This is a genomic window from Nocardia sp. NPDC051321 (genome assembly GCF_044455225.1).
GTDB lineage: Bacteria > Actinomycetota > Actinomycetes > Mycobacteriales > Mycobacteriaceae > Nocardia.
On record NZ_JBITEM010000025.1, the window covers coordinates 1 to 54939 of the forward strand.

60 protein-coding genes (1 of these 60 only partly in view) are annotated in these 54939 nt (G+C 67.4%); 18 read left to right on the forward strand and 42 right to left on the reverse strand.

Annotated elements, in window-relative coordinates:
* Positions 1-149 precede the first annotated feature (149 nt).
* Genes ACIA8C_RS40580 through ACIA8C_RS40590 form a run of 3 tightly spaced genes read right to left on the reverse strand, consistent with a single transcriptional unit; the run spans position 150 to position 968 of the window.
* Entirely contained in the window at positions 150-326 is a 177-nt protein-coding gene (locus ACIA8C_RS40580) for a CsbD family protein (protein ID WP_397144389.1), read from the reverse strand.
* A 9-nt stretch (positions 327-335) separates the two neighbouring features.
* Positions 336-491 (reverse strand): hypothetical protein, encoded by a 156-nt coding sequence (locus tag ACIA8C_RS40585; protein ID WP_396997687.1) that lies wholly within the window; start codon positions 489-491, stop codon positions 336-338.
* 24 nt (positions 492-515) lie between these two features.
* A complete protein-coding gene (locus tag ACIA8C_RS40590; protein ID WP_397144391.1) occupies positions 516-968 on the reverse strand; it encodes a hypothetical protein in 453 nt (150 codons plus the stop codon).
* A gap of 121 nt (positions 969-1089) precedes the next feature.
* On the opposite strand from ACIA8C_RS40590, the gene ACIA8C_RS40595 reads away from it, so the two are divergent.
* Positions 1090-1290: a heavy-metal-associated domain-containing protein gene (locus tag ACIA8C_RS40595; RefSeq protein ID WP_397144393.1), complete on the forward strand. Its 201-nt coding sequence runs from the start codon at positions 1090-1092 to the stop codon at positions 1288-1290.
* Positions 1291-1327: 37 nt separating this feature from the next.
* On the opposite strand, the gene ACIA8C_RS40600 is transcribed toward ACIA8C_RS40595, so the two are convergent.
* Positions 1328-2899 (reverse strand): Na+/H+ antiporter, encoded by a 1572-nt coding sequence (locus ACIA8C_RS40600; RefSeq protein ID WP_397144395.1) that lies wholly within the window; start codon positions 2897-2899, stop codon positions 1328-1330.
* Positions 2900-3050: 151 nt separating this feature from the next.
* Here ACIA8C_RS40600 and ACIA8C_RS40605 point away from each other — a divergent pair, with 151 nt between their 5' ends.
* A complete protein-coding gene (locus tag ACIA8C_RS40605; RefSeq protein ID WP_397144397.1) occupies positions 3051-4223 on the forward strand; it encodes a cytochrome P450 in 1173 nt (390 codons plus the stop codon).
* A gap of 44 nt (positions 4224-4267) precedes the next feature.
* Here the strand turns inward: ACIA8C_RS40605 and ACIA8C_RS40610 are convergent, their stop codons facing one another.
* Positions 4268-5263, reverse strand: a complete 996-nt coding sequence (locus ACIA8C_RS40610; RefSeq protein WP_397144399.1) for a DUF418 domain-containing protein — start codon at positions 5261-5263, stop codon at positions 4268-4270.
* A 120-nt stretch (positions 5264-5383) separates the two neighbouring features.
* Here ACIA8C_RS40610 and ACIA8C_RS40615 point away from each other — a divergent pair, with 120 nt between their 5' ends.
* From ACIA8C_RS40615 to ACIA8C_RS40625, 3 genes are read left to right on the forward strand one after another with little or no spacing between them, the layout of a single operon-like run.
* A complete protein-coding gene (locus ACIA8C_RS40615; protein WP_397144401.1) occupies positions 5384-5830 on the forward strand; it encodes a MarR family winged helix-turn-helix transcriptional regulator in 447 nt (148 codons plus the stop codon).
* On the forward strand, positions 5827-6207 hold the full coding sequence (locus tag ACIA8C_RS40620) for a DUF5313 family protein (protein ID WP_397144403.1): 381 nt from the start codon (positions 5827-5829) through the stop codon (positions 6205-6207). Before ACIA8C_RS40615 ends, ACIA8C_RS40620 begins: the two co-directional genes overlap by 4 nt.
* Before the next feature lie 49 nt (positions 6208-6256).
* Positions 6257-6433, forward strand: coding sequence for a hypothetical protein (locus ACIA8C_RS40625; protein WP_397144405.1), 177 nt, complete (start codon positions 6257-6259; stop codon positions 6431-6433).
* Positions 6434-6442: 9 nt separating this feature from the next.
* Here ACIA8C_RS40625 and ACIA8C_RS40630 read toward each other — a convergent pair whose 3' ends face one another.
* Genes ACIA8C_RS40630 through ACIA8C_RS40640 form a run of 3 tightly spaced genes read right to left on the reverse strand, consistent with a single transcriptional unit; the run spans position 6443 to position 9167 of the window.
* The gene (locus ACIA8C_RS40630; RefSeq protein ID WP_397144407.1) at positions 6443-7327 is read right to left on the reverse strand and encodes an aminoglycoside phosphotransferase family protein; all 885 of its coding nucleotides are present in this window, start codon (positions 7325-7327) and stop codon (positions 6443-6445) included.
* A 32-nt stretch (positions 7328-7359) separates the two neighbouring features.
* Positions 7360-7998 carry a response regulator gene (locus ACIA8C_RS40635; protein WP_397144409.1) on the reverse strand — a complete coding sequence of 213 codons (639 nt, stop codon included), beginning with the start codon at positions 7996-7998 and terminating at the stop codon, positions 7360-7362.
* Positions 7995-9167, reverse strand: a complete 1173-nt coding sequence (locus tag ACIA8C_RS40640) for a sensor histidine kinase (protein ID WP_397144411.1) — start codon at positions 9165-9167, stop codon at positions 7995-7997. Before ACIA8C_RS40640 ends, ACIA8C_RS40635 begins: the two co-directional genes overlap by 4 nt.
* Positions 9168-9309: 142 nt before the next feature.
* Here ACIA8C_RS40640 and ACIA8C_RS40645 point away from each other — a divergent pair, with 142 nt between their 5' ends.
* Positions 9310-10314, forward strand: coding sequence for an SDR family NAD(P)-dependent oxidoreductase (locus tag ACIA8C_RS40645; protein WP_397144413.1), 1005 nt, complete (start codon positions 9310-9312; stop codon positions 10312-10314).
* Positions 10315-10386: 72 nt separating this feature from the next.
* On the opposite strand, the gene ACIA8C_RS40650 is transcribed toward ACIA8C_RS40645, so the two are convergent.
* The 13 genes from ACIA8C_RS40650 to ACIA8C_RS40710 all read right to left on the reverse strand — a co-directional run bounded on the left by ACIA8C_RS40650 (position 10387) and on the right by ACIA8C_RS40710 (position 22821).
* Positions 10387-11271, reverse strand: a complete 885-nt coding sequence (locus ACIA8C_RS40650; protein ID WP_397144415.1) for an aminoglycoside phosphotransferase family protein — start codon at positions 11269-11271, stop codon at positions 10387-10389.
* 42 nt (positions 11272-11313) lie between these two features.
* Complete coding sequence (locus ACIA8C_RS40655) at positions 11314-12111, reverse strand: hypothetical protein (protein WP_397144417.1); 798 nt, start codon at positions 12109-12111, stop codon at positions 11314-11316.
* A gap of 171 nt (positions 12112-12282) precedes the next feature.
* A complete protein-coding gene (locus ACIA8C_RS40660) occupies positions 12283-12882 on the reverse strand; it encodes a hypothetical protein (RefSeq protein ID WP_397144419.1) in 600 nt (199 codons plus the stop codon).
* A gap of 14 nt (positions 12883-12896) precedes the next feature.
* Positions 12897-13853 carry an MlaD family protein gene (locus tag ACIA8C_RS40665; protein ID WP_397144421.1) on the reverse strand — a complete coding sequence of 319 codons (957 nt, stop codon included), beginning with the start codon at positions 13851-13853 and terminating at the stop codon, positions 12897-12899.
* The gene (locus tag ACIA8C_RS40670) at positions 13850-14902 is read right to left on the reverse strand and encodes an MlaD family protein (RefSeq protein WP_397144423.1); all 1053 of its coding nucleotides are present in this window, start codon (positions 14900-14902) and stop codon (positions 13850-13852) included. The genes ACIA8C_RS40665 and ACIA8C_RS40670 overlap by 4 nt, the downstream gene beginning before the upstream one ends.
* Positions 14903-14973: 71 nt before the next feature.
* Positions 14974-16059 (reverse strand): MlaD family protein, encoded by a 1086-nt coding sequence (locus ACIA8C_RS40675; protein WP_397144425.1) that lies wholly within the window; start codon positions 16057-16059, stop codon positions 14974-14976.
* Positions 16059-17093, reverse strand: a complete 1035-nt coding sequence (locus tag ACIA8C_RS40680) for an MlaD family protein (RefSeq protein WP_397144427.1) — start codon at positions 17091-17093, stop codon at positions 16059-16061. Before ACIA8C_RS40680 ends, ACIA8C_RS40675 begins: the two co-directional genes overlap by 1 nt.
* A complete protein-coding gene (locus ACIA8C_RS40685; RefSeq protein ID WP_397144429.1) occupies positions 17081-18082 on the reverse strand; it encodes an MlaD family protein in 1002 nt (333 codons plus the stop codon). The genes ACIA8C_RS40680 and ACIA8C_RS40685 overlap by 13 nt, the downstream gene beginning before the upstream one ends.
* Positions 18079-19104: an MlaD family protein gene (locus ACIA8C_RS40690; protein WP_397144431.1), complete on the reverse strand. Its 1026-nt coding sequence runs from the start codon at positions 19102-19104 to the stop codon at positions 18079-18081. Before ACIA8C_RS40690 ends, ACIA8C_RS40685 begins: the two co-directional genes overlap by 4 nt.
* A 5-nt stretch (positions 19105-19109) precedes the next feature.
* Positions 19110-19964 (reverse strand): MlaE family ABC transporter permease, encoded by an 855-nt coding sequence (locus ACIA8C_RS40695; protein ID WP_397144433.1) that lies wholly within the window; start codon positions 19962-19964, stop codon positions 19110-19112.
* Between the two features lies 1 nt (position 19965).
* The gene (locus ACIA8C_RS40700) at positions 19966-20811 is read right to left on the reverse strand and encodes an ABC transporter permease (RefSeq protein ID WP_397144435.1); all 846 of its coding nucleotides are present in this window, start codon (positions 20809-20811) and stop codon (positions 19966-19968) included.
* Between the two features lie 437 nt (positions 20812-21248).
* The gene (locus ACIA8C_RS40705) at positions 21249-22340 is read right to left on the reverse strand and encodes a calcium:proton antiporter (protein WP_397144437.1); all 1092 of its coding nucleotides are present in this window, start codon (positions 22338-22340) and stop codon (positions 21249-21251) included.
* A gap of 76 nt (positions 22341-22416) precedes the next feature.
* On the reverse strand, positions 22417-22821 hold the full coding sequence (locus tag ACIA8C_RS40710) for a PPOX class F420-dependent oxidoreductase (RefSeq protein ID WP_397144439.1): 405 nt from the start codon (positions 22819-22821) through the stop codon (positions 22417-22419).
* A gap of 167 nt (positions 22822-22988) precedes the next feature.
* Between ACIA8C_RS40710 and ACIA8C_RS40715 the strand changes: the two genes are divergently transcribed.
* On the forward strand, positions 22989-23999 hold the full coding sequence (locus ACIA8C_RS40715; RefSeq protein WP_397144441.1) for a DUF4189 domain-containing protein: 1011 nt from the start codon (positions 22989-22991) through the stop codon (positions 23997-23999).
* Positions 24000-24004: 5 nt separating this feature from the next.
* Here the strand turns inward: ACIA8C_RS40715 and ACIA8C_RS40720 are convergent, their stop codons facing one another.
* Complete coding sequence (locus ACIA8C_RS40720) at positions 24005-24400, reverse strand: nitroreductase/quinone reductase family protein (protein ID WP_397144443.1); 396 nt, start codon at positions 24398-24400, stop codon at positions 24005-24007.
* 215 nt (positions 24401-24615) lie between these two features.
* On the opposite strand from ACIA8C_RS40720, the gene ACIA8C_RS40725 reads away from it, so the two are divergent.
* Positions 24616-25776, forward strand: coding sequence for an FG-GAP repeat domain-containing protein (locus ACIA8C_RS40725; protein ID WP_397144445.1), 1161 nt, complete (start codon positions 24616-24618; stop codon positions 25774-25776).
* A 4-nt stretch (positions 25777-25780) separates the two neighbouring features.
* Here the strand turns inward: ACIA8C_RS40725 and ACIA8C_RS40730 are convergent, their stop codons facing one another.
* Complete coding sequence (locus ACIA8C_RS40730) at positions 25781-26584, reverse strand: transglutaminase family protein (RefSeq protein WP_397144447.1); 804 nt, start codon at positions 26582-26584, stop codon at positions 25781-25783.
* 141 nt (positions 26585-26725) lie between these two features.
* On the opposite strand from ACIA8C_RS40730, the gene ACIA8C_RS40735 reads away from it, so the two are divergent.
* On the forward strand, positions 26726-27391 hold the full coding sequence (locus tag ACIA8C_RS40735) for a phosphate signaling complex PhoU family protein (protein WP_397144449.1): 666 nt from the start codon (positions 26726-26728) through the stop codon (positions 27389-27391).
* Between the two features lie 3 nt (positions 27392-27394).
* Here ACIA8C_RS40735 and ACIA8C_RS40740 read toward each other — a convergent pair whose 3' ends face one another.
* Positions 27395-28306: a LysR family transcriptional regulator gene (locus tag ACIA8C_RS40740; protein ID WP_397144451.1), complete on the reverse strand. Its 912-nt coding sequence runs from the start codon at positions 28304-28306 to the stop codon at positions 27395-27397.
* A 70-nt stretch (positions 28307-28376) separates the two neighbouring features.
* Between ACIA8C_RS40740 and ACIA8C_RS40745 the strand changes: the two genes are divergently transcribed.
* Entirely contained in the window at positions 28377-29528 is a 1152-nt protein-coding gene (locus ACIA8C_RS40745; protein ID WP_397144453.1) for a TDT family transporter, read from the forward strand.
* Positions 29529-29644: 116 nt separating this feature from the next.
* Here the strand turns inward: ACIA8C_RS40745 and ACIA8C_RS40750 are convergent, their stop codons facing one another.
* Both ACIA8C_RS40750 and ACIA8C_RS40755 read right to left on the reverse strand, forming a co-directional pair.
* Positions 29645-30514: an RNA polymerase sigma factor gene (locus tag ACIA8C_RS40750; protein WP_397144455.1), complete on the reverse strand. Its 870-nt coding sequence runs from the start codon at positions 30512-30514 to the stop codon at positions 29645-29647.
* Between the two features lie 212 nt (positions 30515-30726).
* Positions 30727-31602: a haloalkane dehalogenase gene (locus ACIA8C_RS40755; RefSeq protein ID WP_397144457.1), complete on the reverse strand. Its 876-nt coding sequence runs from the start codon at positions 31600-31602 to the stop codon at positions 30727-30729.
* Between the two features lie 715 nt (positions 31603-32317).
* Here ACIA8C_RS40755 and ACIA8C_RS40760 point away from each other — a divergent pair.
* The gene (locus ACIA8C_RS40760) at positions 32318-33049 is read left to right on the forward strand and encodes an HNH endonuclease family protein (RefSeq protein ID WP_397144459.1); all 732 of its coding nucleotides are present in this window, start codon (positions 32318-32320) and stop codon (positions 33047-33049) included.
* Position 33050: 1 nt separating this feature from the next.
* On the opposite strand, the gene ACIA8C_RS40765 is transcribed toward ACIA8C_RS40760, so the two are convergent.
* The gene (locus ACIA8C_RS40765; protein WP_397144461.1) at positions 33051-34070 is read right to left on the reverse strand and encodes an NAD(P)-dependent alcohol dehydrogenase; all 1020 of its coding nucleotides are present in this window, start codon (positions 34068-34070) and stop codon (positions 33051-33053) included.
* Positions 34067-34513 carry a hypothetical protein gene (locus tag ACIA8C_RS40770; RefSeq protein ID WP_397144463.1) on the reverse strand — a complete coding sequence of 149 codons (447 nt, stop codon included), beginning with the start codon at positions 34511-34513 and terminating at the stop codon, positions 34067-34069. Before ACIA8C_RS40770 ends, ACIA8C_RS40765 begins: the two co-directional genes overlap by 4 nt.
* Before the next feature lie 129 nt (positions 34514-34642).
* On the opposite strand from ACIA8C_RS40770, the gene ACIA8C_RS40775 reads away from it, so the two are divergent.
* Entirely contained in the window at positions 34643-35431 is a 789-nt protein-coding gene (locus ACIA8C_RS40775) for a helix-turn-helix domain-containing protein (RefSeq protein WP_397144465.1), read from the forward strand.
* A gap of 128 nt (positions 35432-35559) precedes the next feature.
* Positions 35560-36861 (forward strand): lipase family protein, encoded by a 1302-nt coding sequence (locus tag ACIA8C_RS40780; RefSeq protein WP_397144467.1) that lies wholly within the window; start codon positions 35560-35562, stop codon positions 36859-36861.
* A 71-nt stretch (positions 36862-36932) separates the two neighbouring features.
* Here the strand turns inward: ACIA8C_RS40780 and ACIA8C_RS40785 are convergent, their stop codons facing one another.
* The 8 genes from ACIA8C_RS40785 to ACIA8C_RS40820 form a co-directional block, all read right to left on the reverse strand.
* Positions 36933-37856 (reverse strand): LysR family transcriptional regulator, encoded by a 924-nt coding sequence (locus tag ACIA8C_RS40785; RefSeq protein ID WP_397144469.1) that lies wholly within the window; start codon positions 37854-37856, stop codon positions 36933-36935.
* A gap of 39 nt (positions 37857-37895) precedes the next feature.
* Positions 37896-39464: a hypothetical protein gene (locus tag ACIA8C_RS40790; protein WP_397144471.1), complete on the reverse strand. Its 1569-nt coding sequence runs from the start codon at positions 39462-39464 to the stop codon at positions 37896-37898.
* A complete protein-coding gene (locus ACIA8C_RS40795; protein ID WP_397144473.1) occupies positions 39449-40216 on the reverse strand; it encodes an ABC transporter ATP-binding protein in 768 nt (255 codons plus the stop codon). The genes ACIA8C_RS40790 and ACIA8C_RS40795 overlap by 16 nt, the downstream gene beginning before the upstream one ends.
* Before the next feature lie 72 nt (positions 40217-40288).
* Complete coding sequence (locus ACIA8C_RS40800; protein ID WP_397144475.1) at positions 40289-41494, reverse strand: FAD-dependent oxidoreductase; 1206 nt, start codon at positions 41492-41494, stop codon at positions 40289-40291.
* A 184-nt stretch (positions 41495-41678) separates the two neighbouring features.
* Positions 41679-42338: a helix-turn-helix transcriptional regulator gene (locus tag ACIA8C_RS40805; protein ID WP_397144477.1), complete on the reverse strand. Its 660-nt coding sequence runs from the start codon at positions 42336-42338 to the stop codon at positions 41679-41681.
* 80 nt (positions 42339-42418) lie between these two features.
* Positions 42419-44452 carry a DHA2 family efflux MFS transporter permease subunit gene (locus ACIA8C_RS40810; protein WP_397144479.1) on the reverse strand — a complete coding sequence of 678 codons (2034 nt, stop codon included), beginning with the start codon at positions 44450-44452 and terminating at the stop codon, positions 42419-42421.
* 77 nt (positions 44453-44529) lie between these two features.
* Positions 44530-45483, reverse strand: a complete 954-nt coding sequence (locus ACIA8C_RS40815; protein WP_397144481.1) for a sigma-70 family RNA polymerase sigma factor — start codon at positions 45481-45483, stop codon at positions 44530-44532.
* Positions 45484-45612: 129 nt separating this feature from the next.
* The gene (locus tag ACIA8C_RS40820; RefSeq protein ID WP_397144483.1) at positions 45613-45891 is read right to left on the reverse strand and encodes a hypothetical protein; all 279 of its coding nucleotides are present in this window, start codon (positions 45889-45891) and stop codon (positions 45613-45615) included.
* Positions 45892-45993: 102 nt separating this feature from the next.
* Here ACIA8C_RS40820 and ACIA8C_RS40825 point away from each other — a divergent pair, with 102 nt between their 5' ends.
* Entirely contained in the window at positions 45994-46629 is a 636-nt protein-coding gene (locus ACIA8C_RS40825; protein ID WP_397144485.1) for a TetR/AcrR family transcriptional regulator, read from the forward strand.
* Here ACIA8C_RS40825 and ACIA8C_RS40830 read toward each other — a convergent pair.
* Positions 46614-47258, reverse strand: coding sequence for a TetR/AcrR family transcriptional regulator (locus ACIA8C_RS40830; RefSeq protein WP_397144487.1), 645 nt, complete (start codon positions 47256-47258; stop codon positions 46614-46616). The genes ACIA8C_RS40825 and ACIA8C_RS40830 overlap by 16 nt on opposite strands.
* 187 nt (positions 47259-47445) lie before the next feature.
* Between ACIA8C_RS40830 and ACIA8C_RS40835 the strand changes: the two genes are divergently transcribed.
* The 4 genes from ACIA8C_RS40835 (at position 47446) to ACIA8C_RS40850 (ending at position 50888) form a co-directional block, all read left to right on the forward strand.
* Positions 47446-48852, forward strand: a complete 1407-nt coding sequence (locus ACIA8C_RS40835; protein ID WP_397144489.1) for a lipase family protein — start codon at positions 47446-47448, stop codon at positions 48850-48852.
* A gap of 203 nt (positions 48853-49055) precedes the next feature.
* On the forward strand, positions 49056-49931 hold the full coding sequence (locus ACIA8C_RS40840; RefSeq protein WP_397144491.1) for an oxidoreductase: 876 nt from the start codon (positions 49056-49058) through the stop codon (positions 49929-49931).
* Between the two features lie 181 nt (positions 49932-50112).
* On the forward strand, positions 50113-50505 hold the full coding sequence (locus ACIA8C_RS40845; RefSeq protein WP_397144562.1) for a transcriptional regulator: 393 nt from the start codon (positions 50113-50115) through the stop codon (positions 50503-50505).
* Positions 50502-50888 carry a DUF3817 domain-containing protein gene (locus ACIA8C_RS40850; RefSeq protein ID WP_397144493.1) on the forward strand — a complete coding sequence of 129 codons (387 nt, stop codon included), beginning with the start codon at positions 50502-50504 and terminating at the stop codon, positions 50886-50888. Before ACIA8C_RS40845 ends, ACIA8C_RS40850 begins: the two co-directional genes overlap by 4 nt.
* 12 nt (positions 50889-50900) lie before the next feature.
* Here the strand turns inward: ACIA8C_RS40850 and rdgB are convergent, their stop codons facing one another.
* From rdgB to ACIA8C_RS40875, 5 genes are all read right to left on the reverse strand, one after another.
* Positions 50901-51512 carry an RdgB/HAM1 family non-canonical purine NTP pyrophosphatase gene (gene rdgB / locus ACIA8C_RS40855; protein ID WP_397144495.1) on the reverse strand — a complete coding sequence of 204 codons (612 nt, stop codon included), beginning with the start codon at positions 51510-51512 and terminating at the stop codon, positions 50901-50903.
* 2 nt (positions 51513-51514) lie between these two features.
* Complete coding sequence (gene rph, locus ACIA8C_RS40860) at positions 51515-52285, reverse strand: ribonuclease PH (protein ID WP_396997759.1); 771 nt, start codon at positions 52283-52285, stop codon at positions 51515-51517.
* Positions 52286-52333: 48 nt separating this feature from the next.
* Positions 52334-53098, reverse strand: coding sequence for a cyclic nucleotide-degrading phosphodiesterase (locus ACIA8C_RS40865; RefSeq protein WP_397144497.1), 765 nt, complete (start codon positions 53096-53098; stop codon positions 52334-52336).
* Between the two features lie 69 nt (positions 53099-53167).
* On the reverse strand, positions 53168-53890 hold the full coding sequence (locus tag ACIA8C_RS40870; RefSeq protein ID WP_397144499.1) for a rhomboid family protein: 723 nt from the start codon (positions 53888-53890) through the stop codon (positions 53168-53170).
* 100 nt (positions 53891-53990) lie between these two features.
* On the reverse strand, positions 53991-54939 hold the 3' portion of the coding sequence (locus tag ACIA8C_RS40875) for a PLP-dependent cysteine synthase family protein (RefSeq protein WP_397144501.1). 14 nt of this gene lie beyond the right edge of the window; the window shows 949 of its 963 coding nt (coding positions 15-963); its start codon lies off the right edge, out of view; it ends in the stop codon at positions 53991-53993.

Below are 54939 nucleotides of genomic sequence, written 5' to 3' on the forward strand. Positions count from 1 at the left end.
CCCACTTTTCCCCCCACCCGTCTCTTTTGTGGGGGGGGGGGGGGGGGGGGGGGTGGGGGGGGGGGGGGGGGGGGGGGGGGGTGGGCGCGCGGGGGGGGGGGGGGGGGGGGGGGTTGGGCCCCCCCCCCCCCCCCACACCGGCCATCAGGTCAGCGCTTGAACGCGTCCCGTAGTTTGTCCGCGGCGCGTTTCACGTTGCCGCTGGCTTGTTCTCGACGTCCCTCGGATTCCAGGCGGCGGTTACCCACCGCTCGGCCGAGATACTTCTTCGCATTGCCCCTGGCGGCTTGCACCTGGTGCGCGATTCTGTCTTCGAACTTACTCATGGCCGGTCCCTAGTAATACCAGCGCCGACCACCGACCGGGCGGCCCACCGATCCGGCGACCATGAGCACGAGGCCGATGACGAGGATGATGATGCCTGCGGTGGTGAGCAATCCGATTCCGAGCAGCCACCCCGCGATGAGGAGGACAAGTCCGAGAATAATCATGGTCGTATTTCCTTTTCTCGATGATTATTTCGACGCCGGCGCCTGCACGCGGGGCGTGCTTGCGGCGCGCGGTGTGTCACCGGCGGGAGTCGTGGCCGGACGGCGCACGAACCGACTCCAGACGGGTTCGCGGTGCGGCTGCGGTACGGGCTCCTTGCCGACCGGCGGTGTGCCGTCCGATAAGTCGCGCCGGACCGCCGCCATTTCGCGGCGGGATTGCCTGAGCTCGCGACGTGCCGCCATGTTGCGGCGGGATACACGCCAGACACCGGTCAGCAGGAGAGCTAGGCCCACCGTGCCGATGGCGCCGAGAACGATGCCGTAGCCGAACAGCAAACCGCTGGAGCCATGGAAGTGGTAGTCGAAAACGGCGAAATCACTTGGTAGGAAGTTGGCTTCGCCGTTGTTCGCCACCACCGCGGCGACTCCGACGATCACTGCTGCGATCAAGACGACGAGCCCGATGATGATGATCATGACAATCCTGTTGTGTCGAGTTGTATGACACCCCGGCTATTCCCGGGGACTCGGCGACCAAACGTAGGGAATCGAACTCGACTGTTCGTCGGCGTTTACGCCGGTCGATACGGTCTATTCGATGGTCATGAGTTCGTACACCTTCACCTTGCCCAACGTCACCCACGAGTCCGCCTCCGCCATCGAGTCCACGCTGCGCGGCGTCAACGGAGTCGATTACGTCGACATCGACGTGCCGTCGGAGTCGGCCACCGTGAACTCCGACCTCACCTACAACGAGGTGCTCGAGGCGATCCGTAATACCGGCGTGGCCGCCAGCTGATCTTGGTGCCCGACTGGCCAATTCGTTGAAGCCAGGTTCAGCGCCTGCCGAGATCGAGGCGCCTGGTCACCCGGTCGACGAGATCCGGCGGCATGCCCGGCTCCCGCCGGGCGTTGAGCGCCTCGCGGCGACCGGCCTCGACGACGTCCTCGCGGATGCCGCGTAATCGTTTGGCCAGCTTCACATTCCGGGCCGCCTCCGATTTGGCGTCCGCGTCCGCGGCCTGCGGGTCGGCTCGCATCATGCGTTGCCGGAAGCCGTCGCGGAGCCGCTCGTAGACATCGTCGGGGAGATCTTGTTCGGCGGCAATCTCTTTCAGCCTGGCCATTTCCGCCTTGATCACCCGCTCCCACAGCTGACGTTCCAGTTCCCGCTCCTTCTGGGTGTCCGCGTGCACGCCGGTGCGGCGGACGACGAACGGCAGCGTCGGCCCTTGCAGCAACAGGGTGAACAGGACGACGACGAAGGCCGTGAACAGGATCTCGGTGCGACCGGGGAAGTCCTTGCCGTCGTCGGTGACGAACGGAATGGCCAGTGCCAGTGCGACAGTCGCTACGCCGCGCATCCCGGCCCACCAGGTGACGACCGTCTCCCGCCAGGTATAGGGCTCGTCGGCATTGGGCCACCAAATCCGGCCGATCGCCCAGGTAGTCAGGAGCCAGACCAGGCGAAGGCCGACCACGGTGGCGACCACCGCGCTCGCACCGCCGAGCATTTTCGGCCAATCATGGCCCGTCGCATCGAGTACCGCGCCGAGCTCCAGGCCGATGAGGCCGAAAGCGAAGCCGCTCAACAACATTTCGATGATGTCCCAGAACGACGCGCCGACCAGCCGGTAGTCCGAGTCGGCGAACTCGGTGACCGCGTCGGTCAGATACAACGCGCAGACCAGCACGGCAAGCACGCCGGACCCGTGCCACGCCTCGGCGAGTCCGTACGCGGCGAACGGCAGCAGCAGGCTCAGCGCCACCTGCCAGGTCGCCTCCGCGAGATAGTTGGTCAACCGGCTGCCCGCCCAGCCGAGCACCAGCCCGACGGCGATCGCGACCACCGCCGAGATCACGAATTCCGCGGCGGCGCGCGGCGCGGAGAACCGCCCGGTGACCACCGCCTGCACCGCGACGCCATAGATGACGATGGCGGTGACGTCGTTGAACAACCCCTCGCCACCCAGCACCACCACCAGTCGGCGCGGCAACCCGAGGCTGCCTGCCAGCGCGGTCGCCGCCACCGGATCCGGTGGCGCGACCACCGCCCCCAACGCGACAGCGGCCGCGATCGGCAACGCCGGATACCAGGCATGGAACACGGCGGCCACCGCGGCGGCGGTCGCGATCACCAAGCCGAACGCACGCAAGGCGATCAGCCCCCAGTTCTCCGCGAACTGCCGCCACGAGGTCCGCCGCGACGCCGCGTACAACAGCGGCGGCAACACCAACGGCAGGATCAAATCGGGCGGAACGTTGATCCGCGGCGCGAACGGAACCAACGCCACCACACACCCGAACACCGTCATCAATACCGCCGACGCCACGCCGATCCGCTTACCCAGCGGTTCGGCGAAGATCGCGGCAAACAAGATGACGAACATCAGTACCAACTGGTCCATGACCGTCCAGTCTGCGATGCCGGTCCCGAGTTGCCCGCCCGGCACGCCGTACCGGGGCCGCCACGATTGCCCGTCGATAGCGGACAGCGCTACCGATGACCTGCATCGGGCCTTCGAGAAGTCTTGGCGCGCAATGCGAGATGATGATCGGATGACGGACGTATTCGGCGCCGGATTCGCGGCAGATCCGTGGCCGACGCTCGAGCGGTTGCGTGCCGACGGCGGGGTGCACCGGATTCGGACTCCGGACGGGCCGCCCGCGTGGCTGGTGACCAGGTATCGCGATGTGCGCGCCGGACTGTTGGACGATCGGCTGCCGGTCGACATTCGACGGGCAGGCACCGAGGACTATCGCGGGTTCGTGCTCCCGCCGCCGCTGGACACGCTCGTCCGCGCCGAACCCGCCGACCACGCGCGCATGCGCCGGATCGTGACGGGCGAGCTCTCGCCGCGACGGCTGACCGAGTGGACGCAACTGGCTCCCGGATTGATCGATTCCTTTCTCCAAGAGCTGGATTCAGGCACCGAGGTCGACCTCGTCGAGCAACTGGCCGTCCCGCTGCCCGCCGCGGTACTCGGCGAACTACTCGGCTTAGGCGAGGCCGAACGCGAAAGTCTGCTCGGCTGGGCCACTTCGACGCTGCTTGTCTCGGCCACTCCCGCACGCGCCAGAGATACCCTGACCACGATGCTCGAGATCATCACCGCGACAACGGAGCAGGCGCGGGCTACCCGCGCCGACACGCTGCTCGGCAGGCTGGTCGCCGCGCACGACGACACCGGCTCCCCGTCCGCGGACGAGCTCGCCGGACTCCTGTTCTACCTGCTCTTCGTCTGGTACGAGGTGCTGGTCGACCTGGTCGCCGGGTCGGTGCTGACACTGCTCGGACGCCCCGACCAGCTGCACATTCTGCACACCTCGACCGAAAAGCATTCGGCGGTGGACGAATTGCTGCGCTACCTCTCGCCCCAGGTCCTCGCAGGCCCACGCTTCGCGACCACCGACCTCACCATCGGCGGGCAAACCATCCGCACCGGGCAAACAGTCCTACTGTGTCTCGCCTCAGCCAATCGTGACCCCGAAATCTTCGACCGCCCCGATGAATTGGACCTCACTCGCGCATCCCACGCGCAACTCGGCCTTGGCTACGGCCTACACGCCTGCCTAGGCAACGCCCTGGTACGCACCCTCACCGCCACCGCCCTCGACCGCATATTCACCCGCTGGCCGGCCACCACACTGACCGTGCACGAACGAGATATCGCCTGGCGCTCAGGCTTTCGGCACCGCGGACCGTTCACGTTGCCGGTGCAGCTGAGCTGACACGCCGCCTACCCGCGATCTCTGGCCGGTGCGTCCCGAACCCGTCACCGGTATCGAACGGGCTCCGGCAGGCGGCGGACGGGGACCAGGTCCCACCAGGTGACGCAGCGCCAAATCCATTCCATCGGGCCGTAGTAGAACAGCTTCAGCCAGGCCCAGCTGGTAATTGCCTGCAGCACAATGATGGCCGCGGCTAGGGCTAGGAGCTGGCCGTACTTGGCGGAGCCTGCGAGGTGTAGGTGGGGTTCGGCGAGCAGGATCAGGGCGGTGGCGGCGAGGTAGTTGGTCAGGGCCATTCGACCCATCGGCTCGAGGACTTCGGACAGGACCGCCCCGGTTTCGGTGCGCAGGATCAATAGGAGGCCGGTCAGGTAAGTGAGAGCGCCGAGTAGGCCCGCTATCGGGGGCGCGGTGCTGATCAGGAGGTCGAGGTACGGGGTGTGGTATTCCCACATCGCGGTGAGTACCGCGGCGGGGACAGCTAGCGCGAAGAGGGCGGCGAGCTGCCAGCCGCGTTCGTCGAGAGTGTCGGCGATGTCATAGCGGGCTGCGGCTAGGCCTAGCAGAAACAGGCCTGGCACGAGGCCGAAGCCGCCGCCGAGGGTCACCGCGACGCCGATGGTCGCGGCGAGACCGGCGACCAGGATGGCCAAGCGCGGCAGGCTGGTGGCGGGTAGCAGGATCACCAAACCGACCAGGGCATAGGGCAATAGGGCTTCGCCAGGCTGGAATTGGTGATGGATGAGGCCGAGGACGCCGAGCGCGACGAGGCGGCGGATCAGCACGAGGCGGGGGCGATCGGTGCGCTGCGCGGCGCTGTCCAGGAACAGTGCGAAGCTCAGGCCGAACAGGAACGAGAAGATCGGGAAGAAGCGGCCCTCGAACAGCACCGAGAGCAGGTGCCGCAGCGGGATCAGCTCGCCGGGGGCCCGCACCACGGCCATGTCGGTGAGCTGCCAGATGTTGACCACCAGAATTCCGCACAGGGCGAATCCGCGCACTGCGTCGAGCTCGTGAATGCGGCCTGCGTCGTTCTGCATGCGTCTCAAACTAACGATCACCGGCGCCGGAACCACGCTTCTCCGACGTGATGTCGCGCATATACTTCATGCGCTAACTGTTTGTGCGTTAACATTGATGGCAGTTCGACAGGAGGACAGATGGACGATCCGCTGCAGCTCGACCGGCAGGTGTGCTTCGCGCTGGCGGTGGCCAATCGCGCGGTGCTCGGCGTCTATCGGCCGCTGCTGGAACCGCTCGGTCTCACCCATCCGCAGTATCTGGTGATGCTCGCGCTGTGGGGCGAGGCGCCGATGTCGGTGAAGGCGATCGCCGAGGCCATCCAGCTCGACTCGCCGACGTTGTCGCCGCTGCTCAAGCGACTGGAGAGCGCCGGGCTGATCACGCGCGAACGGGACAGCCGCGACGAACGGAACCTGGTCGTGAACCTGACAAAGGCCGGTGCCGCGATGCGCAAGCAGGCCGAGCGGATTCCGCCCGCGGTGGTCGAGCGGCTCGGCGTCACCCTCGCCGATCTCGAGGAACTCCGCGAAGTGCTCACCCGGGTGAACGAGGCCGCACGGCGGTCGTCAGGAGATTGCGCATGACCCGAAAAACGCGGCGGCCCAACCCGATCCAGTGGATCGGCTACGCGTTCGGCCGCCGGCTGCCCGATTCGATGACCGACTGGGTGCGCAACGACCTCGCCGGAAAGCACGCGACCACCCGCCACATCGTGCGCGGGATGATCCCGTTCACCCCGCTGTTCGTCGTCTTCCTGCTCTTCCCCGGCGAGCTGTGGTTACGGGGTTCGATGGTGCTGCTCGCCGTGCTCCTCGCGCTGTTCTACACAGCGGCGTTCATGCCGATGAATCGCGCCCACCGGCTGGCCAAGCACGGACTGCCCACCGATTTGGAAAGCCCCGAACGCACGCGGCGCCGCGCGCTGGAACGCGCGAGGTACGCGGCGCAGCATCCGCACTGACCACGCGCACGAGTCGCACTGCCGCGCAAGTGAATCAGTGCGCGAGTTGATGGCTTATGCGCGTCGTGGCCAAGGTGAGGCACTCACCGGAATCGCCACCGCCGACCCCGCCGCAGGCCAGTGGATCGTCCGGGTGGGGCTGTCACCGTTGTTTTGGCCCGCACCCGATCCCGCCACGGAGCGTGCGCCGGTCGAACGGTTCGTCGTGCCCAATTTCGCCGCATAGCAGGCAGACTCAGCGCAGCGCCCACGGCGCGATTTCCCGCACCGCGAAGTAGCCGTCGTCCTCGAGGTCGTCGTCGTCCAGGAAGTCCAGCCAATTGCGCAGCGCGCGAACGAGTGTCCACGCCCTGGCGCGATCGGCGTCGAGGCCTGCGCCGTCGACGATCGCGGCGAACCGTTCGTCCAAGGACGACTCCGTCAAGCGGTTCCAGATCAGCGACAGGGTGGTGAATTCGGGGTCGCCGACGAGGGGTTGCGGATCGATCACCAGCCAGGGCTCGCGTGTCCCGCCGAGCACGTTCTCGTAGTGCAGATCCTCGTTGGCCAGCAGCCGGGCCGCACTGGGGCCCAATTGATTACACGCGTCGACCGCCGCGTCGAGCAGCTTGCGCGGGAACGGTGCGCCGAGCCGCGCCCAGTCCTGCGGGAGTTCCGCCGCGTACCGCTCGGCCTCGTGCCGAAGGTCACGGCTCAGGCCGGCGGGGGCGGGAATCGCGAGGCGGCGCAGCAGGCCGGTGACGATCTGCACGGCTTTGTCGATCGGCTCGTTCACCAGGGACCTCGTCGAGTCGAGGCGTTCCATCAGCAGGACGCCGCGTTCGGGGTCGCTGTCAAGCAGACGGACCGCGCCCACTCCGTTCCAGGCGGCGAGCGCGAGCGGTTCGTCGCGGGTTTCCGGTGTCATGATGCTCAGTTTCAGCACGACCGCGCTGCCATCGACCGTGGTGGCCGGCAGCACCAGCCCGGCGTAACCGTGCATCGACGGGCCGTCCAGGCTCAGTTGCCACCGTTGCAGATATTCCTCGACCAGCCCGGGCAGCCGGTCCAGAAAGGCCCGCGCCTCCTCCCCTTCATTCCTGGCAAGGCGCTCAGCGAAAAACTCGGGAACAATGCTCACCTGTCGAGCCTCTCAGCACTGTCCAGCCAATTTCAGCGGACGCGCACGCCGAGGACCGCGAGTTGCACCCGGTTGGTGGTCCCCGTTTTGGCCATCAGGTTGGTGATGTGGGTTTTGACGGTGGTGATGCCGAGGTGCAGGCGCGCGGCGATGTCGGCGTTGGCGAGGCCCTCGGCGACCAGCGCGAGCACCTCCGCCTCGCGGGTGGTCAGGCCTCGGGGTGCGGCGTACTCGGGCGTGGGGGTGCGGGCCGCTAGGGCGGAGTCGACGACGCGGCGCAGCACATCGGGTGAGAACGGGTGATCACCGGCGGCGGCGCGGTGGATGCCATGAAGTAGGTCGGTGGGCGAGGCGTCCTTGACGAGAAAACCACAGGCCCCTGCCGCCAGCGCCGGGTAGAGGTGATCGTCGTCGTCGAAGGTGGTCAGCGCGAGCACGCGGGCGGCCGGTCTGGCGGCGAGAATCGTTGCGGTGGCACGGATTCCGTCCATGCCGGGCATGCGCAGATCCATCAGGACGACGTCGGGGCTCAGTTGCCCGGCGAGCCGGACGGCGTCGGTGCCGGTGGCGGCCTCCCCCACCACCTCCAGGCTGTTGTCGGTCTGGCAGAGCATGCGCAGGCCCGCGCGGACCAGGTGCTGATCGTCGACGATGAGGACGCGGATCGTCATGACGACACCGGTCTGCCGAGCGGAAGGCGTGCCGCGAGTTGCCATTCCGCGCCGACGCGGTCGGCGGTGAACTCGCCGCCGAGCAGCTCGACGCGCTCGTGCAGTCCGATCAGGCCGAGTCCGTGGCCGCCGGACCGATTCGCGGTGGCATCGTTGGCAGATCTCGACTTCGACGAGGATCCATTGTCGCGCAACGTGAATCGAACGTCACCGGCATCCAGGGCAATGGTCAATCGCGCGGCCGCGCCCGGTCCGGCGTGTTTCGCGATGTTCGAGATGCCCTCCTGGGTGAGTCGCAGCAACGTAAGGGCAAGTACCGCATCGACATCGACGACGTCGTCGGCCACCTCGGCGGCCACGATGATCCCGGACTGCCGTGCGCGGTCCACCACGGCGGCGAGGGCAGCGGGCAGATCAGCGGGGGCGAGGAACGAGTCGCCGGCCATCGAGGGATCGCGCAGGATGGCGACCAGCCTGCGCAGGTCGGTGAGGGTTTCTTTGCCGCTGGCGTGGATGTCGTCGAGAACCTCGAGCGCACCCGGTGGCGCGTCGGGCATAGCGTGCCGGGCAACACCGACGCGCAGCACGGTCGAGGACACATGGTGGGCGACGAGGTCGTGCAATTCCCGTGCGATAGCGGTGCGTTCGAGGGCCCGGGCGGCCGCGATCTCGGCGTCGCGGCGTTGGGCGATCTCGCGCGCCTCGCGCAGCGCGTGGTCGGCGCCCTCGCGCGCCGTGTGCAGCAGAACGCCGATCAGCACCGGCGCACCCGCCATCACCACCGCCCGATACCCGTTCGCGGCGAGATCACTGCTGGGATGCAGCAGGTAGGCACCGGCCAGCACGCACGCGGCCAGCCACGGCTGCCAGCCGGATCGGCGGGCCGACAATTCGATCAGCGCTATCGCGGCGGCGACCTTGGCCACCACCGGGCCCGCGTCGCCGATCTCGAAACCGAGCAGCAGCAGGCTGCTCACCAGCAGTGACGTGGCCAACGGCCAGCGAACCCCGCCCGCGGTCGCCAGCACCGCGAGCAGCCCGATTGCCCAGTCGAGCACGCTCGGCGAATCGGCGAGGAAGAGCAGACACCCCACCGCGGCGACCGCGAGCACCAGCAGCCGCACCGGCAAGAACCGCACGTCGAGCCACGATTCCACACCTAGTGTCACGCCAGCCGAAGTCACCATCCCATCATGCCGTGCACCTACCCTGCCCGGCTCCTCCCTCCGGAGGAGCACCCTCCTCCGCGCGGCCGAGATTCGGGCCGGCGGGCGGAGTCGCCGGAACTCGGTTGGCGCGAGGGTTTCTGGCATGACGAACGACAACGACTCGGCGCGAGCGTCCGACGGTGGCGAGCCCCACGATTCCCTGACCGGGGCAGCGCGCCCGGCCGGGCACGAGAAGCCGAGCCGCAGGCGCTTGCTCGGCACGATGGCCGCATCCGGACTCGCGGTCGGCGCGGCCGCGGGTCTGGCCGGAGGTGTCGCGCTGGGCGCGAATTCCAACCCGCCGCGGTTCACCCCCACCGCGGTGCGGCGGTTCGAGGGCAAGACGGTGTTGATCACCGGCGCGACCTCGGGCATCGGCGCGGCGGCGGCGCACCTGTTCGCCGCGGAAGGCGGGCGGGTGGCGTTCTGCGGGCGGCGCGAGGAGCGCGGACGCGCGGTGGAGCGCGAGATCCGCGCCGCGGGCGGTGAGGCGACATACATCCGCGCGGACGTCCTGGTGGAGGAGGATGTGCGCGACTTCGTCGACGCGACCGTGAAAACCTATGGCGGACTGGATGTCGCGTTCAACAATGCCGGTATCACCGTGCAGAAGAAGCTGCACGAGTACAGCACCGCCGAATTCGATCGGGTGCTGAACACCAACCTGCGCGGCACCTTCCTCGCGATGAAATACGAAGTACCGCACATGCTTCGGCGTGGCGGCGGCACCATCGTGGTCACCTCGTCGAGTAACGCGCTCGCCACCGATGCGGGCAGAGGCGCGTACACCGCAAGCAAACGGGGCCTGGTCGGCCTGGTTCAGGCCGCGGCGCTCGACTACGCGGCGAGCGGCATCCGGGTGAACGCGCTCGTCCCCGGCACCACCGACACCGAGTTGGTGCGCCGGGCAGGCGGTTTCGAGAACATCCCCGATGACGTGTATCAGGTAATGATGAAACAGTGGGCGAGCAGCAATGTTCCGGGGCTCGGCCGATTGGCGACGGCGGCGGAGATCGCCGCGTTCGCGCTCACCCTCGCCTCCACCGAACACCCGTATCTCACCGGCGCGCAATTGGTTATCGACGGTGGAAAGACCGCGCACGCGTGAGCGAGCGAACCGAGGACACAACGTGCCGAGCCCACGACGGAACCGAGCGCCAGCGAGGTGGAGCCGGGAGATTCAGCGCAGCGCCCACGGCCCGATCTCCTGGACGGACGGGTAGCCGGGGTCGTCGCAGTCTTCGTCCTCGGCGAACCACAACCAGTTTCGCGCACACTGCACGAGTGTCCAGGCGCGGGCCAGGTCGGCATCCAGACCCGCGAGGTCGACCACGGCGGCGAAACGGTCGTCGAGCGCGGATTCGGTTCGGCGACTCCACAACAGCGAGAGGGTGGCGAATTCGGGATCGCCCACCAGTGGCTGCGGATCGATGACCAGCCACGGCTCCCGCACTGCCGCAAGCACATTCTCGAAGTGCAGGTCCTCGTTCACCAGCAGCTGGTCCGCGACGGGTCCGAGTTGGGTGCACACCTCCACGGCCGCGTCCAGCATCTTGCGCGGGTACGGTGCGCCGAGGCGGGCCCACTCCCTGGGCAGTTCCTCGGCCCAGCCCGCGGCCTCGGTCCGCAGATTCCGTGAAATACCTTGCGGCACCGGGATAGCCAGCCTGCGCAGCAGTTCACAGGTGACCCGTACCGCGTCGTCGATCGGCTCGGTGTGCAACGAGCGTCCGGCATCCAGGCGTTCCAGCAGCATCGCGCCGTGGTCGGCGTCGCTCTCGTAGAGCATGACCGCACCGTCGCCCTGCCACGCGGCCAGCGCGACGGGCTCGTCCTTGGTTTCGGGTGTCAGGTAGGCCAGCTTGAGCACGGCCGGACTGCCGTCGGCACGCAGGACGGGCAGCACGAGCGCGCCGTAGCCGTGCATCGACGGCCCGTCGAAGGTGAGGCGCCACTGTTCGGCGTAGTGCGCGGCGAGGTCGGGCAGGCGGTCGAGCCAGGCTCGGGCCGGTGCGCCCTCCTGGTTGGCGAGTCGAGTAGCGAAGAATTCGGGCACGACAGTCACGGCATCGAGCATCTCAGCCGTGTCGATCGATTTTCGGTGGACTCAATTGGGACCGGGCGGCGGCGGGCCCGGGTTCAGGGGTGGCGGTACCGGAATGAACGGTGGGAGCCCGGGAATGATCGGCGACGGGGCCGGATTCGCAGGCGGTGGACCTGGGTTCGCGGGTGGCGGACCTTGATCGGCGGGCGGCGGGCTCTGGTCGGCCGGGGGCGGCGGGTTCGGCGACCGCGGGCCCGGATTCGCGGGCGGATCGGCGGGCAGCGCCGCGGGCCCACCGCCTTGCTCTTGCGGGACGCAGACCCAACGACCATCCGGGGGCAGGGACCACTGAGCGACGATCCCGTCATGCGAACAGTCGTCACCGGCCGCGTGGATGTCCAGCCCAGACCCTTGCGGAAGGCAGACCGAGCGCCCGTCCGGGCCCCGGCCCCACCGCGCGATGATCCCGTCGTGCGAGCAGTCGTCACCGATTCGGTGCACGTCCTGCCCGGCCGGGACGCACGCCCATTGCCCGGCGCGCAGATCCCACCGCGCGAGGATGCCGCCCGCCGAGCAGTCGTCACCGAGCTTGCGGGCGGGCTGTGGCACCGGCGCGACCGGCGTCGCGGGCCCCGAACTCAGCCGGTGCGGCGTTGTGGTGGCGGTGCCGCCGGACGTTGGGCTCGCGGTGCCGGTCGTCGAGGCCGACTTCTCGTCCTTGGCGTCGTCACTCGACCCGAGCAGCAGCCCGATCGCGACCACCAGCACCAGCGCCGCCGCGATCACCGCCGCAACGACCAGGCCGCGGTTGTCGGCGCCGCTCCCCCCTTCGGGTTCGTGACTGCCGCCGGGTGCCACCATCGAAACCGCCTTCACTGTACGGACAGGAAATACCGGCACGAAAGTTGATCTTCACGGCACGCTACCCGAAGGTTGCTGAGTCGATGCTCAATTTATGTACTTTTTGTTTATGCAGGTAGAAGCCATCTACAAGAAATAGCTACCGTTAAATACGTTTGCTGGCGGCGCCGGTCACTGCTTGGGCAGCGCGCCCGCCACCCCGCCGACATCGGCGACCTTCCAGCCGTTGTTCGGATCCACGTTCACCGTGTAGGTGACCGTGGTCTGCGCGCCTTCGGGCGTCTGGGCGCTGGTCGAGGTGACGTTGAGGAAGACGTTCACCTTGTAGACCCCGTTGTCGGCGTTCATCACCTTGGCGGTGATCGGGGTCGAGGTCGAGGTCCACTTCAGCGGGACCAGGATGTCCTGCAGCTTCGGCGCGGTGGCGTCGAACTTGCCCGCCAGCTGCGGCGTGGTGTTGGTCTTGAGCTTGGCGACCCAGGCGTTGACGTCCTGGAAGTTGATGTTGGAGGCGCCGACCGCGTAATCGGTGGCGACCTGCTCGGCGTGCTGGCCGGCGGCGGCCGCGGCGTCACGATCGTTCAGGTCACCGTGCGCCGACGCCCACAGCGCGGCGAACACCGCGGTCGCGGCGGCCAGCGCCACCAGCGCGGCACCGTAGGCGACCGTCGACAGGCGGATCGACACGGTCCGCGCGTTCTTGGCCGCGGGCGCGGCGGTCTCCGGCGCCTCGGTGGTCGGCTTCGGTTCGGTCACAACGTCGTTCGACATCGCGGCCTCCTTTCCTATTTGACAGCGACCCGCACCTTGACGGCGCCATCGGCGTCGACGTCGGCGAGGGCCTGGGAGATCAGGGCAGAGATATCGATGCGCGGCGCGGCCGAGACGGTCGCATCCATCAGTGGGCGCAGGATCGGCGCCAGCGAACTCAACTCCGGCTGTAGTTCGCGCAGCGCGGCGATGGTCTTCTCGGTGAACGGGGCGAGCCCGTTGCCGGTGGTGTACTGATCGATCGGCTCGCCGTCGACCATGCTGCCCACGTGGGTGACCAGATTGCTCACCGCCTCAGCGAACTTGGTCCACTCGGGTGCGGCGGCGCTGAACGACGGGCCGACCCAGTCCATATTGGTCGCCGTGCTCTGCAGGCTGTTGAGCAGCGAGACGATCTGCGGGTTGCGGCTCATGATGGCCGCGGCGAGCAGATCGCCCGAGCGCGCCAGGTTCGGGATCGCGCCGTCGGTGCCGACCAGGGACTGCTCGGCCGTGCTCACCAGCGAGCCGACAATTTTCGGATCGAGCTGGTTCAGCGTCGCGGTGGCCAGCCTGGCGACCTCCGGAATCGACAGCGGCGTACGCACATTCGCGGTCTTGAGCTGCTGACCGTCCCGAAGGTACGGTCCGCCATCGGAATTCGGCCGGAACTCGACGTACGGCTCGCCGAGCGCCGACAGATGCTCGATGGTGACCACGCTGTCGGTGGGCACCCGGCGGTCGGCGACGAGCTTCATGCCGACCTCGACGCCGCCGACACTGTTGGTCACCGAGTTGACCCGGCCCACCTCGATACCGGTGAGCAGCACCGGCGAGCCCACGGCCAGCCCGCCGGAGTTGGCGAGCAGCATGCTGGCGTGGGTGTAGTCGGCCAGCGGGTCGACCCGCACCACGCCGAAGGTCAAATAGCCGGCGCCGAGCACGATGATGGCGGCGATACCGCCCAGCGAGGCGAGGTGACCGAGCTTCATCGGACGACTCCGATCATGCGTAGCGTCTGGATGATTCGGTCGGTCTGGTCCTGAACGGGCACCGCGGTCGCGCCGTCGGTCTTGACCCCGACGATGTTCACCTTGGGGCCGCGCTCGGCGAACGGAATGATCTTGTCGCGGATCAGCGAAACCAAGGTCTGCAGATTCGACGGCTGGCTCAGATCCAGCGGCCTGGCCGAGGCGAGCAACGGCAGGAACGCCTGCACCGTGCCGTCGGCGCTGTTCAGCAGCGGGCCGAGCCAGGTCAGCGAGGTGCCGATCGGACCGAGCTGGTTGAAGATCTTGGTCACCCCGATGATGGACGGCGCGATGCCGTTCATCTGGTCCACCGACTCCTGGGTGAGCAGCTGCGCGAGCTGGGGCCGAATCTCGTGCAGCACATTGGAGTTGTTGTCGATACCGTCCAGCAGCGAATCGAGCTTGTCCAGATGAGTGCCCAGATCGACGGCGTCGTCGGCCATGGTCTTGCCGATCTGCGCGGTCCGGCCGACGTCCTTGGGCAGCACATCGTTGAGCTGTTCGATGGTGTCCTGCACCTGCTGCACCGCGCCGCCCTGGGTGAAGGTGGCCAGCGCGGCCATCGTATCTTCCAGCTGCACCGGCGGTTTCGTCTGCGCCAGCGGAATGGTGCCGCCCTCGGGCAGCAGCTTGTCGAAGCCGGTCGGCGGGGTGAGCAGCGCGAGGTGGATATCGCCGAGCACCGTGTTCTGCCGCAGTTCGGCACGGGTGGCGGCCGGGAGCTGCACCGACTTCGAGATGCGGGCGTCGACAACGACATAGCCGCCGCGACCACCGGCCTTCGCCGAATCCACCACCGACACACTGGAAACCGTGCCGACCTGCGCACCGTTGGCCATGATCTTGGCGCGCGCGGGCAGATTCAGTACGTTCTCGAACTGGATCTTGATGTCGTAGGTGGCGCCGGAGACCTCGGCGCCGGGCACCGGCACCGACGAGGGGTCGAACGCGCAGCCTGCGGCGGGCAGCATCGCCGCCATTACCGCCGCCACACCTGCAACGAAACGCACACCACCCCTACGGCTTTCGCCGCTCCGTTGAAACACGATGTGCAACCGCCCTGTTTCGTCTCGCTGGATCTTCATCGCGCACCCGCCGTTCCGAACACCAGGGGCGCCATATCGACCTTCACCAGACCGCCGTCGGCGGTGCATCGCCCCGGCGCGATCGCATTCGCCGCCGCGCAGACCAAGTCGGCATTCGGCTGCGGAATCGCGACCTTCGGTGGGGCGTACGCGATTCCGGAGTTGCCCACCGAGCGGAAAGCATCGGTCAGCACCGGCAGCATCGACACGATCTGAGTCAGTGAGCCGACCCTGGCGCGCAGGAACTTCACCAGCGGTACGGTGAAATCGAGGGCTTTGCCGAGCGGGCCGCCGAACGCGGTGGTCAGATCGTTGAGCACCGGAAGCAGCTGCGCGAGACCATCGATCACGTCCGCACCCGGCAACAGCAGGTCTTCCCTGGCCGTGACGAGCACCGGCGCCAGCCGGGTGAACATGGATTCGATGTCGCCCCAATGCTCTTCGACCTTCTTACCGACCGAGGAGAAGGCGTCGAAGACACCGACCAGATGCGCGATATCGGCGTCCGGCGAGGCCATGGCGCCGCTCAGCTGCTTGATGATCGCGTTGATCTGCGGCCCGGTCCCCGTGGTAGCGGCGTTCAATTGGGACAACCCGTTGGCGAGCGCGTCGGGCGTCTTCGAATCCGGGCCCGAGATTTCCGCCGACAGCTGCGCGACCGCGTTCAGCGTCTCGGTGACGCTCTTGGGCGTCATCGTCTTGGTGAGGCACTGCGATGAGTTCCAGCGCGCGGCGTCCTTACCGCTCGACACCACCGCGAGTTGCCGAGCCGCGACGATGCTGTCGGCCAGCGTGGTGGCGCCCGCGTCGGCATACACCGGCTTGTCCGCCTCGACGGCGAACTCCACCTTCACCGACTTGCCCTGCGCGGCAATGGAAGTCACCTTACCCACCGGAATGCCGCGCATGGTCACCTGATTGCCGACGTACAGGCCGACGGTGTCCGGCATGATCGCGCAATAGCTTTCGGTCTTCTTCATCGGATCGAAGGCGATGAAATAGCCGACGACGACAAGCACGACCGCGACGAGCGCACCCGAGACCGACATGAACGCCCGTGAACCGAGGACCTTGTGCAGCATCAGCAATCCTTCCCCGGTAGCGGCACGCACACCCGCGCGATCGCGTCGGGCGGCGCGGTGATGGTCTGACCGGACTGATCGACCGTCACGCCACCGTCTTGGATGGCCATCGCCGACACCTTCTGCTGGATGTCCTGCACGGAGCCGATCACCGGATCCAGCCGATTCAGCAGTTCCTCCATGCGCGGCAGCGCGTCGAAGAGCGGCTGCAGCTTCGGCTTCGCCTCCGCGTAGGTCGGCGTGATCGCCGCGGCCTTGCTGATCACCTGCTTCAACAGCCGAATGCCCTCGGCCAGCTCCGCGCGCTTGCTGAGCACCAGGTCCTCCAGCAGGTTGGTGGCCTGCACCAGCTTGCCGAGCGAGCCCTTGGCGCCGTCGTACATGGTGGTGTACTCGTCGGCGTTGGCGATCGCCTTGGAGATCATCACGTGCTGGCGGTTGAGATCGTCGACGAAGCTGTTGAGGCTGTCGAGGGTGGTGCGCAACGTGTCGGGGGCCTGCGCGACGGAGGTGCCGAGCGCGGCCAGGTTGCGCCGCAAGGTATCTCCGTCGATCTTGCGCAGCGGCTCGGCCGCGTCCTGGAAGGTCTGCACCAAGCTGTACGGCAGCCGGACCCGGTCGGTCGGAATGTGCTTGTCGCCCAAGGGGTTTGTGCCCGTGGGGAACAGCGCGACATAGTTGCCGCCGACGATGGTGAGCATGCGCACGTCCAGCGTGGACTGGTCGCCGACGAACACATTCGCGTCGACGGTGAACCGCATCAGCACCCGATCCGGTTTCAGCTCCAGCGATTTCACCGTGCCAACGCTGATCCCGGCGACGCGGATATCGTCACCGGCCTTCACCGACTGTGCCTCCGACAGCTCGGCCGTGTAGGTCTTCTTGCCGAACGGGACGACGAACAGCACGCCGACCGCGACGGCCAGAATCGCCACCAGCACCACGCCGATCAGGCCGAGCCGGATCTCGCGCCGCTTCTTCTCCGGCTCACCCACCACCCGGCGATCGCCGAACATCGTGCTCAACCAGCGCATACCGCCACCTGCTGTCCTGCGATCAGCACGCCGAGTACCTGCGGCACGTCGGCCTGTCCCTTGGTGCACTGCGGTTTCCAGCCCGTCGCACCGGACTTGGGAATGGCCGCGTCGAAGCCGGCCAGCAGCCCCGGCAGTTTGTCGAACACCGCGAGTGCCTGCTGAGGATCGGGAAATATCTTGGTGATCAACGCGTCCACGTCGTCGGGGCTTTGCAGGCCGAGTGCGTTGAACAGGTTGTCCAGCGGGCCGAGCACCGAGGGCGCGGCCGCCGCGAACTGGGCCAACCCGGTCATATTCGATTGCAGACCGGAGATGACGTCGGCCAGCCGGGCCAGAATCGGCACCATGTAATGGATCTTCCCGCCTGCCGTTTCGTGCAGATCGGACAGATTCTGCAGCACCTTGTCGATCACCGTTTGACGGTCCTTGACGTGCGCCGCGAGCTTGTCGATGGCTGCCAGCGCGGGCCCGATCCCGTTGCCGTCACCCTCGATCAGCGCGACCATGCTCGCGCTGAACTGGTTGATCTCCTCCGGTGAGATGGTGGCAAGCACCGGCTTCAGACCGTTGAACATGCTGGTCACATCGAACGAGGGCACCGTGTGATCGGCGCCGACCGTCGCGCCGCCCTGGATGCGCTTGCCGGGCTGCGGTTGTTGCTGCAGATCGACATAGCGTTGTCCGGTGAGATTTTGATAGCGGATGGCCAGTTTCGAGTTGTCGTAGATCGGCGCGTCGGTCTTCAGCGACAACTGAACCCGCGCCTGCGTGCCGTCGAGGGACAGGCCGTCGACCTTGCCCACCTGCACGCCGTACATCCGCACGTCGTCGCCGACCTTGAGGCCGTTGGCGTCGGTGAACAGCGCGGCGTGCTGTTCGGTCGGGCCGGAGACCGGCCGCTTGATCGCCGTGCAGACGATGAACAGCACGCCGATCATCACCACCGCGAACAACCCAAGCCGCCATGCCGCGGAACGCACCTTCATCGGACACCACCCAACAGCGGTGCCAGCACGGGCACCCCGCTTACATCGATCTCGGCGTTCAGTACCGGACCGTTCGGGGTGTCTGGCATCGAGGCGCGCAGGCGGCGCAGCAGTTCGGTGAGGTCGGCACCCGACTGGCGCGGCTGCGGCACCATCTGCGCGAGCAGCTGCAACACCGGAGCGAGCATGTCGGTGACGCCGGACAGGTCGCTGCCGAGCACACCGCCGAGGTTCGCGATGCCGGGCAGCAGCCGGTCGGTGTGCATCCGCACGCCCGCGTCGAAGGGGTCCCGATTGCTTTGCAGCCGTGGGATATTGCGCAGGATGTACACCATCAGCTCGTTGGCGCCCGAGAAATCACCGGCGCCGTAGAACGCGGGTCCGAGCCTGCCTGCCAGCTCCGAGGGCGGCATCCGCTGGTTGTCGGTCACGATCTGGGCCACCTGGATGATCGACTGCGCCAGCGGGGTGAAGGCCTTCATGTTGTGCGAGACCTGGCTGATCACCGTGGCCATCTGCGGGGTGAGCACCGAGTCGCCGGTCTGCGACAAGCTGCGCAGCATGCTGCCCATGGTGGCGTCGAACACCGCGTCGGTGTGGCTGCCGGTCAGGTCGATCACGCTGTTGTCCCGCAGCGCGGCGCCGCCGGAACCGCGGCGCAGGCCGATCTCGCTGATGCCGAACAGGTTTGCGGGCGCGTAGTCGACCTTCATGCTGTCGTCCAGGCCGTGCAGCTGAGCCGGGTTGAGCCGCAGCGTGATTCGCTGCGTGCCGCGCTCGTCCGGTGCGATCGCGGCCACCGTGCCCACCTGCACGCCGTCCATCCGCACCGGCGTACCGGTCAGCACCCCGTCGCCGATCTGCTCGGTGTGCAAGGTGATCTGTAAACCGTTGTCAGAGCGCAACTCTCGATAGAGCACGGTGACCGCCAGCACGACGATGATCACACCGACCGCGATCACGCCGACGAGCCGGGTCTGCTTCTTGTCGATGGCCACTCCGGGCATTCCATACTTCGGCATCGCGGTTACCCCGTAAAGCTGATCGTCGCGTTGAAGCCCCACAGCACGATGGTGAGGACCATGTCGATGGCCACGATCGCCACCGACGACGCGCGCACCGCGCGGCCGGAGGCAATGCCGACACCCTCGGGGCCGCCGGTGGCGAAGAAGCCGTAGTAGCTGTGGATGAGGATGACGACGGTGGCGAAGATGGCCACCTTGATCACCGCGGCGACCACGTCGAACCCGGACACGAATTGGAAGAAGTAGTGGTCGTACACGCCGCCGGATTGGCCGTGCACCAGCGTGATCAGCCCGCGGCACGATAGATACGCCAGGATCAGCCCGATCAGGAAGGTCGGCACGATCGAGATCGCGCCCGCGATCACCCGGGTGGTCACCACGAAGGGCACCGAGCGCAGGCCCATCGCCTCGAGCGCGTCGATCTCCTCGGAGATGCGCATGGAGCCGATCTCGGCGGTGATGCGGCAGCCTGCCTGCGCGGCGAAACCGATGGCCGCGGCGATGGGCGCGAGCTCGCGGGTGGTGGCGTAGGCCGAGACGATGCCGGTGACCGGGCCCATGCCGAGCATGTTCAGCATGGTGAACGATTCCACGGCGACCGACGCGCCCATCACCAGGCCGAGCACGATCATCATCGGCACCGTGCCACCGCCGACGATGACCGAGCCGCGGCCCCAGGTCATATCGGAGATGATGCGCAGCGTCTCGTCGCGATAGTGCTTCAGCGTCGAGGGGATCGACGACAGCACCTGCCAGACGAAGGCGAGCACGAAACCGAGCGACTCGAACCGCCGCAATACCAGGCCGCGGTGGCGATAGATCCAGCCCAATCCCTTGGGCACATAGGTCGATGCCATGTCAGACCAGCCTGGTCGGCAGGAACATCTCGACAACCTGGGTGACGCCCAGGTTGACGACAGCGATCGACACGACCGACAGCACCACGGCGGCGTTCACCGCGTCGGCGACACCGCGCGGTCCGCCCTTGGCTTCCAGCCCGCGCTGGCAGGCGATGACCACCACCAGGAAGCCGAACAAGGCGGCCTTGAGCAGCGATACCCACACGTCCGCGACGGTGGTGAAGGAACCGAAGGTGGCCCAGTAGCTGCCGGGAGTGACGTTCTGGCCGCCGACCGCGACCGCGTAACCCGCGACGATGCCGACGAAGATGATGAGGATATTCAGCAGCGGCGCCACCAGGATCATCGCGACCAGCCGCGGAATCACCAGCCGCGGAATCGGACTGATGCCCATGGTGTTGAGCGCGTCGATCTCCTCGCGGATGGTGCGCGCGCCGAGGTCGGCGGCGATAGCGGCCGCTCCCGCGCCGCCGAGCAGGAAGCCGGTGGCCAGCGGAGCACCCTGCTTGATCACGCCGAGACCGCCGGTCGCGCCGAGCAGCGAGTCGGCGCCGAGCGTGTGGATGAGGTTGCCGACCTGAATCGAGACGATGACGCCGAACGGGATCGCGATGAGGATGGCGGGGATCGCCGTGACGGTCACCAAGCGCCAGGCCTGGGTGATCGCCTCGCGCCACTGGAATTGGCCGCGCGCGATCCCGGTGGCCGTGCCGGTAACCGATTCACGCGCGATGTCAACGGCACGACCGAACGTCCGCAAAGACGAGACGACCGTGTCGGAGAAGTTGTTGCGGACTACGCGAGCGGCAGAGGCGCCAGAGCGAGCCCGGGTCACCGGCGCCACGCGTGGCCCCGGCCAGGCCGGTGTGTCTCAGGTTTCACAATCGCTCTCTCCATGATGGGCGTCACTGCCACCAAGAAGCTATCGGTGACGATCGGTAACAGTAAAGCTGATCACGGTGTGATCATCGCCTCCTATTCGATTGCCACCGACTAGCCGAAAGCGCTGGTAAAAGCATCCAGACGGAAGTAGTTCGACGTTCTGCAACAAGTTATCAGCGCATTTTGCTAAGCAATATGAGCCGTGTCACGTAATTCGGTTAACACTGAGCAAGATCTCGGTGTGATTACGGTGCGGACTGAATCAGCAAAAAGGACAAGGTAGACGCGATAGTGCAACGAGCCGGTGCACTTCGAGACAACAGTCAGCACCGCAAAGAATCGTGACCCCGGTCACTTGTCGCCGAATTCGAATTCTCATCCGTGAGCTGAATCACGTTTTTACGGACTGGCCGCGAGGAACACAAAAGCGGCAAACAGCGCCAAATGCACCCCGCCTTGCAAAAGCGTCGCCCGACCTGGCACGACCGTCAGCACGCCGACCACGATCGTCAGCGCGAGCAACACCATTTGGGTGGCGCCGAGCCCGAGCACCAGCGGCCCGTCCAGCCAGATGGTGGCGACGGCGATCGCCGGAATGGTCAGGCCGATGCTGGCCATGGCCGAGCCGAGCGCGAGATTGAGGCTGATCTGCACCTGATCGCGGCGCGCGGCGCGGACCGCGGCGAGGGTCTCGGGCAGCAGCACGAGCAACGCGATCACCACGCCGACCGCCGAGGGCGGCAGCCCGGCATCGGCGACGGCCGACTCGATGGACGGCGAGACCACCTTGGCCAGCCCGACAACGCAAACCAAAGCAACGAACAGCATCCCGAGGCTGATCAATGCGGCTCTGGCGGTGGGCGATTCGCTGTGCTCGTCGTCGTCGGTGACCACGCCGTTGCCCTCGACGGGCAGGAAGTCGTCCGGATGACGCACCGTCTGGACCATCACGAACAGCCCGTACAGCGCCAGCGAGGCGACCGCGGCGAAGGCGAGCTGCCCGGCGGAGAACTCCGGCCCGGCCTGGCTGGTGGTGAAGGTCGGCAGCACCAGGCTGAGCGTAGCCAGCGTCGCGACGGTGGCCAGCGCCGCGCCGGTGCCCTCGGCGTTGAACACCGCCACCCGCCTGCGCAGCGCGCCGACGAGCAGGGAAAGGCCGAAGATGCCGTTGCAGGTGATCATCACGGCCGCGAAGACGGTGTCGCGGGCCAGCGAGGCGGCCTTGTCGCCGCCGGAGATCATCAAGGTGACGATCAGCGCCACCTCGATGATGGTCACCGCGACCGCGAGCACCAGTGACCCGAACGGCTCGCCGACCCGGTGCGCGACCACCTCCGCGTGGTAGACGGCCGCGAGCACCGCACCGATCAGTGCCGCGGCCACCACGACAACGGCCACCCCGGACAGGCTGCGCCCCCAGGTGAGGGCCAGCGCGAGGGCGGCGAGGATAGGTACGAACACGGTCCAGCGGTCGGTCAACACACGGATCATGAGATCCATCGTTGCAGCTAACCCTCCGCATCCAGGTCAGAGCGGTGCCGTAGGGCGATTTGCCCGGTTTTGCGGGTCAGTCGCGGTGTAGCGCGTAGCCCGTTATGCCAGTGGGCAGGATCGCGATCGCCACCCGGTCCTTCGCGTCCGGCGGCACCACCGGCCCGTTGCCGTAGCGCTCGGACAGGCTGGAGTAGAGCTTGCCCTCCGGGTCGTCATCGATGTGGTCGAGCACGCCGCGGACCTCGATGTACCGGTACGGATTGTCCGGGTCGTAGATCGAGATCGAGACGCGCGGCTCGTGCGCGAGGTTCTTGAACTTCTGCCGGTAATTGGTGTGGGTGAACCAGATGAACTCGCCGTCCCACACGAACCACATCGGGTTCACCTGCGGCGCCCCGTCCGGCCTCGTCGTGCCGAGGCTCGCGTAGACGGGTCGCACCAGCAGGTCCCGCACCTTCTCGGGAATCTCGATCGTCATGCATCCTCCAGTCGATATTTGCGGTGTCCGCCAGGAACGAAACTACGCCTCGCACGGCGGTTTCCGATGCGGTAGCGCCACCGGCCCCCAGTGACGGGGGCAGATAACTGGCTACCGAGCCGATACCCTGATTCGGCCTTGATCCAGACGAACAGCAGCGGGGGCGCATGTCATACCCACCCGGCCAGTATCCCGGGCAGCCTTACGACCCGAACGCGCGACAGGACGCGCAGGAGGAGGGGGGTCAGCAGGCTCTCGGCTATCAGCGCACGGATCCGACGCAGCTCAATCCGATGGGCCAGCAGGGTCCGGCCTATGTGCCGCCGTCAGACCCGACGCTGCTCAATCCGGTGAGCCAACCCGACCAGGCCTATGTGCCGCCCTCGGATCCGACGCTGCTGAACCCACTGAGTCAACAGGATCCCGTCTATCAGCAGGGCCAGCCCTACACGCCGCCGGCTCAGCCATACCCGTCGATTCCGCAGTATCAGCAGGCGCCGCAGTATCAGCAGGCGCCGTATCAGCAAGCACCGCAGCATTATCCGCCGCAGCAGGGCGGCTTCCCACCCGGTCCGCCCGGCCAGGGATATCCACCACAATACGGTCCCACCGGACCCGGATCGGGTGGTGGTGGCGGCGGAAAAGTGCTCGCCGTGATCGGTTCGATACTGCTCACCGTGATCGTGATCGCCGGGATCATCGGGCTGAAGGTATGGAAGAACACGGCCAAGCACCACCGCGCCGACGCCAACGGCACCGACACCACCAGCCTCACCATCTCCACCAGCACATCCGGCGCGCCGACCACCCGGCCGAGCGCGAAGGTCCCGCCGGCGCCCACCGCACCGCCCACCACGGCGCCGACGACGAAGGCCGTCACGACCGTGTGGATCGCGGCGGCCTACAACGAGGCGAGCAACGAAGTGCACTGGGCCAGAAGCTCACTCGGCCAGGACGCGGCCATCGGCCAGGCGCAGGCCGCGTGCGGCGCCTCCTGCCAGGAACCCATCTGGTCGAAGGACGCGTGCGTCGCGTTCGCCTTCGGGCGCAACGGTGGCTGGGCATCCGCCTGGGGTACCACCATCAACGAGGCACAGGACAAGGCGGTGGCCAGAGCGCAGGGCGACTGGAATGTCCCTGGCCCCTTCGAATTCTGGTCGAAGTGCGCGAAGGAGTAGCGCGGCTAGGCGTCCAGATCGATGCGGACGGTGAGCAGGTCGGTGCCGACCAGCTGAACCACCGCGCTGTTGCCCCGCGGCAGCGCACGCAGCCGGGCGCGCGCGTCGTCCTCGGGCAGCAGTTGCGCGGTGCCGGTATGCCAGGTGCCGTGCAGGCGAACGCGAACACGGTTGTTCGCCTTGATGTTTCGGATGTACTGGGAGCGGTCGCCGAATTCGGAGACCAGCCAGAACGCGTTGTCGACCTTGCGCCCACCGATCGGGGTGATGCGCGGCTGCCCACTTACCCGCCCGACGGTCTCCAGCAGTTGCTGGGCGGGCAGCCTGCGCTGCAACGGATTGACGACGCGACGCTGCAAGGTCGTCACCAGTCGATGTTGAATGTCGCGCTTGCTCGCCATGCCGCGACGGTAGCACCGGGACGCGATATGGGCACTGTGCCGCACCGCGCGAGTGAATATGCGGCACAGTGACGAAAGTGCTTTTGGCGCAATGCCACAGCGGATAATCGACGCGGTGGGCAATCCGACGAATTAACGGGAATACCATTATTTCAGTGTGACGCGCGTCATAAAGTCCGGTCCCTGCAATAACTCTCCGCACACCAGGACGATTCATGAACGCTGCACCCCTGCATTCACGCGCCCTAGTTCTCGCCGCGGCCACCGCGGCACTGGCGCTGATCGGCTCCGGCCTGATCGCTCCCGCCCCCGCGCACGCCGCGGGGGCGATTTCGTTCGCGCCGAAGGTGGATTCGCCGTCCGGCGGCCAGTTTCCGTCGTGGGGGCCTGGCCCGTCCCCGATCGGCACCGTCACCGCCGACTTCAACGGCGACGGCAAGGCCGATATCGTCGCGGCCGATTTCCAAGGGGCGGGACCGATTCTGATGACCGGCAAGGGCGACGGCCGATTCAACACCGGTACCAGGGTCGGCGAGGCCGGTCTCGGCTTCGGTGCGGTAGGCGTCGGCGACCTGAACGGTGACGGCAAGCCCGACGTCGTCGCGCAGGCGTGGACGACGATCGCGACGTTCGTGAACAACGGCGACGGCACCTTCCGCCCGGCCACGAAGTACACGACACTCGAAGGCGCGCAACAGGAAGTGATCGTCGCCGACGCCAACGGCGACGGCAAGGCCGACGTGCTCAGCCTGGCGCCGTCCGGCGTGCAGACCTGGCTCGGCAAGGGCGACGGCACCCTCGACGCCGGGCCGACCAGCCTGATCCCCGGTGTCGCCGCCGCCTTCACCGTCGGAAAGTTCAACTCGGACAACAAGATAGATATCGCGGTGAACAACGACGCGCTGCAGCAGGTGCACGTCTTTACCGGCAACGGCGACGGCAGCTTCACCCTGCGCGGCGCGAGCACGTCCGGCCTGATCACCGAGGACGTGCGCGCTGGCGACTTCGACGGCGACGGCATCGACGACGTGATCACCGCCGACTCGTTCTCCTTCAGCACCACGCTGCTGCTGTCCGACGGACAGGGCGGCTTCAAGAAGACCGACCGGGAGAACGTCTCCGGCCTCGGCCCGACCAGCATCGCCGCGGCCGACTTCAACGCCGACGGCAAGCTGGATGCCGCGATGTCGGCGGTGCTGAACTCCAAGATCGTGATCTTCACCGGCAACGGCGGAACCATCAGCAAGGCCGGCGATTTCGGCGTCACCGCACAGCCGCAGACACCCGTCGTCGCCGACTACGACGGTGACGGCAAGCTCGACGTGGTGGTGGCGGGCAGCGCGAACGGGGTGTCGTTCTTGAAGAATATTTCCTGACGCCTCAGCACACCGACGTCGGGGTGACGGTGTCGTCCAAGGGCAGGTAGCCGTCGACCACAGCGCTGACCTGCAGGCTGTTCACGATGATCTCGCCGCCGTGGTTGTCCAGGAACGCGACATCGGAGGCGTCCCGGCCGGTGGCTATCCGGACCAGCGTCGAGCGCGGGGCGAGGCCGGTGGCATCGAGGGCCCGCCAGACGCCGTCGAGGTAGGCCTCGGCGACCGCGTGGAAGTCCATCGGCGAACAGCCCGGCGCGTACACCGACACCACCCGCGCGGGTACCTTCACCGCGCGCAGCAGTGCCACGACCAGATGCGCGAAGTCGCGGCACACCCCGGCACCGGACAGCAGCGTCTCCACCGCACCGTCGATGGGGTCGCTGCTGCCCGCGACGTAACGGATCCGGCGCCCGACCCACTGCGACACCCGCACCGCCAGCTGGGCATCCGGTGTGCCGGAACCGAATTCGGTGGCGGCGAAGCCGAGCAGCTTGTCCGACTCGGCGAATCGGCTCGGCCGCAGATACAGCGCGCGGTCGTAGTCGGAGCTCGGCTCCGGTATCGCGGTACCGAGCACGGTCGCGCGGTAGTGCGCGCGCAAAGTGCCTGGGCCGACGGAGAATTTGTGGATACGGGTGCCGTGCGGGCCGAGGATCTCCCACGGCGTGACGGCCCAGCCGTCCAGCTCGAACACCAGCGACTCGTTCAGGTCCAGGTTTGTCTGCCGTGCTACGGCGATCTGGAATTCGAGGGTGGTCGGCGCGGTGATCGCCACCTCGACTTGGGCTGAGACATCGCGCTTCACGCCACAATCCTGTCAGTCGCGGTCAACTGCCCTTCCTATTTTCGACCACATAGTGCCGAGTTGGCATCATCTGCGCGGTCAATTCATGGCCAGGAGGGGATTAGTGCGCCCGGCCACGCGGATATGGGCGAGAATTTGCGCGTGCGCAACCAGTTCACTCGCGAGCTCGTCACGTTGACCAATGACTTGACGCTGATGTGCAGGCTCACCCATGACGCGGCCGAGCGGGTGACCGACGCACTCGTCGGCGCCGATCTCACCGCCACCTATGAGGTGTTCGCCCTCGACGAGCAGCTACAGACGATGTACAGCTCGTGCGAGGCACGGACGGTGGTGCTGCTCGCGTTGCAGGCGCCGGTCGCCCGCGACCTGAGACACGTGGTCACCGCCATCCAGATCGCGACCGAGTTGTCGCGGATCGGCGGGCTGTTCAGTCAGGTCGCCGACCAGGTGTATCAAAGCCATCCGGGACATGTTGCGCCGCAATCGATTCTCGAGATTCTCGCCGCCATGGGCAGGCTCGCCGCGACCCGCACCGCGCTCAGCGGCGAAGCCGTCGCCACCGGTCATCAGGATCCGCCCGCCGAACACGATCCCGGCCTGCACGCCATGGAACTCCTGCACAAGCAACTGCATTCGGCGCTGGCCGCCCCCTCATCGGCGCAGCCGACCGCCGCCGCCATCACCATCGCGCTGCTCGCCAACCACTTCGAGCGCTGCGTCGACCACACCGCCCGCATCGACCGCCTGATCCGCTTCCTGGACACCGGCGTTCCGCCCGCCGCGCAGCCCGCCGACAGCGCGTGAGTCCTATCGATCGGTGGCGCGGGCGATCGCGTAGAGGTCGCGGGCCGGGCCGGTCAGTCGCTGACCCGTCGGCCACACGGCGCGCAGGGTGCGATCCAGTTCGAGGTCGGTGACCTTCGGGGATACCAGTGTGCCCGCGGCGATTTCGGCCGCTACCGCAAGGGAACTCAGCACCGCAGGGCCGACGTCGGACGCGGCGGCGGTCTTGATCGCGGTGGTGGAGGACAGCTCCAGCGCGACCTCGGGTTTCCAGCCGGGGAGCTGGCGAGAAACCGCGTGCTCGAACCAGTTCCGGGTGCCGGAGCCGGTTTCCCGTTGGATCAGCGGGGTTTCGGCGAGTTCGGCCAGGGTGACCGCGCCGCGGCGCGCCCAGCGGTGCGTCGGTGCCACCACGACAACGAGGCGGTCGTGCGCGACGACGTGCGACTCGAGGCCGGAAAAATTCTGCGGGCCCTCGATGAAACCGATGTCGGCCTTGTTGTCGAGGACCGCCTTGGCGACCTCGACGGAGTTGCCGGACTCCAGCGCGATGGCCGTGCCGGGCACGGTGGCCCGCAGCTTCATCAGCCAGGTGGGAAAGAGGTATTCGGCGATCGTCTGACTGGCCGCGACGCGCAGGTGTGAGGCACGCTCGGCGCGCAAGGTGTCGATGCCCGCGTCGAGCTGTTCGGCCGCCCGGACCACGCCACGGGCCCACTCCGCGATCAGCGACCCGGCGGGCGTCGGCCGGGAACCGAGGGTGGTGCGCTCCAGCACCGGCATGCCGACGAGCTTCTCCAGGTAGCGCATGCGAGAGGACGCGGACGGCTGACTGATGCCGTGCGCCGCGGCCGCCCGGCCGAGGCTGCCGAGCTCGATCACCGAGAGCAGCAGGTCGAGCGCGGTTAGGTCCGGGACACGGGGCGACAACGGCATAGAACGAGTCTATGCATGCATAGGAACACGGCAGCTACCTGACACCGCCGGATCCGGCGACGCTGGAGACATGACCGCCACCTTGACCTCCCGCCCCGCAGCGCAGCGGCGCCTGGTCGGCGCGCTCGACCGTGCCGACCGAGGGCACCGACTCGGCTCGCTACGCCAACTCGGCCCGAACTGGTTCGCCGCGGTGATGGGCACCGGCATCGTCGCCACCGCCGCGGCCACCCTGCCGCTGCAGTTTCCTGGGCTGCGCGGAGTCGCGACCCTCGTGTGGGCGCTGGCCGCGGCTGTGCTGGTGGCATTGAGCGTCGCGTGGATCGTGCACTGGGTGCGTTTCCCCGATGCCGCCCGCGACCATCGCAACCATCCGGTGATGTCGCAGTTCTTCGGCGCACCGCCGATGGCCTTGCTGACCGTCGGCGGCGGTGCGCTGCTGCTCGGCTCCGACGTGATCGGGCTGCCCGCCGCGGTGGCGATCGACTGGGTGCTGTGGACCGTCGGCACCGCGCTCGGCCTGCTCACCGCCTTCGCCATCCCCTACCGGATGTTCACCAGGCATCGCGTCGCCACCGACGCCGCCTTCGGCGGCTGGCTGATGCCCGTTGTGCCGCCGATGGTTTCGGCCGCGATGGGGGCGCTGCTCGTCCCGCATACCCCCGCAGGCCAGTTGCGCTTGACCATGATCCTGCTCTGCGTCGCCATGTTCGGCCTGAGCCTTATCGCCGCGCTGGTCACCATCACCATGATCTGGTCGCGGCTGGTGCATCACGGCACACCCCAGGCAGGCATGGTGCCCACCCTGTGGATTGTGCTCGGCCCGCTCGGCCAATCGGTCACCGCCGCAGGCCTGCTCGCCAACGCCGCCCCCGCCGCGCTCCCCGACCTCTACGCCAAGGGCTTCATGGTCTTCTCGGTCATCTTCGGCATCGTCACCTGGGGCTTCGCCATGCTGTGGCTGGCACTGGCGGTTGCCATCACCGTAAAGACCTTCCGCGCAGGCGAATTGACCTTCACCCTGACCTGGTGGGGCTTCACCTTCCCCCTCGGCACCTGCGTCACCGGCAGCGCTGTCCTCTATATCCACACCGGCGCAAACCTTTTCGCTGCCACCGCGATCGCCCTGTACGTGCTGCTGGTCGCCGCCTGGTCGGCAGTGGCGATCCGAACCGTCCGCGGCGTACTGAGCGGCGACCTCCTCCGGCCCGCGACCAGCTAGTCCCGCACCCCGCGCTACAGACGCACGCCTTCTGATTTCCGCACACCGACTCGCCGCCCTGACACGCGTGCGGATGTCAGAAGGTGTGCGTCTGTAGCGCGGTCAGGTGGACTGCGTCACTGGTTTTCGAGCAGGGGGAATCGTCCCGACTGCAACAGCCCGGCGATAGCGTCCATCTTCGCTTGCGGCGCGGCGTAATCCGGGTGGGCGCTCAGCACGGCGGCCGCGTCGTGCAGCCGCACCATCTGCTGCTCGGCTTGGACGACGGTGCGGCCGCCGGGACTGATCGGGTGGCGGGCGAAGTTCGGTCTGCGCGGGTCGACGCGGCCGAGCGCGACGGCCTTGTCCACTCGGCGCGAGCAACGGCAGAATGCCTCCGGGTTGGCCAGTCCGCAGGTGCTGGTCAGGAAGTTGCCGAGGCGTTTCTTGGCGCGCTCCAACCGCTTACGGTAGGCGGCCGGGGTGACATCGAGGATCCAGGCGGCTTCGGTGGAGTTGAGTTCGAAGACGTCGCCGAGGACGAAGGCGACGCGCTCGTCGCGGGCCAGGCACTGCAGCATGGCCTGGCTGCAGTTGAGCCGCACCTCCTGGGTGAGCAGCGTCGCCTCCGGTCCGCGGTATTCCTCGTCCGCGAGGCCGTCGGCCAGGCCCTCGCGATAAGCGTCCAGGCTCAGCTGTGCCGCCTCCTGCGGCGTCTGCCTTTTCAGGTTCAGCAGATAGTTGACACCGATCCGATAAGCCCAGGTCAGCAGCTTCGCCTCGGCACGCCAAGTGCCGAGGTTCCCGAGCACGCGCAGCAATATCTCTTGCGTCGCGTCCTCGGCCTCAGCCGGACGCCACACCATCCGCAGCGCGAGCCGATACAGCGGATCCTGCAGCAGCCGCACCACTTCGGCGATCGCGTCCCGATCCCCAGCAACGGCGCGCCCAACCAGCTCCCGCTCCTCGGCTTTGACCAGCTCGCCTTCGTACGCCTCCGTGCTCATCCAGTCATCTTTCGACTGGTGGACGTTCCAGCGCAACCCCGAGGTGTCAGTAGTCCTTCAGCGTGAGCAGCTCCGGGTCCGCCTCCGAGGGATGGCACCAAGCTTTCACTTCAGCCTGCATCGCCTGCTAGACGGATTCGCCGCCTTCGTGGCGCCGCGCGACCGATCGGCGTGGTGCGGGACCGGTCGCAAATGGCCCCGCACCATGGCGTTCAGGAGATCGCGGTCGTCACGTCGACCAACGCGTGCCGCCGCAGCCATGCCGCCACCGCCGCGCCGATCTCGTCTGGACGATCCTCGGGCGCGTGATGCCCGGCGGATCCGATCGGTGCGATCTCGGTGTTCGCGAAAGTTGTTGCGGCCCAATCGATTGCCTCGGGCGAGCCGAGGCCGACACCGTTCTCCAGTGCCATCACCAGCTTGGGCACCTCGGGTGTCCGTGCCGCCCATTGCCCGTAATTCTCGACGATCGCGACCACATCCGCGGGCTCGCCGCCGAGTGGGAACTCGCGCGGCCACACCAGCATCGGCTTGCGTGACTCCGGGGTCGGGTAGGGCGCGCGGTAGATGTCGTGATCCTCGGGCGATAGGTTCGCCACTCCCTTCGGCAGGTTGAATTCGATGAACATGTTCTCCGCCAAGATCATTCGCTCGCCCTCCGCGCTACGGAACTTGCGGAACAACTCGGCGCCGAGCGGCGGCATATCGTCCCAGCTCATCGGCCGCAGGAAGGTCTCGATCAGCGCGATGCCGCGCACCCGGCCCGGATGGCGTGCGGCCCAGTCCATCCCGAGCGCGCCGCCCCAGTCATGGCCGACGATGACCACCTGGTCCAGTCCCACTGCATCGAACCAGGCGTCGAGGTAGCGGGCGTGATCGACGAACCGGTAGCCGATATCGGGCTTGCCGGATTCGCCCATGCCGATGAGATCGGGTGCCAGCGCCCGGGTTTGACCCGTGACGTGCGGGATCACATTGCGCCACAGGTGCGAGGAGGTGGGGTTACCGTGCAGAAACACCACCGGCACCGCACCAGTGCCCACGTCGCGGTAAGAGAGGAACGAGTCGAGAACATCGACGGTAGCCATGAGCTGCCCTTCCAAGGATCCGGCGTTTTTGCCTTCACCCGGTTTGGACACGGAAAAGCACCGCACTGTGACCGCCTCAAAAGTGACGCTGGTCACAGCATCGAGCCCCATGACAACCCCGGTTGTTGCCCACACCGTTAGCGACTGCTGCACGCCGCTGCGGCAGCCGCGCTCCCGCAATCGAGCGGCACATCCGTAAGAATCCAGTAGATGTAACCATCAGGCTGAAATGATCCCGAGAATAGTCCCGAATCAGGGCAATTGACTTGCCAAGATCACGGGCCCTTATCTACTGTCTCAATACGTAGCAACAAGCAGAGTCGGGATGGAGTGAAGCGGTGCGAGAGCGAGAGGCGAATTCCCAGTCGCGGGTAGCACTCTCAGCTGACACCGATCGAATCCCGATCTGCCCCTAGTCATCACGAGCGAGCTCGCCCGGCGCGGCTCGACACCTCGGGTCCTCCCTCATCGGCCCTGTGGTGTCGGCGGGTGCGGTACCTGGACTGGACAACCAGCCACACCCCCGCGCAACGAGCGACCTCCCTCGTGATCAGCCACCCTCGAGTCGGCGCCGGCACGGCGACTCGAGGGTGGTTTTGGCTATCAACCCCCCTTGGCTGTGCGGAACGTCATAGCCCGCAATCACTTCCACAACCTCGACCTCCGGATACGTTGGCGCCCGATATAGTTCAGGTGGTTGGCGTTAGGAAGCTCGATGAAGTTCTCAGTTCAGCGGCTCGCCCTGATAGGGCTGGCCATCGCGACATTCATCGGACTGTCCTACTACTACGTGAACCGAGTCGAATCCCCCAGGGCGAACGCGGTGTGCGGCACCGGATCCGCGCAGGCCTGCGCCAACGCGCTGGCCAGCATGCCGAGCCACGACGCGCTCGCCATGCTCGACACCATCCGGGTGGCCGGCCGCGCCCCCAAAACCGGTTACACCCGTGAACAATTCGGCACCGCATGGACCGATGACGTGTCGGTCCCCGGCGGCCACAACAAGTGCGACACCCGCAACGACATTCTGCAGCGCGACCTCACCGAGGTCACCTTCAAGGACAACAGCCGCTGCGTCGTCGCCACCGGCACCCTGAACGACCCGTACACCGGCAAGACCATCAAGTTCGTCCGCGGTCCGAAGACCTCCGACGATGTGCAGATCGACCACATCATCCCGCTGTCGGACGCCTGGCAGAAAGGCGCACAACAGCTTTCCGCCGAGCGCCGCCAGGATCTGGCCAACGACCCGTTGAACCTGCAGGCCGTCGACGGTCCGACCAATCAGTCCAAGAGCGACTCCGACGCCGCCACCTGGCTGCCGCCGAGCAAGGGCTACTGGTGCGCGTATCTGACCAGGCAGATCCAGGTCAAGGCGGCCTACCAGCTCTGGGTCACCCAGGCCGAGAAGGACGCCATGACACGGGAACTCAGCACCTGCCCATAGTTCACGGCATCGTCACTACTACTTTGCCGAACGGGTTGCCGTCCCGGAAGTAGCGGTACGCCTCGACCGCCTCGTCCAGCGGGAACACCCGATCGATGAGTGGCCGCATCCGGTGTTCGCTGATCGTCCGGTTCATCGCCTCGAAGTCGGTGCGACTGCCGACGGCGATCCGGCGGATCGACGCGTACTGCGTGCCGAACACCTCGGCAACCGACTCGGCCGCCGATGGCCGAGCCGCGCCGATCATGGTGATCTGCGTGTTGTATCCGCCGGACCGAACGGATTTCGACAATGTCGGCAGCCCGACCGCGTCGACCACATGCTCGACGCCGTCGCCGCCGGTCAGTTCCTGGACCGCCTGGTCCCAGTCCGGCGTCTCGGTCGAGACGATCACCTCGTCGGCCCCGAGCTTGCGCAGGCCGTCGGCCTTGCCCGGGCTGGAGGTGATGGAAAAGACCCGCGCGCCCAGCATTTTGGCGTGCTGCACGGCGAACAACGCGACCGTTCCGCTACCGACGGTCAGCACCGTCTCGCCGGGCCGCACCGGCACCGGCTTCGTGAGTGCCGCCCACGCAACGACGCCCGCGCAGGTCAGCGTCGCCGCCTCCACATCGGTCAGATGCGCGGGCACGTGCACCACCGAATCCTCTTCGACCACCGCGTAAGTGGCGAGCATGCCGTCGAAATTGGCGCCGTACTGCTCGGCCGCCATGGCGAGCCGCTGCGGGCCGTCGATCCAGCGGACGAAGTAGCTCGCGGTGATTCGATCGCCGATCGCGGCCCGGGACACGTTCGCGCCCACCGCGATCACCTCGCCGACGCCGTCGGAGAGCGGGACGATCCCCGGGGTGGCCGGCAGCGGATAGACGCCGTCCATCAGCATCAGGTCCCGCCGATTCACCGAGGCCGCGCGGACCCGGATCACGACCTGACGCGGCCCCGGCTCCGGAACCTCCTGCGCCGCGGCGGTCAGGCCGTCGAGGCCACGCAGCGGATCCAGGTGGTAGGCAATGCCATTCATCGCACACCCACAATGAACTGGTGGTCGGACAGGATCCGGCCCGCGTCGTCGAGGCCGATGACCTCGAAGCCGCCGCCCGCGACCGTGCCGTCGGCCTTGGCCACCATCGTCCAGGACACCCCGATCAGCCCGGCGGGCAACCGGATCGGCGCCTGCTCGACCGCGAACTCGTACTCACCGGACTCGATGAACATTTCGTAGGCCCGAGTCACCCTGCGGTCCATCGCATCATGCCCGCGGACCTCCAGCGCAGGCATCGGGAACTGCAGCCGCTCGGCCTCTTCCCGCATCTCGATCGGCGGGTCGACCAGGGTTTGCGCTCCGGTGGGCGCCCAGAGTTCGCGGATCTGCTTGCTGCGGGCGTCCGCGTCGGACTCGTTCCACTGCGCCGCGTACTGCTCGGCGAAGCGGGCCAGTTCGTTGTCGTTCAGTTGCTTACTCATGGGACATAGCTTTGCGATCGCGGCGATACCGCGCGATTCCCGCGAGGGTATCGCGCAATCGCCGCGCAACTGCTTGGTCATACCCTCCACGGAATCGCACTCCCGCGCGGGTCGGATAAGACTGTGCGCATGACAACGGCCACAGCACCGGGGTTCGCCCGCGAGCTCAAGCACTGGCGGACCCTGCGTCGAGTCAGTCAGCTCGACCTCGCGATCCGCGCGGACACCACGCAGCGACATCTGAGCTTTCTGGAACAGGGGCGGTCGCGGCCGGGGCGCACCATGGTGGTGCGGCTCGCGGAATCGCTTGATCTGTCGCTGCGGGAGCGCAACGATTTGCTGCTCGCCGCGGGCTACGCGCCCGCTTTTCCCGAATCCGATTTGGCTGCACCGGAATTGGGTCCGGTGCGGGAGGCGCTGACGACGATCCTCGACGGCCACCTGCCCTATCCGGCGATCGTGGTGCAGCCGCGCGGCGTGCTGCTCGCCGCCAACGCGGCCTTCACGGTGCTGACCGAGGGGGCCGCGCCCGAACTGCTGAAGTCGCCGATCAACGTGTTGCGCCTCGCATTGCATCCGGATGGCCTGGCCAGACGCGTGGTGAATCTGCCCGAGTGGGGCAAGCATGTGACCGAGGCCCTGCGCGGACGCATGTCGCGCAGCCCCGATCCGGCGCTCGCCGAGTTGATCACCGAGCTGGAAGGCTATCTCCCACCTGCCGAGCCGGGCCCTGACCACCTCGGTTTCGCGGTGCCGCTGCGGCTGCGCAGCGACGATGGCGAGTTACGGCTGATCACCACCCTCACCTCGTTCGCCACGGCCACCGACATCACCGTCGCCGAGCTGCATCTGGAGGCATTCCTGCCTGCCGACGCGCAGACGGCCGAGATCCTGCGCAAACGCGCCGCCCGGGGATAGCGCTCGCACGAAACGCGGTACGGCGCGCCGCTATTGGCGGCGCGCCTGCCGATATGTCTATACAAACAAGGCATCTTTCTCGTATCTTTGGCGAGCGCTCGTTCTCTACGTGAGGGATGACACAGCCAATGAAGAATGTGTTCCGCGCCATCGTCTTTGCCGCCGTGCTGTGCACCGGTTTCGGCCAGGCCACCGCCGCACCGCTGCCACCGATGCCGCCTGACCAGAACCAGCTCCCGGACCTGCCCAAGGAACCCGATATCTATCGGATGCTGCCGGTGCCCGACCCCGCGGGCGACGCGTGGTACCAGCCGCCCGCGGACCTGGAGTCGCTGGCCAATGGCCAGATCATCCGGACCCGCGACGTCGGCACCTGGGTGCTCGGCATCCCGATGCCGCTGACCACCCGCCAGATCCTGTTCCGCACCACCGACGCTCGCGATCGGCCCGCGGCCACCACGACCACCGTGCTGATCCCGGGAATTCCGTGGACGGGCAGCCCACGCCCGATCCTGTCGTATCAGGAGGCGATCGACGGCAATTCGGCGCTGTGCAATCCCTCCTACACGCTGCGCGCGGGCGTCTTCAAGGAGATCACCCTGCTCGCCGGGTTCCTGGCACAGGGCTTCGCGGTGGTGGTCACCGATTTCGACGGTTTCGACGGAACCCAATTCCTCACCTTCGGCGAGGGAAAGATGGTGCTGGACGGGATCAGGGCCGCGAAGAACGAACCGGGGCTCGGCCTCGCCGATTCCGCCGCGGGCCTGTACGGCTATTCCGGCGGCGGCAGCGGCACGGCACGGGCCGCGGAGATGCACCGCTCTTATGCCCCGGACGTGCTGGTCCTCGGCTCCGCGCAGGGTGGCGTGCCCGGCGACATGGTGTCGATCGCCCGGCAGAACATCACCCACGACCAGGGTCTCGCGAATTTCAGCGGGCCGTCGAATTTCACTATGTGGCTTGCGCTTTCGAACTTGGCGGCGACCTATCCCGAGGTATTCGACAAGTCGGAATTCCTGACCGAAGCGGGTCAGGCGGTGCTGTCGAATGTCGAAGGCCGATGCGTCTACACGGCCGCGATGACCGGTGCGTATCGCCCGGTGGCCGACTATCTGAAGCCGGGCAAAGGTCTCGACGACCCCGATATTCAGCGAATCCTGTTGGCGCAGAGCCTCGGTCAGCCGGAGCACCTGCCCGATATGCCGGTGCTGATGTGGCATGCCATCTGGGACGAACTGCTGACCTTCCCGGACGCGATCAAGTCCACCGTGGACTCCTACTGGTCCAACGGCGTAGACCTGCGCTACTTCACCAACCCGCTCCCCGAACACGTAGTCGGCGACATAACCGCGGTCCCCGTCGCCGAAACCTGGATCAGCGCCGTCCTTCGCGGCCTCTCCCCCGGCCCGAAGTTCCGCATCGGTATCTGACGCACCATTTCTGATTGCCCGCACCGAAATTCGCATGCGATTCCAGGTGCGGGAAATCAGAGACGGTGCGGTTACCAGGTTCGGGCGGCGGCGCGTAGACGCGCGTGGACCAGCTCTACGTGGGGGCGGGTGTCGGTGCCGGCGCGGCGGACCAGGAACCCGGTGTTGATCGGCGGATCCGGCGGGTCGAGCAAGGTGACCAGTGCGCCCGAATTGAGTTGGGCCGCACAGAGATAACGTGGTAGTACGCTGACGCCTGCCCCCGCAACGACTGCAGCGGCGACCGCGCGCAGGTCCGCGACGATAACGGCCGCCTCGCCGGTCAGCCGGATCCCGAAGACATGCCACCAGTACCTGCGCAGGATGGGCAGGTCGGGGGCGTAGCTGACGAGCGGCACCGCGGCCAGCGCGGCCGGACCATCGGCGTCCAGCCGGGTCGCGTCGATCCGCGCGGCCACGGCGGGCGCGGCGACCAGCACGAATTCCTCGTCCGACAACGCCTCGGCGACCACGGTCCGGCCCCGCGGGCGCACGGTCGACAGCACCAGGTCGTAGTGGCCCGCGCGCAGTCCGGCCAGCAGCTCCTCGGAGAGTCCGGCGGTCACGGTCAGCCGGACGCCGTGCGCGATCAATGGCGCGAGCGCCGGAAGGGCCTGTACCGCAAGCAGTTCCGCAGGACCGGCCAGCCGGACGGGCGGCTGCGGTTCGTCCTCGGCGGGCACCGACCGTCCGGCAACGGCGGTCAACGCGTCCAGCGGTTCGGCGATCCGCGCGGCCAATTCGGCGGCGGCCGCGGTCGGCGCCACCCCGCGCGGCAACCGCTCGAACAGCCGCTGACCCAGCCGCTTCTCCAGCGCCTGCAGCTGCGCGGTGACCGTGGGTTGCGACAACCCGATCAGCCGCGCACCGCCGGTGATCGACCCCGCGCGGTGCACGGCCAGAAAAGTGCGCAACTGATTCAGATCGAGACTGCCATCGGAATCCCTATCGCTCACCAGGCGATTCTATTGCCTCACCGATGCGGCCACCGGCGCTCACCTGGGGCGGACCGCATCGAGGAGCTCGGGCCCACCGGTGGTCAAGCGTTTTTCGGCGATGCGGACGCAGACGATTGCCGCGGCGATGCCGGTGCCGATGCCCACCGGAACCGCGAGCCATTCGATCGCAGTCAATTCGGTGAAATGGCCGATCAGCAGGACGATTACCACCGGAAGCACCGCGAACAGCTGACCGAAGAGCACGGTGAACTGGAGCAGCACCTTCGCGCAACCCGGGTTACCCGAACCGGAGAACGGATTCCCGGTGCGCGGCGGTATCGGATACGGCGCCAGCGCCGACACGAGCACGGCCGCGCCGACCCCGACGCCGAGCGCGGCGGCATACAGCGCGAGCACCCACGGATACAGGTCCCATCGGCCCACCGCGCCGGGCAGGATCAGCGCGAGCAGCAGCGTGGGCAGCCCGAGCACGATCAGCAGCGCGAGCAGGCGGCCGCGCACGTCCGCGCGCACGGCGCCGGGGGTGACGAGGGTTTGCCACACGGCGGTGCCGTCGTAGCCGAACAGGTTGGCACCGGCGAGGGCGGCGAACGAGACCGAGGTGACACCCGCGAACGGCACGCCGCCGGTGCCGCTGCCCTGGAAGGCGGGGAACACCGGCATCAGGATGCCGACCACCAGCACCGGCAGCAGCGCGGCCCGGCGACGACTGTCCCGCGACCAGGTGCGCAGCTCCTTGATCAGCACGGCGCCGACCGGTCCGCGCTGGCGTACCCGGCCGAGCAGCCCGCTGCCCGCGCCACTGGCCACGGAATTCATCGGCGCGGCCAGCCGCCGGGCCAGCAGCACCGACCAGGCCTGCCACAGTCCGAGCGAGACCACGGCCAGGCCGAGCAGCGGCAGCAGTGCGAGCAGCCAGTTGCCTTGTGCCGCAGCCTCTACCGCGACCGGAGCCCACCCGGACGGTATCGAGCGCAGCGTCGTCGCCGCCCACGGCGGTACGTCGCGCAGCGCGCTCACGTGCGACATCAGCAGACTCATCGGGTAGTAGGCGAGGCCGAGCAGCCCGGCCAGCAGCACACCGATGTCTTTGCCGCGCCGCGACCGCATGGCGGCCCCGACCCAGGCCAGCACCACCCGCGACAGCAGCACCACGAAGACCAGCTGCAGCACCACCCCGACGACCGCGACCAGCGTTGCCGCCCAACTGACTTGCGCCGCGAGCGCGACCAACCCGCCGAAGGCGATCAGGTTGACCACCGGCGCGGGTCCGGCGAACGCGGCGGCGAGCAAGCCACCGGCCAGCTGACGACTGCTGATCGGCAGCAGCCGCAGATGCTCCGGCTGGATGGTCTCGTCACTGCTGCCGATCAGCACCGGGCCGCACAGCCAGCCGAGCGTCCAGATACCGAAAATCGTTGCGGCAATGGTTGTTCCGCTCGCGACGTCACCATCGAGCAGCGCGAACCCGATCAGCGTCGCCGTGACGATCGCGAAGACGGTGCCGATCAGCACGCCGACCACGTAGCCGAAACCCTGCCAGCCGCTGCTGCTCAGCGCGCGCTTGGTGAGCAGCAGCCGCATCCGGATCAGGATGCCAGCCACGACAGCCCGTCCTCTCCGCCGACGCGGCCACCGACCAGCCGGACGAACGCCTCTTCCAAGGTGGTTCCGCCGCGCACCTCGTCCACCGTGCCCGCCGCGACCACGCGTCCGGCGGTGATCACCGCGACCCGGTCGCACATGCTCTCCACCAGCGCCATCACGTGACTCGACAGCACCACCGCGCCACCGGCCGCGACGAAGCGCTGCAGGATGGTGCGAATCGTGCTGCCCGACACCGGATCCACCGCCTCGAACGGCTCGTCGAGCACCAGCAGTTTCGGCGCGTGCAGCAGCGCGGTCGCCAGGCCGATCTTCTTGCGCATGCCCGCGGAGTAGTCGACCACCAAGGTCTTTTCGGCGCCGGTCAATTCGAAGACCGTGAGCAGTTCGTCGGCGCGCTCGGCGACGGTGCGCTCCGGCATGCCGCGCAAAAGGCCGGTGTAGGTGAGCAATTCGCGGCCGGTGAGCCGTTCCGGCAGCGCGAGACCGTCCGGCAGCACGCCGACGAGGGTCTTCGCGCGGATCGGATCGGCCCACACGTCGGCGCCGAAGATCGCGGCGTGGCCGCCGTCGGGCCGCAGCAGCCCGCAGGCCATCGACAGCGTCGTCGTCTTGCCCGCCCCGTTCGGGCCGACCAGGCCGAAGAAGGAGCCCGGCGGTACCGCCAGGCTCACGTTGTCGACGACCCACGGTCCGCCGAAGCGTTTACACAGGCCGGTCAGGTGCAGCGCGGGCTGATGGTCAGGTTGCATGGGTCCCCCGGAGTCCTTTCGGATCGATGTTCTCCAAGGGTACGGACCATCAGCCCGCGAGGTTCGACCGAATCAGGCAGTTACCGCGAGTTCCTGGTGCGCGGGCGCGGCCCAATCGATCCGGTAACGCTGCTCGGGCCCCATGCTCTTCTCCGGGTTCATCAGCTTGATGAACAGCGGCGCCGTCAGCTGCATCATCTTGCGCCCGACCGGCCCGAGGGTCTTGTTGTGGTTGACCTTCGCGGCGCGGGCCGCGACCGCCTCCACCCTGGGCCTGCGCAGCTGCTCATAGGTGGCGAACGCGGCTTCCGGCGTCGGCAGATCGCGCAGGCAGCGAGCCACCTGAACGGCGCTCTCGATGGCAAGCGACGCGCCCTGCCCCGAGCTGTTGGACGGCGCGTGCACCGCGTCCCCGACCAGGGCCATGCGGCCGCGGAACCAGTGCGGCACCGACGGCATGATGTGCAGCGCACCGCTCACTTCCAGCTGCTCCTCGGTGGTGCGCCGAGCGAATTCACCACCGGGCGTGTCGTCGGCGTAGGTCTCGCGCAGGATGCCGAGCCAGTGCGCCTTCGGGATCGCCCGGGCGGCGGTGAGCGACAGGTACTCCTTGTGCGGCAGGTTGGCGCCCCAGATCACCTGACCGTCGCCGGTCGACCCGAACAGGTAGTAGGCGTTCTTGCCGAAGGCGAAAGTCATGGATTCGGGCTCGATCTCGCCGTCGTAGTCGATGATCGCGCCGAAGCCGAGCATGCCGAGGTACTCCGGGCCTGGCGCGTTCGGGTCGATCAACCCGCGCACCGTCGACCGGATGCCGTCGGCGCCGATCAGCACGTCGGCAGTGGCGGTGCTGCCGTCGGTGAACCGGGCGGTGATGCCCGCGTCCGTCTCGACCACGTCGACCATGCGCTTGTTGTATTCGAACGGCACACCGGCGGAGACCGCGTGATCGTGCAGCGTCTGGTGCAACTCGCCGCGATCGACCATTTGCAGCGGCGGCAGGCCGGCCAGTCCGCGCATGAACAGGTCCTTGCCACCGATCGACAAGCCCATCTTGGAGATCGGCTTCGCGATGGCACGGACCGCGTCGCCCGCGTCGATGATGTCCAAGGCGGCAATGCCGTTCGGCGCGAGTGCGAGCCCGCTGCCGATGTTGTACGACGAGCCGGGATAAGCCTCGAAGACGCGGGCGTCGATGCCCGCCTTCAACAGGGCGGAGGCGGCGACCGGCCCGGCGATGCCGCCGCCGATGACCAGTGCGGTTCTTACATTTGACATGGGTGTCTCCAGGTTTGGGTGTTGCGGGTGTTGTTTGATCCCCGAACCGACCCGTGCAGTACGCACCCAGTTATCCTGTGGTTGCCAGCCTTGTAGCCGGGTGCGCGCATGCGGGCGCGGTTCGAGACTGTTCAATCGGGCTCGGCGGCGGTGTTGCCGCACCCCGCCGAGCCTGGTCTCGCGGTCAGGATGGTTCCGGTTCGGCCAGCCTCCCTTCCACAGCCGCGATCACTTCCGCGGGCGGGACGTTGTCGGCGTGTACCTGCCGCCACCAGTCCACCTCGGGGAACGTGCCGTCGGCGAGTTGGTCGCGGAACGAACGCGCCCAAGCCATTTCGGCCTCTAACATCGCCACGCCGAATTCGGATTCGATGATGAACAGGCGCGGCAGCTTCATCGCCAAAACCTTGTCGATTTCCCGGCGCACCGCATCAATGAGGTGACGCAGCGCCTCGATGCGCTGGCCGAGCAATTCGATGACGTCGTCGGGAGGCAGCACCGAGAGAATGGACAGGCCCGCGACGAAGCGGTGCTGTTCAGGCTCCGGCACTGCGACCAATTCCCTGGTCCAGTCGGTGAGTTCGGTCCGTCCGGCGCTGGTGAGCTGGTAGATCACCCGCTCGGGCCTGGCGCCGTCGCGCTCGCTGCCGACGATCTCCAGGAAGCCGGCCTTTTCCAGGCTCTGCACGACGGTGTAGAGCGAGCCCCACTTGATGTCCATGTCGTGCTCTTTGCCGCGGTCGCGCAGCGTCTGCGCGATCTCGTAGCGATGCTTGGGCCGGTCGATCATCACCGAGAGCACCGCCAGCGCGAGCAGGTTGTTCACCTTGCGCTTGGTCGCCATCACACCTCCTTACTCGTCTACGAATATACGTGCACGAGTATTTGCGACGCAAGGGGGTTTCGCGGCATGAGGCGGGGGATTCAGGCGCGGGCGGGTTCGTGCTCGCCGGCCTCTTGCTCGAGCAGCTTGGCGGCGAGGTTGTCCAGGGCCTGATCGAACAGCGCGCGGTCGGCGGGGTCGTCGTTGTTCCAGTCGTCGAGCCTGCTGTCGAGCCAGCGGCGCCACGCGGCCTTGACCCGGTCCAGCTCGGCCGTGCCCTGATCGGTCAGCCGCAGCTCGCGGCCGTCGTCGACGAGGTAGCCCTTGTCGGCCACCCGGCGATAGATCGGCGCGAGCACGTCGTCGGGCAGCTTGTGCGCCCGCGCGACCGAATCCAGCGTGGCCCCGCCCTTGACGCGGTCGCGCAGGTAGACCTGGCCGAGCGCCCATGCCTCGCCGCGGCTGAGCGTGCTGCCCGCGTCAGCAAGGATGCGCGGACCGATCGGCCCCTCGGCGTGTTCCTTGCGCAGGCTTCCGGCGATGGCTCGTTCCAGCTGCACCACCCGGTCCGCGGAGTCAGGCACCGAAAAGCCTTCGCCCACATCGCCCGCGCCCGTTCGGGCGCTGTCGCGTAGCGGCACTTCTTTGAGGAACCAGGCGACCACGAAACCGACCAGCGCCACCGGGACCACCCAGACGAAGACGTGATCGATGGTGTTGGCGTAGGCGTCGATGATGGGCGCGGCCACTTCCTCCGGAACCTTTTGCAGCGCTTGCGGATTTGCCGCGACCTCGGGCGGCACCACCTTCGCCTCGACCAGTGCCGCGCGCAGGTTCGGGCCGATCTCGTTGCTGTACAGCGTGCCGAAAATCGCTGTGCCGAAGGTACTTCCGAGGGTGCGGAAGAAGGTGACGCCGGAGGTCGCGGTGCCGAGCTGGGCGTAGGGCACGGTGTTCTGCACGACGATGGTGAGCACCTGCATGGTGAGGCCGATGCCAAGGCCGAGCACCAGCATGTACAGCGATTCCTCCCAGATCCCGGTATCGCGGCCCATGGTCGACATCAGATACAGCCCGAGCGCCATCACCAGTGTGCCGACGATCGGAAAGTATCGGTAATGGCCGGTTTTACCAACCACCTGGCCGGACAGGATCGAGGTCACCAGCAGCCCGGCGACCAACGGCAGCGAGCGAACGCCGGACATGGTCGCCGAAACCCCGTCCACGTACTGCAGATACGCGGGCAGATAGGTGATCGAGCCGAGCATCGCGAAGCCGCAGATGAAGCTGAGGATCGAGCAGACCGTGAACACTCTGCTGCGGAACAACCCCATCGGCAGCATGGGTTCCTCGGCCCGCAGCTCGACCACCACGAACGCCGCGAACAGCAGCACCGACGCCGCGAACAGCCCGAGGATCATCGACGAGCCCCACGCGTACTCCTGCCCGCCCCACTCCAGCCCGAGGATGAGAGTGGAAACCGCAACGGCGACAAGGCCGATGCCCGCGTAGTCGATGATCGGCTTGATCGCCGCGCGCACCCGCGGAATGGTGCGGGCCGACATCGCGATCATGATGATCGCGATGGGCACGTTGACGTAGAAGCACCAGCGCCAGCTCGCGTGGTCGGTGAACAAGCCGCCCAGCGTAGGCCCGATCACCGTGGTGACGCCGAAGACCGCGCCGAGCGCGCCCTGATACTTGCCGCGCTGACGCAGCGGGATGGTGTCGGCGATGAGTGCCATCGCGGTGACCATCAGTCCGCCGCCGCCGAAACCCTGGATGCCGCGGGCGATGATCAGCAGCGTCATCCCGTTGGCCAGGCCGGCGATCATCGAGCCGATGATGAAGATCAACGCGCTGAGCTGGAAGATCAGCTTGCGGCCGAACAGATCACCGAGCTTGCCCGCCAGCGCGGTGGCCACCGCCTCGGCGAGCAGATAGGCCGTGACCACCCATGCCATATGCCCGGCCTCGCCGAGATCGGCGACGATCGTCGGCAGCGCGGTGGACACGATCGTCTGATCGAGGGCCGCGAGCAACATGCCCAGCACAATCGTGGCGAACACGATATTGATCTTCGCCCGGCTCATCGGCTCGGGAGCTTTCTCGGCGACAGCGGCTGCACCGGTCATTGCCACAGTATGGTCTTGATCCGCCAGCCTGTCCGTCCAGCGACACGGCAGCGACTCCGTCGGAGGTGGCTGTCGGGTCAGCCGAGCAGCCCTTCGAGCACCTTGGTGCGCGCCGGTTGCCGCAGCTTGGCCATGCCTTTCGCTTCGATCTGCCTGGCGCGTTCACGGGAAACGCCGTAGGTCTTGCCGACCTCGTCGAGGGTCTTCGGGTCGGCGCCATCCAGGCCGAAACGCAGGGCGATCACCTCGGCTTCGCGCTCGGTCAGCGCCGCGAGAACCTTGTCGAGTTCGCCACGCGCCGCGCTCGCCAGTGCCGATTCGGACGGGTCGGGTGCGGCATCGGCGATGAGTTCGCCGAACTCCGTGGCGTCCGCCGAACCCATCGGGGTGTGCAGCGAAATCGGCTCGCGCGCATGGTCGAGTACCTCGCGCACCTTGTCCTCGGTCATGTCGAGCTCGCCGGCCAGTTCCGCCGTGGTGACCTCGCGGCCGAGTCGCACAGCCAGCGCCCGCTGGGTGCGGTTCACCCGGTTCAGCACCTCGACGACGTGCGCCGGAATGCGGATGGTGCGGCCCTGGTCGGCGAGCGCGCGACCGATGCCCTGCTTGATCCACCAGGTGGCGTAGGTGGAGAACTTGAGGCCGCGGTGGTGATCGAACTTCGCCACCGCGCGCATCATGCCGACGGTGCCCTCCTGCACCAGGTCGAGCAGCGACATGCCGACCGGCGTCGGGTAGCGCTTGGCGATCGACACCACCAGGCGCAGGTTGGCCTCGACCATGTGGTCCTTGGCGTGCTGGCCGTCGGCGACTCGGCGGCGCAGTTCACGGCGCTCCGCCGGGTCGAGATCGGTGGTCTCGGTGAGCCGTTGGTCGGCAAGGACACCCGCTTCGATGCGCTTGGCCAGCTCGACCTCTTGGGTGGCGGTGAGCAACGGGGTGCGGGCGATGAGGCGCAGGTAGTCGTTGACCGGGTCTTCGCTCACGGTGCCGGAGACGCGAGCGGGACGGGCGGTGCAGAACTGGGGCACGAGAGTCCTTCCGAAGGGAGCGAGCCGGGGGGGGGGGGGGGGGGGGGGGGGGGGGCCGCGGGGGGGGGGGGGGGGGGGGGGGGGGGGGGGGCCCCCCCCCCCCCCCCCGGTGGGGTGGTTGCTCGATGGTCAGCCGCGGCCAGGGATGCGCAGCGGGCGCTGCGAGGCCGCACGGAAGGCGGTCTGGCTACGGGGCAGACCGGCAGCCTTTCGGTCGAGTCGCGTCGTGCCGGGGAATGCCTTGGTGCGCTGCTTCTTTCGCTTCGGCGCTGCGGCGTCGGGCGCGAGGCGGCTGAGGACGGCGTCGATGATGGTCTGCGCGGAGGTCTTGTCGGCCATGGTGGCTGGTCCCTTTCGGTCGGTGGTGATGGTGCGGGCCGGGGTTGCTTCGACAAGTCCGTAGTTCATTCGCGGTGACGCTCCTTCGTGTTCGGTAACGAAGCCAAACTTAGAACAGACCTAAAAATGTGTCAAGCATAAATTTTGGTCGGTATCAGATATGGTGTTCGCATGAGCGCAGAGACGTTGGGGCTTCGGGACCGGAAGAAGCTGCAGACCAGGGAGAACATCTCCCATCAGGCGACCAGGCTGTTCCTCGAGCACGGCTTCGACAAGGTGACGATCGCCGACGTCGCGGCCGCCGCGCAGGTCGCCAAGATGACGGTGACCAACTACTTCCCGCGCAAAGAGGACCTGGCCCTGGATCTGCACGACGTCTTCGTCGACCAGCTCGCGCGCGTCGTCCGCGAGCGCGAGCCCGGCGAGTCCGCCTTGGCCGCGCTGCGTGCCGCCTACCTGACGGCCGCGGCCGGACAGGATCCGGTGGTCGGCTTCTCCGGTGCGGAGTTCGCCAGGATGATCAGCGACAGCCCCGCCCTGGTCGCCAGGCTGCGCGAATTCCACGAGGAGCGCGAGCAGGCCCTCGCCGACACTCTCGCCGCCGAAACCGGCGCGGCCGCAACGGATATCACGCCACGGGTGGCCGCCGCTCAGCTAGGCGGGGTGCATCGGGTGCTGTTCGAGGAGACCATGCGCCGCACCCTCGACGGTCAGTCGAACGACGAAATCGCCACGGCCGTCACCGAATACGTCGGCACGGCGTTCGACTCGCTCGAGCCGTCGCTCGGCGACTACGCCGTGCGCTGATCGGGCACTTCCAATAGCGACAGCGCGATCGGCACAAGTAGTTCCACCAGCTCGCCGACCGAAGGGCGCGGATCGGCCAGCACCCACTCGTGCGCGAGGCCGTTGATCGCGCCGATGAGAGCGCTTGCGCCCCAGGCGCTTCCGCCGCGGATCCGAGCTTCTGGCGCCACCGTCGGTAGCACGCTGGTGGCGAGCAAGTCGGCCCACGCGTGTCTGCGTTCGCGGCGGTGCCGCTCCATCCGGTCGCTGACGCCGACCACCTCGATGAAGGCGACCTTGGCGCGATAAGGGTCGGAGCCGATCGAGCCGAGGTAGGCCGAGACCACCGCGGTCATCGCCGCGGTCATATCGAAGCGCGGGTCGAGCTCGGCCAGCGCCGTGACCAGCACGGCGGCCGCTTCGTCCTGGATCCGGTCGTAGGCGGCGACCAGCACGTCCTCCCTGGTCTGGAATTCCTCGTAGAACTGCCGCTTGGACAGCGACGCGGCGGCACAGACGTCGGCCAGCGAGCAGTTCGCGTAGCCGCGTTCGGCGAAGATCCGGGTCGCCGCGTCCAGGAAGCGCTGGCGCCGTTCGGCCTTGCGTTCCGTGACGGCGCGTCCGCCGTACTGCCTGCCAACGATGGTCACGCCTCCCACCGTATCGGAGATCCCACGACAACCACGGTGACCAGGCGTCTGTCCACCAGCGCGGGCAGCACAGGGGGCCAGGTCTCGCCCGACGGCATTTGTGATCCGCGTCATGGCATTGCATACTCGACGTAGTCTGAAACCAACTGGGCTCACATATGCGTCCTGGCAACAAAGAGGTTGATCTGTGGTTACCCCGCGCAAGCACGCATCGAAGCTGCTCGTCGCCCTCGCCGTGCTGGCGACCGGGCTGCCCTTCGCCCTCGTGGGGCAGGCGGTCGCCGAGCCGGGCACTCCCCCGGTTCAGCCCGCGCTGCCGTTCCCCATTCCGCCGATGCCGCCGGGCTTCGACCCGGCGTTCTATCGTCCGGCGCCGGAAACCTACGCGAATCTCGAACCGGGCCAGCTCATCGCGGCGCGGCAGGTGAATGTGGCGAACCTGTCGCTGATTCCGGTCAACGTCGATTCCTGGCAGCTGTCCTACCGATCGACCAATACCCGCGGCGAGCCGATCGCCGCGGTGGCCACCGTGCTGAAGCCGCGGGGCTACGTCGCCGATCGGCCGCTGTTCTCTTATCAGATCGCCGAGGACTCCACCGGTAACTACTGCATGCCGTCCTATCAGCTGCAGATGGGTTCCATCCCGGCAACGCTCACCGGCTCGGTGCTGGTCGCCGCCCAGTTCCTGGAGGTACAGGCGGCGCTCACGCAAGGGTGGGCCGTGGTCGTGCCCGATCACCAGGGTCCCGATTCCGCTTATGCCGCAGGACCTTTGGCCGGCCGGATCACCCTGGACGGCATCCGCGCCGCGGCGCGTTTCGATCCGATGCAGTTGTCCGGCACCAACACTCGGGTCGGCATGATGGGCTATTCCGGCGGTGCCATCGCCACCGGACATGCCGCCGAGCTGAAGCAGAGCTACGCACCGGAGCTCAATGTCGTCGGCGCCGCCGAGGGCGGCATCCCCGCCGATCTGTCCGCCGCACTGAAGATGGCCAACGGCAATCTCTCCGCCGGGCTCATCTTCGCGGGGGCGCTCGGCGTCTCGCGGGAATACCCGGAACTGCGAAACTTCCTCGACGCCAACATGAATGGTCTCGGCAAGCTAATGATGGCGGCCAAGGATCAGCTCTGCGCGAGCTATCAGTCCATCTTCTTCCCGTTCGCCGACAACATCGGGATGCTGGCCAAGAATCCGTTCACCGATCCCACGGTCGTCGCGGTGCTGGACAAGACCAAGATGGGCAAGGCCGTCCCGGACATGCCGATGTTCATGTTCCAGGCGAACCCGGACTGGCTGATCCCGGTCGGCCCGGTCAACGACCTGGTCGCCTATTACGCGCAGGATCCGAGCGCCCGCGTCGAGTACGTGCGCGATCACTTCAGCGAGCACCTGACGCTCGACCCGATCGGCGCGCCACGCGCCCTGCTGTGGCTGCGCGATCGGTTCGCGGGCAAACCCGTCGCATCCGGCGTCACCACCACCGATGTCGGCTCGATGATGCTCGATCCGGCGACCTGGCAGGTGTGGGAAGAGGTGGTCGGCACCACGCTTGCCGCGGCGTTCCAGCAACCAATCGGCAGTGGCCGCTGAATGAACTTCGCGTGCGAAAGATGTGATCCGTAGCGAGCGTCTGGCAGTCCGCGGAGTGCCCTGTTGTTATCTCTAACGACTGTGCTCTCTCGCGGCTGTGCTCTCGACCGACGAGTGACAGGAATCACCTCCGTCTGAGACACTCGTCATCGGACCGCGGGGAAACCCTTCCCCCAGAACTTACTCCAGAGTAAGGTTGACTCATGGCGTGGAAACCTTCTGAAATCCCGGATCAGACCGGACGCACTTTCGTGATCACCGGCGCGAACGGCGGGTTAGGTGCCGTGACCACCGAGGTCCTCGCGGCCCATGGCGCGACCGTCATCATGGCCTGTCGCAACGCGGCCAAGGCTCAGGCGGTCGCCGACAGCATCACCGGGGACGTCCGCGTCGCCGAGCTGGACCTGTCCGACCTGGCATCGGTCCGCAAGTTCGCGGACGAGCAGGCCGAATTCGACGTGCTGATCAACAACGCCGGACTGATGAACGTCCCGTTCTCGCGGACCAAGGACGGCTTCGAGACGCAGTGGGGTGTCGATCACCTCGCCCACTACGCGCTGACCGGCCTGCTGCTCGACCGCATCCGCGACCGGGTGGTGACGCTGGCCAGCATCGCGCACAAGCAGACTCCGAAGCTGTGGGTCGACGATCTCAACTACGAGACCCGTCGCTACCAGCGCAATCTCGCCTACGCGCAGGCCAAGCTGTCGAACCTGATGTTCGCCAGGGAACTACAGCGCAGGCTCGCCGAATCCGGTTCGGGCAAGCGGTCTTACGCGGTGCACCCCGGTGTCTCGGCCACCGACCTGTTCGCCAGGACCGAGACCCCGATCGACCGGATCATCAAGCCGTTCGTCGCGATCATCGGCCACCCGCCGAAGAAGGCCGCGCACTCCTCGCTGTTCGCCGCCACCATGCCCGACGCCGATCCCGAGGTCTATTGGGGTCCGCGCCGGTTCTTCCAGACCCAGGGCCCGGTGGAGTCGTCGCCGTCGAGCCGGCTGTCCAAGAACAAGGAACTGTGGAAGCGGCTCTGGGAGGAATCCGAGCGGCTGACCGGCGTGACCTACAAGTTCTGAGCCCGAGCGACCCGCCTGTTCGTCGCGGGCGGGTCGTTTCGCGCCAGGAGGCGGCGATCACCGCCGGATTCCGACCGTCGACCTGGTCCTACGCACCGTGTAGTAGACGGGTACCGTAGTAGCCGTGTCCGCTTCACCCCGCCGCTCGGCACACAATCGCCCGGCCCTCATCGCGCTGGTGATGGTCGCTGCGCTCGGCTGCTTGGGGCTGGCGTGGTGGCAGTGGGAGCGGTTCGAGTCGACGAGCGGCACCGGCCAGAACCTGGGATACGCGCTGCAATGGCCGTTGTTCGCGGCGTTCGCGGTGTTCGCCTACTTCCGGTTCGTCCGGCTCGAGCGCGAAGCCGAGGAAGACGAGCAGCCCACCGACAAGCCGCGCCGCGAGCCGAAAGCTGTTGCGCCGCGCGAGATTCCGGTCGGCCTGCTGCCGGAGCGGCCGAAAGCGGTGCGCGACGAAGACCCGGTACTCGCCGAATACAACAGGTATCTGGCCGCACTGCACGCCGAAGACATCGATCATCAGGTCCGCGAGGCGGGCCTTGGTGCCCGCGACACCGAGAGGAGCGCCGGTTGACCGCCAGCGAGAAGTCCACCGAGAGCACTGCGGCACCGGCCACCGAGAGCACCCCGGCCCGCCGCGGGGCGAGCACCGCCAAGATCAAGTCCGCGCTGCTGCGCTACCGCACGTTGGCCTGGATCACCGGCCTCTGGCTGCTGCTGCTCACCGGCGAGATGATCGCCAAATACGGCTTCCACGTACACACCCCCGGCTGGATCCCGGTTGTGCACGGTTGGGTGTACGTCGTCTACCTGCTGGTCACCGCCGACCTGGCGGTGAAGGTGCGCTGGCCGGTGCGGCGCACCGTCTTCACGTTGCTCGCGGGCACCATCCCGCTGCTGTCGTTCTTTTTCGAGCACGTGAACGCGAAGAAGGTCAAGGAAGATTTCGGCGTATAGCGGTGCGGCCGACTAGTTTTCGGCCAGCTCGGACAACGCCGGGAGCAGCTGGGTCAGCGCGCGGCCGCGGTGCGAGACAGCGTCCTTCTCGGCGGGCGTCAGCTGCGCGGCGGAGGTATCGCCGCCCTCGGGAATGAACAGCGGGTCGTAGCCGAAACCGCCGTCGCCCAGCGGTTTCCGGCCGACCGTGCCCGGCCATTCGCCGCGCACCACGATGGCCGGGCCGTCGGGCACCACCAGCGCGCAGGTCGAGACGAACCGTGCCCCGCGCCGCTCGTCCGGCACGTCGCCGAGCTGGGCGAGCAGCAGCGCGTTGTTGGCCGCGTCGTCGCCGTGCCGCCCCGCCCAGCGCGCAGAGAGCACGCCGGGCATCCCGTTGAGCGCGTCCACCTCGATGCCGGAATCGTCTGCGACACAAGCCAATCCGGTGGCGACGGCACCGTCGCGGGCCTTGGCGAGCGCGTTCTCCTCGAACGTCGCGCCGGTCTCCGGCGCCTCGTCGTAGGCGGGCACGTCGTCCAGCCCGACGATCTCGATTCCCGCGATGCCCGCCTCGGCGAGGATGCGCCGCAGTTCGTTCAGCTTCTTGGCATTGCGGCTGGCCACCAGCACCCGACGCGCCACCGCTACTTCTTCTTCGACTCGGACGGCTCGGGCAGCACGCCGGGATACGGCAGCGCCAAGGCCGCCTTCTGGATGGCGAAGATCTGCTCGCAGCCGACCAGCGCGGAATCGAGCATCTTGTCCAGCGTGGAGCGCGGGAAGGTGGCGCCCTCACCGGTGCCCTGGATCTCGACCAGGGTGCCGGTGTCGGTGGCGACCACGTTCATATCGACCTCGGCGCGCGAATCCTCTTCGTAGGGCAGGTCGAGACGCACCCGGCCGTCGACCACGCCGACGCTCACCGCGGCGATCGCGCACGAGATCGGCTGCGGGTCGGCCAGCACGCCCTTGGCGGCCAGGTAGGTGATCGCGTCGACCAGGGCGACATACGCGCCGGTGATGGCGGCGGTCCTGGTGCCGCCGTCGGCCTGCAGCACGTCGCAGTCGATCGCGATGGTGTTCTCGCCGATGGCGGCCAGGTCGATGCAGGCACGCAGCGATCGGCCGATCAGCCTGCTGATCTCCTGGGTGCGACCGCCGACCTTGCCCTTCACCGACTCGCGTCCGCTGCGGGTGTGCGTCGCGGCGGGCAGCATCGCGTATTCGGCGGTGACCCAACCCAGTCCGGAGTCGCGGCGCCACGGCGGCACGCCCTCGGTCACGCTCGCGGTGCACATCACCCGCGTCTGACCGAACTCGACCAGCACCGAACCGGCTGGATGCGTGGTGAATCCACGGGTGATTTTTACCTCGCGGAGTTCGTCGTCCGCCCTGCCATCGGCTCGTCTAGACACGCGCCACAGCCTAGGGGATGGCAGTCGACGTCAGCTGGGCAACCCGCCTCAGAGATCGAAGGTCTCGCCCGGCGCGACGGCGTGCACCGGCCCGGCAAACTGTGCCTTGGCCTCGGCGATGACATCTTCGCGCGAGGTCCACGGCGGAATATGGGTGAGCAGCAGTTCTTTCACGCCCGCCTGCGCGGCGATCTGGCCTGCCTCGGTGCCCGAAAGGTGAATGCCGGGCGGCCGATTCGCGGGATCGTGGGTCCACGACGCCTCGGCCATCAGAATGTCGGCGCCCTTGGCGAGCTCGTTGACCGAGTCGCACATCGCGGTGTCGCCGGTATAGACGAAGGTGCGTCCGGCGGCCGTGACGATGCGCAGGCCATAGGACTCCGGCGGGTGGAACATCCGGCGCGCCGACACGGTGTGGCCCGGCCCGAATTCGATCTCCTCGCCGACGGCCCACACCCGATGATCGATCACGTCGGACCAGTCGTCGCATTCGCCGCCGATCTCGGCCGAGGCGTTACCGATGCGCAACGGGCTGTCGGACGGACCGCGCACGATGGCCCGGCCGACCGGCGGGGTGGGATGGTAGCGCCGCCAGACCAGCAGGCCGGGCAGATCGAGGCAGTGGTCGGCATGCAGGTGGGTGAGGAAGATATCGACCTCACCGGGGTCGGCGTAGCGCTGCAGCGCGCCGAGTACGCCGGGCCCGAAGTCGATCACCACGGGCGTCATATCCGGCCCGGTCAGCAGATAGCCCGACGCTGGGGAGTCCGGGCCGGACACGCTGCCCGAGCACCCGAGGACGGTGAGGCGCATTCCCCCATGCTGCCACGACGAATCAGCACTCAAGAAACTATCCCCCACATTTCTCGAAGGGCCGCAGAATCACCGTGGCGACGCAATGAACCGGGCCTGATCCCCGCGACGATTTCGGCGTGCATCACCAGAGAGTACCCAGCCGGCCAGCAGTCCACCCACCGCCCCGAAAAGATGGCCCTGCCAAGAGATTCCATGCTGGCCGGGCAATACACCCCACAAAAGCGACCCGTAGACGGCCAAAACGACGAGCCCGAGCACGATCTGGCCGATGTTGCGGGTGAACCAGCCACGCGAGATCAGGAACGTCAACCAGCCGAACACCAGAACCGACGCGCCGAGGTGCACGCTGCCGGAGGCACCGGTCAGCCAGGTGCCGACGCCGGCGACGAGCCAGATGATCGCGGTCGCGGCCAGCCCGCGGCCGATGCCCGCGAGCAGCGCGAGGAAGCCGAGGACCAGGACGGGCAGGGTATTGCCGATCAGGTGCGGCCAGCCCGCGTGCAGGACCGGGGCGAACAGGATGCCCGAGAGCCCGTCGGCCGCCCTGGGGTGGATACCCGCGTTGTCGAGTTGGTTGTGGTCGAGCATGTCGACGCCCTCGATGCCGTACAGCAGCGCGACGAATCCGGCGATGAGCACTCCGGCGCGCAGCCACAGTTGTTTGACGGCGGCGAGGTTGTTCGACTTCACCGGCGCGTCGGCCGACGCACCCGGCTTACCCAACTGGGCGCGGATCGCCGCGATCCGATCGGGGTCGAATGACGAACCGATTCCCGAACCGCCGGTCATCGCAGCCTCCTCGTCGAGCAGGAGTAACGACGGTTCGCCCATGCACGCGCGAGCCGTCCTCCCGCTATTTCGAGGGTACCGGCGTGCACAAGTGCGAGCGCTAGGCCCAGAGCTGGCCGTCGAGTCGTTCCTCGGCCTCTTCCAGGGTGCCGTCGTACGCGCCGGTCGACAGGTACTTCCAGCCGCCGTCGGCGACCACGAACGCGATGTCGGCGCTCTTGCCCGCCTTCGCCACCTTGCGGGCGACGCCGAGCGCGGCGTGCAGGATCGCGCCGGTCGAAATGCCCGCGAAGATGCCCTCTTCGGAGACCAGTTCGCGGGTGCGCTTGACCGCGTCGAACGGACCGACCGAGAACCGGGTGGTCAGCACGGACTCGTCGTACAGCTCGGGGATGAAGCCCTCATCGATATTGCGCAGGCCGTAAACCAGCTCGCCGTAGCGCGGTTCGGCCGCCACGATCTCGATGTTCGGCACCTTCTCGCGCAGAAATCGTCCGGTGCCCATGAGCGTTCCGGTGGTGCCGAGGCCCGCGACGAAATGGGTGATCTCCGGCAGATCGGCCAGGATCTCCGGGCCGGTGGTTTCGTAATGCGCCAGCGCGTTCGCGGGGTTGCCGTACTGGTACAGCATCACCCAGTCCGGATTCTCCGCCGCGATCTGCTTGGCCCGCGCCACCGCTTGATTGGAGCCGCCCACGGCCGGGGAATCGATGATCTTGGCGCCGAACATGGTCAGCAGCTGACGCCGCTCCACCGAGGTGTTCTCCGGCATCACGCAGACCAGCCGGTAGCCCTTGAGCTTGGCGGCCATGGCCAGCGAGATACCGGTGTTGCCGCTGGTGGGTTCCAGGATGGTGCAGCCCGGCGTGAGCAGGCCGTCGGTCTCGGCCTGCTCGATCATCCGCAGCGCAGGACGGTCCTTGATGGAACCGGTCGGGTTGCGATCCTCCAGCTTGGCCCACAGCCGCACATGGTTCTCGCCGTCCCACTGCGGGGACAGCGTGCGCAGGCCGACCAGCGGGGTGTCGCCGAGGGTCGCGATCAGCGAT

Excerpts from the sequence above, each read along its gene's own strand:
- ACIA8C_RS40580 (WP_397144389.1), bottom strand. The coding sequence starts at position 326 with ATGAGTAAGTTCGAAGACAGAATCGCGCACCAGGTGCAAGCCGCCAGG.
- ACIA8C_RS40585 (WP_396997687.1), bottom strand. The coding sequence starts at position 491 with ATGATTATTCTCGGACTTGTCCTCCTCATCGCGGGGTGGCTGCTCGGA.
- ACIA8C_RS40590 (WP_397144391.1), bottom strand. The coding sequence starts at position 968 with ATGATCATCATCATCGGGCTCGTCGTCTTGATCGCAGCAGTGATCGTC.
- ACIA8C_RS40595 (WP_397144393.1), top strand. The coding sequence starts at position 1,090 with ATGGTCATGAGTTCGTACACCTTCACCTTGCCCAACGTCACCCACGAG.
- ACIA8C_RS40600 (WP_397144395.1), bottom strand. The coding sequence starts at position 2,899 with ATGGACCAGTTGGTACTGATGTTCGTCATCTTGTTTGCCGCGATCTTC.
- ACIA8C_RS40605 (WP_397144397.1), top strand. The coding sequence starts at position 3,051 with ATGACGGACGTATTCGGCGCCGGATTCGCGGCAGATCCGTGGCCGACG.
- ACIA8C_RS40610 (WP_397144399.1), bottom strand. The coding sequence starts at position 5,263 with ATGCAGAACGACGCAGGCCGCATTCACGAGCTCGACGCAGTGCGCGGA.
- ACIA8C_RS40615 (WP_397144401.1), top strand. The coding sequence starts at position 5,384 with ATGGACGATCCGCTGCAGCTCGACCGGCAGGTGTGCTTCGCGCTGGCG.
- ACIA8C_RS40620 (WP_397144403.1), top strand. The coding sequence starts at position 5,827 with ATGACCCGAAAAACGCGGCGGCCCAACCCGATCCAGTGGATCGGCTAC.
- ACIA8C_RS40625 (WP_397144405.1), top strand. The coding sequence starts at position 6,257 with ATGGCTTATGCGCGTCGTGGCCAAGGTGAGGCACTCACCGGAATCGCC.
- ACIA8C_RS40635 (WP_397144409.1), bottom strand. The coding sequence starts at position 7,998 with ATGACGATCCGCGTCCTCATCGTCGACGATCAGCACCTGGTCCGCGCG.
- ACIA8C_RS40645 (WP_397144413.1), top strand. The coding sequence starts at position 9,310 with ATGACGAACGACAACGACTCGGCGCGAGCGTCCGACGGTGGCGAGCCC.
- ACIA8C_RS40655 (WP_397144417.1), bottom strand. The coding sequence starts at position 12,111 with ATGGTGGCACCCGGCGGCAGTCACGAACCCGAAGGGGGGAGCGGCGCC.
- ACIA8C_RS40660 (WP_397144419.1), bottom strand. The coding sequence starts at position 12,882 with ATGTCGAACGACGTTGTGACCGAACCGAAGCCGACCACCGAGGCGCCG.
- ACIA8C_RS40665 (WP_397144421.1), bottom strand. The coding sequence starts at position 13,853 with ATGAAGCTCGGTCACCTCGCCTCGCTGGGCGGTATCGCCGCCATCATC.
- ACIA8C_RS40675 (WP_397144425.1), bottom strand. The coding sequence starts at position 16,059 with ATGCTGCACAAGGTCCTCGGTTCACGGGCGTTCATGTCGGTCTCGGGT.
- ACIA8C_RS40680 (WP_397144427.1), bottom strand. The coding sequence starts at position 17,093 with ATGCGCTGGTTGAGCACGATGTTCGGCGATCGCCGGGTGGTGGGTGAG.
- ACIA8C_RS40685 (WP_397144429.1), bottom strand. The coding sequence starts at position 18,082 with ATGAAGGTGCGTTCCGCGGCATGGCGGCTTGGGTTGTTCGCGGTGGTG.
- ACIA8C_RS40690 (WP_397144431.1), bottom strand. The coding sequence starts at position 19,104 with ATGCCGAAGTATGGAATGCCCGGAGTGGCCATCGACAAGAAGCAGACC.
- ACIA8C_RS40695 (WP_397144433.1), bottom strand. The coding sequence starts at position 19,964 with ATGGCATCGACCTATGTGCCCAAGGGATTGGGCTGGATCTATCGCCAC.
- ACIA8C_RS40705 (WP_397144437.1), bottom strand. The coding sequence starts at position 22,340 with ATGATCCGTGTGTTGACCGACCGCTGGACCGTGTTCGTACCTATCCTC.
- ACIA8C_RS40710 (WP_397144439.1), bottom strand. The coding sequence starts at position 22,821 with ATGACGATCGAGATTCCCGAGAAGGTGCGGGACCTGCTGGTGCGACCC.
- ACIA8C_RS40715 (WP_397144441.1), top strand. The coding sequence starts at position 22,989 with ATGTCATACCCACCCGGCCAGTATCCCGGGCAGCCTTACGACCCGAAC.
- ACIA8C_RS40720 (WP_397144443.1), bottom strand. The coding sequence starts at position 24,400 with ATGGCGAGCAAGCGCGACATTCAACATCGACTGGTGACGACCTTGCAG.
- ACIA8C_RS40725 (WP_397144445.1), top strand. The coding sequence starts at position 24,616 with ATGAACGCTGCACCCCTGCATTCACGCGCCCTAGTTCTCGCCGCGGCC.
- ACIA8C_RS40740 (WP_397144451.1), bottom strand. The coding sequence starts at position 28,306 with ATGCCGTTGTCGCCCCGTGTCCCGGACCTAACCGCGCTCGACCTGCTG.
- ACIA8C_RS40745 (WP_397144453.1), top strand. The coding sequence starts at position 28,377 with ATGACCGCCACCTTGACCTCCCGCCCCGCAGCGCAGCGGCGCCTGGTC.
- ACIA8C_RS40750 (WP_397144455.1), bottom strand. The coding sequence starts at position 30,514 with ATGAGCACGGAGGCGTACGAAGGCGAGCTGGTCAAAGCCGAGGAGCGG.
- ACIA8C_RS40755 (WP_397144457.1), bottom strand. The coding sequence starts at position 31,602 with ATGGCTACCGTCGATGTTCTCGACTCGTTCCTCTCTTACCGCGACGTG.
- ACIA8C_RS40760 (WP_397144459.1), top strand. The coding sequence starts at position 32,318 with ATGAAGTTCTCAGTTCAGCGGCTCGCCCTGATAGGGCTGGCCATCGCG.
- ACIA8C_RS40765 (WP_397144461.1), bottom strand. The coding sequence starts at position 34,070 with ATGAATGGCATTGCCTACCACCTGGATCCGCTGCGTGGCCTCGACGGC.
- ACIA8C_RS40770 (WP_397144463.1), bottom strand. The coding sequence starts at position 34,513 with ATGAGTAAGCAACTGAACGACAACGAACTGGCCCGCTTCGCCGAGCAG.
- ACIA8C_RS40775 (WP_397144465.1), top strand. The coding sequence starts at position 34,643 with ATGACAACGGCCACAGCACCGGGGTTCGCCCGCGAGCTCAAGCACTGG.
- ACIA8C_RS40780 (WP_397144467.1), top strand. The coding sequence starts at position 35,560 with ATGAAGAATGTGTTCCGCGCCATCGTCTTTGCCGCCGTGCTGTGCACC.
- ACIA8C_RS40795 (WP_397144473.1), bottom strand. The coding sequence starts at position 40,216 with ATGCAACCTGACCATCAGCCCGCGCTGCACCTGACCGGCCTGTGTAAA.
- ACIA8C_RS40800 (WP_397144475.1), bottom strand. The coding sequence starts at position 41,494 with ATGTCAAATGTAAGAACCGCACTGGTCATCGGCGGCGGCATCGCCGGG.
- ACIA8C_RS40805 (WP_397144477.1), bottom strand. The coding sequence starts at position 42,338 with ATGGCGACCAAGCGCAAGGTGAACAACCTGCTCGCGCTGGCGGTGCTC.
- ACIA8C_RS40810 (WP_397144479.1), bottom strand. The coding sequence starts at position 44,452 with ATGACCGGTGCAGCCGCTGTCGCCGAGAAAGCTCCCGAGCCGATGAGC.
- ACIA8C_RS40820 (WP_397144483.1), bottom strand. The coding sequence starts at position 45,891 with ATGAACTACGGACTTGTCGAAGCAACCCCGGCCCGCACCATCACCACC.
- ACIA8C_RS40825 (WP_397144485.1), top strand. The coding sequence starts at position 45,994 with ATGAGCGCAGAGACGTTGGGGCTTCGGGACCGGAAGAAGCTGCAGACC.
- ACIA8C_RS40840 (WP_397144491.1), top strand. The coding sequence starts at position 49,056 with ATGGCGTGGAAACCTTCTGAAATCCCGGATCAGACCGGACGCACTTTC.
- ACIA8C_RS40845 (WP_397144562.1), top strand. The coding sequence starts at position 50,113 with ATGGTCGCTGCGCTCGGCTGCTTGGGGCTGGCGTGGTGGCAGTGGGAG.
- ACIA8C_RS40865 (WP_397144497.1), bottom strand. The coding sequence starts at position 53,098 with ATGCGCCTCACCGTCCTCGGGTGCTCGGGCAGCGTGTCCGGCCCGGAC.
- ACIA8C_RS40870 (WP_397144499.1), bottom strand. The coding sequence starts at position 53,890 with ATGACCGGCGGTTCGGGAATCGGTTCGTCATTCGACCCCGATCGGATC.